General features: G+C 68.6%; 49 protein-coding genes (1 of these 49 only partly in view). 33 read left to right on the forward strand and 16 right to left on the reverse strand.

Going from position 1 to position 56390, the window contains the following annotated elements:
- The 3 genes in view from ilvA to A9976_RS14345 are tightly spaced (at most 30 nt apart) and all read left to right on the forward strand, a layout consistent with a single transcriptional unit that may run on beyond the window.
- On the forward strand, nt 1–1127 hold the 3' portion of the coding sequence (ilvA, locus tag A9976_RS14335) for a threonine ammonia-lyase, biosynthetic (RefSeq protein ID WP_183019561.1). It extends 427 nt beyond the left edge of the window; the window shows 1127 of its 1554 coding nt (coding positions 428–1554); the start codon falls outside the window, past its left edge; the stop codon is at nt 1125–1127.
- A 30-nt stretch (nt 1128–1157) separates the two neighbouring features.
- Nucleotides 1158–1970: an adenosylcobinamide-GDP ribazoletransferase gene (locus tag A9976_RS14340; RefSeq protein WP_183019562.1), complete on the forward strand. Its 813-nt coding sequence runs from the start codon at nt 1158–1160 to the stop codon at nt 1968–1970.
- Nucleotides 1967–2566 (forward strand): histidine phosphatase family protein, encoded by a 600-nt coding sequence (locus tag A9976_RS14345; RefSeq protein ID WP_183019563.1) that lies wholly within the window; start codon nt 1967–1969, stop codon nt 2564–2566. Before A9976_RS14340 ends, A9976_RS14345 begins: the two co-directional genes overlap by 4 nt.
- Nucleotides 2567–2572: 6 nt before the next feature.
- Here A9976_RS14345 and A9976_RS14350 read toward each other — a convergent pair whose 3' ends face one another.
- Nucleotides 2573–3046, reverse strand: a complete 474-nt coding sequence (locus tag A9976_RS14350) for a type II secretion system protein N (RefSeq protein ID WP_034397087.1) — start codon at nt 3044–3046, stop codon at nt 2573–2575.
- Nucleotides 3047–3068: 22 nt separating this feature from the next.
- Here A9976_RS14350 and gspG point away from each other — a divergent pair, with 22 nt between their 5' ends.
- The 17 genes from gspG (at nt 3069) to A9976_RS14435 (ending at nt 18304) form a co-directional block, all read left to right on the forward strand.
- Nucleotides 3069–3545: a type II secretion system major pseudopilin GspG gene (gspG, locus tag A9976_RS14355; protein ID WP_012207486.1), complete on the forward strand. Its 477-nt coding sequence runs from the start codon at nt 3069–3071 to the stop codon at nt 3543–3545.
- A gap of 82 nt (nt 3546–3627) precedes the next feature.
- The gene (locus tag A9976_RS14360) at nt 3628–4083 is read left to right on the forward strand and encodes a GspH/FimT family pseudopilin (protein WP_183019564.1); all 456 of its coding nucleotides are present in this window, start codon (nt 3628–3630) and stop codon (nt 4081–4083) included.
- Nucleotides 4080–4478 (forward strand): type II secretion system minor pseudopilin GspI, encoded by a 399-nt coding sequence (gene gspI, locus A9976_RS14365; RefSeq protein ID WP_183019565.1) that lies wholly within the window; start codon nt 4080–4082, stop codon nt 4476–4478. The genes A9976_RS14360 and gspI overlap by 4 nt, the downstream gene beginning before the upstream one ends.
- Nucleotides 4479–5186 carry a prepilin-type N-terminal cleavage/methylation domain-containing protein gene (locus A9976_RS14370; RefSeq protein WP_183019566.1) on the forward strand — a complete coding sequence of 236 codons (708 nt, stop codon included), beginning with the start codon at nt 4479–4481 and terminating at the stop codon, nt 5184–5186.
- Nucleotides 5183–6160, forward strand: a complete 978-nt coding sequence (gspK, locus tag A9976_RS14375) for a type II secretion system minor pseudopilin GspK (protein WP_183019567.1) — start codon at nt 5183–5185, stop codon at nt 6158–6160. The genes A9976_RS14370 and gspK overlap by 4 nt, the downstream gene beginning before the upstream one ends.
- A gap of 44 nt (nt 6161–6204) precedes the next feature.
- Complete coding sequence (gene gspL / locus A9976_RS14380; protein ID WP_183019568.1) at nt 6205–7449, forward strand: type II secretion system protein GspL; 1245 nt, start codon at nt 6205–6207, stop codon at nt 7447–7449.
- Nucleotides 7446–8000 (forward strand): type II secretion system protein GspM, encoded by a 555-nt coding sequence (gspM, locus tag A9976_RS14385; RefSeq protein WP_183019569.1) that lies wholly within the window; start codon nt 7446–7448, stop codon nt 7998–8000. Before gspL ends, gspM begins: the two co-directional genes overlap by 4 nt.
- A 2-nt stretch (nt 8001–8002) precedes the next feature.
- Entirely contained in the window at nt 8003–8806 is an 804-nt protein-coding gene (gene gspN / locus A9976_RS14390; RefSeq protein ID WP_183019570.1) for a type II secretion system protein N, read from the forward strand.
- 3 nt (nt 8807–8809) lie between these two features.
- Entirely contained in the window at nt 8810–11179 is a 2370-nt protein-coding gene (gene gspD / locus A9976_RS14395) for a type II secretion system secretin GspD (RefSeq protein ID WP_183019571.1), read from the forward strand.
- A 13-nt stretch (nt 11180–11192) separates the two neighbouring features.
- A complete protein-coding gene (locus A9976_RS14400; RefSeq protein WP_183019572.1) occupies nt 11193–12554 on the forward strand; it encodes a GspE/PulE family protein in 1362 nt (453 codons plus the stop codon).
- A gap of 104 nt (nt 12555–12658) precedes the next feature.
- Nucleotides 12659–12943 carry a hypothetical protein gene (locus A9976_RS14405; protein ID WP_223275171.1) on the forward strand — a complete coding sequence of 95 codons (285 nt, stop codon included), beginning with the start codon at nt 12659–12661 and terminating at the stop codon, nt 12941–12943.
- Nucleotides 12944–13028: 85 nt separating this feature from the next.
- On the forward strand, nt 13029–14030 hold the full coding sequence (locus A9976_RS14410) for an LLM class flavin-dependent oxidoreductase (RefSeq protein WP_183019573.1): 1002 nt from the start codon (nt 13029–13031) through the stop codon (nt 14028–14030).
- A 4-nt stretch (nt 14031–14034) separates the two neighbouring features.
- Nucleotides 14035–14724, forward strand: a complete 690-nt coding sequence (locus tag A9976_RS14415; RefSeq protein WP_183019574.1) for a YafY family protein — start codon at nt 14035–14037, stop codon at nt 14722–14724.
- Nucleotides 14725–14824: 100 nt separating this feature from the next.
- The gene (locus tag A9976_RS14420) at nt 14825–15469 is read left to right on the forward strand and encodes a glutathione S-transferase family protein (RefSeq protein ID WP_183019575.1); all 645 of its coding nucleotides are present in this window, start codon (nt 14825–14827) and stop codon (nt 15467–15469) included.
- Nucleotides 15470–15613: 144 nt separating this feature from the next.
- A complete protein-coding gene (gene gspF / locus A9976_RS14425) occupies nt 15614–16840 on the forward strand; it encodes a type II secretion system inner membrane protein GspF (protein WP_183019576.1) in 1227 nt (408 codons plus the stop codon).
- Between the two features lie 16 nt (nt 16841–16856).
- Nucleotides 16857–17777 carry a 5'-nucleotidase gene (locus tag A9976_RS14430; RefSeq protein WP_012207501.1) on the forward strand — a complete coding sequence of 307 codons (921 nt, stop codon included), beginning with the start codon at nt 16857–16859 and terminating at the stop codon, nt 17775–17777.
- Nucleotides 17778–17839: 62 nt separating this feature from the next.
- Nucleotides 17840–18304: an EF-hand domain-containing protein gene (locus A9976_RS14435; protein WP_183019577.1), complete on the forward strand. Its 465-nt coding sequence runs from the start codon at nt 17840–17842 to the stop codon at nt 18302–18304.
- A 24-nt stretch (nt 18305–18328) separates the two neighbouring features.
- Here A9976_RS14435 and A9976_RS14440 read toward each other — a convergent pair whose 3' ends face one another.
- The 3 genes from A9976_RS14440 to A9976_RS14450 form a co-directional block, all read right to left on the reverse strand.
- A complete protein-coding gene (locus A9976_RS14440; protein WP_012207503.1) occupies nt 18329–18763 on the reverse strand; it encodes a hypothetical protein in 435 nt (144 codons plus the stop codon).
- A 155-nt stretch (nt 18764–18918) separates the two neighbouring features.
- Nucleotides 18919–19422 (reverse strand): DUF1854 domain-containing protein, encoded by a 504-nt coding sequence (locus A9976_RS14445; RefSeq protein ID WP_183019578.1) that lies wholly within the window; start codon nt 19420–19422, stop codon nt 18919–18921.
- 3 nt (nt 19423–19425) lie between these two features.
- Nucleotides 19426–21720 carry an ABC transporter transmembrane domain-containing protein gene (locus tag A9976_RS14450; RefSeq protein ID WP_183019579.1) on the reverse strand — a complete coding sequence of 765 codons (2295 nt, stop codon included), beginning with the start codon at nt 21718–21720 and terminating at the stop codon, nt 19426–19428.
- A gap of 218 nt (nt 21721–21938) precedes the next feature.
- Here A9976_RS14450 and cphA (A9976_RS14455) point away from each other — a divergent pair, with 218 nt between their 5' ends.
- The 3 genes from cphA (A9976_RS14455) (at nt 21939) to A9976_RS14465 (ending at nt 27430) form a co-directional block, all read left to right on the forward strand.
- On the forward strand, nt 21939–24143 hold the full coding sequence (cphA, locus tag A9976_RS14455; RefSeq protein ID WP_183019580.1) for a cyanophycin synthetase: 2205 nt from the start codon (nt 21939–21941) through the stop codon (nt 24141–24143).
- Nucleotides 24144–24209: 66 nt separating this feature from the next.
- Nucleotides 24210–26789 carry a cyanophycin synthetase gene (gene cphA, locus A9976_RS14460; protein ID WP_183019581.1) on the forward strand — a complete coding sequence of 860 codons (2580 nt, stop codon included), beginning with the start codon at nt 24210–24212 and terminating at the stop codon, nt 26787–26789.
- A 131-nt stretch (nt 26790–26920) separates the two neighbouring features.
- Nucleotides 26921–27430, forward strand: coding sequence for a CreA family protein (locus A9976_RS14465; RefSeq protein WP_232245716.1), 510 nt, complete (start codon nt 26921–26923; stop codon nt 27428–27430).
- Nucleotides 27431–27480: 50 nt separating this feature from the next.
- Here A9976_RS14465 and A9976_RS14470 read toward each other — a convergent pair whose 3' ends face one another.
- Genes A9976_RS14470 through A9976_RS14480 form a run of 3 tightly spaced genes read right to left on the reverse strand, consistent with a single transcriptional unit; the run spans nt 27481 to nt 30449 of the window.
- Complete coding sequence (locus A9976_RS14470; RefSeq protein WP_183019582.1) at nt 27481–28683, reverse strand: Rieske 2Fe-2S domain-containing protein; 1203 nt, start codon at nt 28681–28683, stop codon at nt 27481–27483.
- 34 nt (nt 28684–28717) lie between these two features.
- A complete protein-coding gene (locus A9976_RS14475; RefSeq protein WP_183019583.1) occupies nt 28718–28939 on the reverse strand; it encodes a ferredoxin in 222 nt (73 codons plus the stop codon).
- On the reverse strand, nt 28920–30449 hold the full coding sequence (locus A9976_RS14480) for a PLP-dependent aminotransferase family protein (RefSeq protein WP_183019584.1): 1530 nt from the start codon (nt 30447–30449) through the stop codon (nt 28920–28922). The genes A9976_RS14475 and A9976_RS14480 overlap by 20 nt, the downstream gene beginning before the upstream one ends.
- Before the next feature lie 408 nt (nt 30450–30857).
- Here A9976_RS14480 and A9976_RS14485 point away from each other — a divergent pair, with 408 nt between their 5' ends.
- Nucleotides 30858–32447 carry a hybrid sensor histidine kinase/response regulator gene (locus A9976_RS14485; protein WP_183019585.1) on the forward strand — a complete coding sequence of 530 codons (1590 nt, stop codon included), beginning with the start codon at nt 30858–30860 and terminating at the stop codon, nt 32445–32447.
- On the opposite strand, the gene A9976_RS14490 is transcribed toward A9976_RS14485, so the two are convergent.
- The 4 genes from A9976_RS14490 to A9976_RS14505 all read right to left on the reverse strand — a co-directional run bounded on the left by A9976_RS14490 (nt 32415) and on the right by A9976_RS14505 (nt 35840).
- The gene (locus tag A9976_RS14490) at nt 32415–33062 is read right to left on the reverse strand and encodes a response regulator transcription factor (RefSeq protein ID WP_183019586.1); all 648 of its coding nucleotides are present in this window, start codon (nt 33060–33062) and stop codon (nt 32415–32417) included. The two genes, A9976_RS14485 and A9976_RS14490, sit on opposite strands and share 33 nt — an antisense overlap.
- Before the next feature lie 110 nt (nt 33063–33172).
- A complete protein-coding gene (locus A9976_RS14495) occupies nt 33173–34381 on the reverse strand; it encodes an NAD(P)/FAD-dependent oxidoreductase (protein WP_183019587.1) in 1209 nt (402 codons plus the stop codon).
- A gap of 2 nt (nt 34382–34383) precedes the next feature.
- Nucleotides 34384–34560, reverse strand: a complete 177-nt coding sequence (locus A9976_RS14500) for a hypothetical protein (RefSeq protein ID WP_183019588.1) — start codon at nt 34558–34560, stop codon at nt 34384–34386.
- 365 nt (nt 34561–34925) lie between these two features.
- Nucleotides 34926–35840, reverse strand: a complete 915-nt coding sequence (locus A9976_RS14505; RefSeq protein WP_183019589.1) for a LysR family transcriptional regulator — start codon at nt 35838–35840, stop codon at nt 34926–34928.
- Nucleotides 35841–35972: 132 nt separating this feature from the next.
- Between A9976_RS14505 and A9976_RS14510 the strand changes: the two genes are divergently transcribed.
- From A9976_RS14510 to A9976_RS14525, 4 genes are all read left to right on the forward strand, one after another.
- Nucleotides 35973–37058, forward strand: coding sequence for a YeiH family protein (locus A9976_RS14510; protein ID WP_063328362.1), 1086 nt, complete (start codon nt 35973–35975; stop codon nt 37056–37058).
- Nucleotides 37059–37215: 157 nt separating this feature from the next.
- On the forward strand, nt 37216–37677 hold the full coding sequence (locus tag A9976_RS14515) for a MarR family winged helix-turn-helix transcriptional regulator (protein WP_183019590.1): 462 nt from the start codon (nt 37216–37218) through the stop codon (nt 37675–37677).
- Entirely contained in the window at nt 37674–39659 is a 1986-nt protein-coding gene (locus A9976_RS14520; RefSeq protein ID WP_183019591.1) for an FUSC family protein, read from the forward strand. The genes A9976_RS14515 and A9976_RS14520 overlap by 4 nt, the downstream gene beginning before the upstream one ends.
- Nucleotides 39660–39742: 83 nt before the next feature.
- Entirely contained in the window at nt 39743–40264 is a 522-nt protein-coding gene (locus A9976_RS14525) for a GNAT family N-acetyltransferase (RefSeq protein ID WP_183019592.1), read from the forward strand.
- 45 nt (nt 40265–40309) lie between these two features.
- Here the strand turns inward: A9976_RS14525 and A9976_RS14530 are convergent, their stop codons facing one another.
- Complete coding sequence (locus A9976_RS14530) at nt 40310–41752, reverse strand: NAD-dependent succinate-semialdehyde dehydrogenase (protein WP_183019593.1); 1443 nt, start codon at nt 41750–41752, stop codon at nt 40310–40312.
- 242 nt (nt 41753–41994) lie between these two features.
- Here A9976_RS14530 and A9976_RS14535 point away from each other — a divergent pair, with 242 nt between their 5' ends.
- Nucleotides 41995–43926 carry a trypsin-like peptidase domain-containing protein gene (locus A9976_RS14535; protein ID WP_183019594.1) on the forward strand — a complete coding sequence of 644 codons (1932 nt, stop codon included), beginning with the start codon at nt 41995–41997 and terminating at the stop codon, nt 43924–43926.
- A 93-nt stretch (nt 43927–44019) separates the two neighbouring features.
- Here A9976_RS14535 and A9976_RS14540 read toward each other — a convergent pair whose 3' ends face one another.
- The 3 genes from A9976_RS14540 to A9976_RS14550 are packed head-to-tail and all read right to left on the reverse strand — an operon-like array spanning nt 44020 to nt 49488.
- Nucleotides 44020–46878 (reverse strand): Hsp70 family protein, encoded by a 2859-nt coding sequence (locus tag A9976_RS14540; protein WP_183019595.1) that lies wholly within the window; start codon nt 46876–46878, stop codon nt 44020–44022.
- A gap of 58 nt (nt 46879–46936) precedes the next feature.
- On the reverse strand, nt 46937–48802 hold the full coding sequence (locus A9976_RS14545) for an Hsp70 family protein (protein WP_183019596.1): 1866 nt from the start codon (nt 48800–48802) through the stop codon (nt 46937–46939).
- Between the two features lie 2 nt (nt 48803–48804).
- Nucleotides 48805–49488: a DUF2760 domain-containing protein gene (locus A9976_RS14550; RefSeq protein WP_183019597.1), complete on the reverse strand. Its 684-nt coding sequence runs from the start codon at nt 49486–49488 to the stop codon at nt 48805–48807.
- Between the two features lie 196 nt (nt 49489–49684).
- On the opposite strand from A9976_RS14550, the gene A9976_RS14555 reads away from it, so the two are divergent.
- From A9976_RS14555 to A9976_RS14565, 3 genes are all read left to right on the forward strand, one after another.
- Complete coding sequence (locus tag A9976_RS14555) at nt 49685–49834, forward strand: hypothetical protein (protein ID WP_013800628.1); 150 nt, start codon at nt 49685–49687, stop codon at nt 49832–49834.
- Between the two features lie 155 nt (nt 49835–49989).
- Nucleotides 49990–50865, forward strand: a complete 876-nt coding sequence (locus A9976_RS14560; protein ID WP_013800627.1) for a hypothetical protein — start codon at nt 49990–49992, stop codon at nt 50863–50865.
- 100 nt (nt 50866–50965) lie between these two features.
- Nucleotides 50966–51670 carry a riboflavin synthase gene (locus A9976_RS14565; RefSeq protein ID WP_012207520.1) on the forward strand — a complete coding sequence of 235 codons (705 nt, stop codon included), beginning with the start codon at nt 50966–50968 and terminating at the stop codon, nt 51668–51670.
- 13 nt (nt 51671–51683) lie between these two features.
- Here the strand turns inward: A9976_RS14565 and A9976_RS14570 are convergent, their stop codons facing one another.
- Nucleotides 51684–54203, reverse strand: coding sequence for a heavy metal translocating P-type ATPase (locus tag A9976_RS14570; protein ID WP_183019598.1), 2520 nt, complete (start codon nt 54201–54203; stop codon nt 51684–51686).
- Nucleotides 54204–54351: 148 nt separating this feature from the next.
- Between A9976_RS14570 and A9976_RS14575 the strand changes: the two genes are divergently transcribed.
- Nucleotides 54352–56262: a bifunctional UDP-sugar hydrolase/5'-nucleotidase gene (locus A9976_RS14575; protein ID WP_183019599.1), complete on the forward strand. Its 1911-nt coding sequence runs from the start codon at nt 54352–54354 to the stop codon at nt 56260–56262.
- The last annotated feature ends 128 nt before the right edge of the window (nt 56263–56390 follow it).

Genomic DNA, 56390 nt, shown 5'->3' on the forward strand with positions numbered 1-56390 from the left:
AGGGCCTGACCTTTGTGCACCCCTTCGACGATCCCTACGTGATCGCCGGCCAGGGCACGATTGCCATGGAAATGCTGAGCCAGCTGCAAAAGCTGGGCAGCCCGCGCCTGGACGCGGTCTTTGTCGCCATCGGCGGCGGCGGCCTGATCTCGGGCGTGGCCAACTACATCAAGGCCGTGCGCCCTGACGTGAAGGTGATCGGCGTACATACCAAGGATTCGGACGCCATGCTGCAGTCCGTGCGTGCCGGCCATCGCGTGGAGCTGGCCGACGTGGGCCTGTTCGCCGACGGCACGGCCGTCAAGCTGGTGGGCGAGGAAACCTTCCGCATCGCCCAGGGCCTGGTGGACGACTATGTGGTGGTCGATACCGACGCCGTCTGTGCCGCGATCAAGGACATCTTCGTGGACACGCGCTCCATCGTCGAGCCGTCCGGCGCCCTGGCCGTGGCGGCCATCAAGCAGTACGTTGCCAAGCACAAGACCAAGGGCGAGACCTATGCCGCCATCCTGTGCGGCGCCAACATGAACTTCGACCGGCTGCGCTTCGTGGCCGAGCGGGCCGAGGTGGGCGAGGAGCGCGAGGCCCTGTTCGCCGTGACCATCCCCGAGGAGCGCGGCAGCTTCAAGCGTTTTTGCGAAGCGGTGGGCAAGCTGCCCGGCGGCCCGCGCAACGTGACTGAATTCAACTACCGCATCAGCCACGAGAACAAGGCCCATGTCTTCGTGGGCCTGACCACGGCGGCACGCGGCGAGTCCGAGAAGATCGCCAGGAACTTCGAGAAGCAGGGCTTCGAGGCGCTGGACCTGACCTTCGACGACATGGCCAAGGAACATCTGCGCCACATGGTCGGCGGCCATTCGCCGCTGGCGCAGGAAGAGCGCCTGCTGCGCTTCGTCTTCCCCGAGCGCCCCGGTGCACTGTTCAAGTTCCTCAGCCTGATGGCGCCGACCTGGAACATCTCGCTGTTCCACTACCGCAACCAGGGCGCCGACTACGGCCGCATCCTGGTCGGCATGCAGGTGCCGGCCAAGGATGGCAAGAAATTCGACGCCTTCCTGAGCAATCTTGGCTACCCGTGGGTCGAGGAAACCGCCAACCCGGCCTACCAGCTTTTCCTCAAGTGACGGTCCTGGCTGGCCGGCACTGACACGCCCATGCAGCCGCTTCGCCACTTTGTCCTGGCCGTCCAGTTCTTCAGCCGCATCCCGGTCACGGGGCGGCTGGCCGCCTGGGCTGGCTGGAGCCCCCAGCTGCAGCACGCCAGCGTTGCCCATCTGCCCGGCGTCGGATGGCTGGTGGGCGCATGGGGTGCAGCGTGCCTGGCGGCAACGGGCTGGCTGCTGGCGCCCAGCCCCTGGATGCCACTGGTTGCCGCCGTTCTTTCCACCGTTGCCACGCTGTGGCTGACCGGCGGGCTGCACGAAGACGGATTGGCCGATGTGGCCGACGGCCTGGGCGGCCTTGTCCCGCCCGAGCGCGCGCTGGAAATCATGAAGGACTCGCGCCTGGGAGCCTACGGCGCCATGGCCCTGGTGATGGCGCTGCTGGCCAAGCTATCCCTGGTCGCGCTGCTGGTCGGCGCCCGCCTGCAATGGGCGGCCTTGCTGCTGTGCAGCATCCATGTGCTTTCGCGCATGGCGCCGCTGGCCCTGATGCAATGCCTTCCCTATGTGGGTCAGGCCGCCCACTCCAAGGCCTTGCACGCCGCAGGTCGGCCATTGGCTGCCAGGGGCCTGGTCGCGGCAACCCTCTGGTGCCTGCCCGCCCTGGCGCTGACAGGCTGGCTGGCGGGCCCGCCGCTCGTCATCGGCGTAGCCCTGCCCGGCGCCCTGGTCACGGCCGCCATGGTGCACTGGCTGCGCCGCCGGCTGGGCGGCATGACGGGTGATTGCCTGGGCGCCGCCCAGCAGGTCTGTGAACTGGCCATGCTGCTGGGCGCCGCCGCTGTGCTGATGCGCATGCAATGAACGCTTTGCCCATCCCGCGCCTTTGGCTGGTACGCCATGCCCGACCCTTGGTGGCGCCCGGCATCTGCTATGGCCGGCTCGACATGGAGGCCGACGCCCAGGCCACGGCCGATGCGGCGCAGGCCCTGCATCTCGCCCTGCCTGCGGATTGCCTGCTGGTGCATTCGCCGCTGCGTAGATGCCGTCAATTGGCACAGGCCCTGCAGGCACTGCGGCCCGGCCTGGCATCGACGGCGGACAGCCGCCTGCTGGAGATGGACTTCGGCGAGTGGGAAGGCCAGCCCTGGGATGCGCTGGACCGCAGTGCCATCGACGCCTGGGCGGCAGACCTTGCCGGGCACGCGCCGGGCCGGGGGGAGTCCCTGGCGGCCATGCTGCGCAGGGTGGATGAGGCCTTGCTGCAGGCGAGCAGGGGTTCGGAGGGCGAGGGCGAGGGCGCCGCACGCGACACCGTCTGGATTACCCATGCCGGCGTGGCGCGCTGCGTGCAATGGCTGATGCGCGAAGGCAATGCCCTGCCCCAGGCAGACCGATGGACGCTGCCCGCGCCTGACTTTGGCGGCTGGCTGGTGCTGGACCTGCCGTTGCCGCGCTGACCGGGATCAGCGCTTGTCGGGCAAGGGAATCTGCAGCGTGATGGAAGCCGGGCCATCGACCCTGGGACCCAGGCGCGCCTCGCGGCCCGACACCGACTGCAGCACCACGCCGTCTTCCACGGCGCGCCCCACGCGGAAGGGCTTGGCCGGCTGGTTGCCCACGGCGATGACCGCCGCGCCGCCGCCGCTGTCGCGCCCGGCCAGCACGCCGACCAGCGCATAGCGCGAGACCACAGGCGCTGCAGCGGGGGCGACGGCGCCCTGCGCGGCTGCCACCCCTCCCAGCGCCTGCGCCAGCGCAGGCGCATCGACCTGCAAGGGCTCGGCGGGCGCGGGTGGCACGGGCGCTCCCGCGCCGCCGTTGCCCAGGCGCATGGCCCAGAAAGCCACGACGCCGGCAGCCAACAGCCAGAGCACGAATGTGGCCGCCTTGACATGCCAGGTCCGGGCCTGGCCGCGGTTCAATGAAAGTGTCACCATCGCGCGATTATGATGGAGCGATATGTCCAATTTGCTGCACCGTTCCATGACCAGCCTTCCCCGCCGTCCGTTGCCTGCCCTGCGCACTGCCGTCCAGCGCGGCTTCACGCTGATCGAGCTGATGGTGGTCCTGGTCATCATCGGCGTGCTGGCGGCCCTGATCGTGCCCAATGTGCTGGACCGCGCCGACGATGCACGCGTCACGGCTGCACGCACCGACATCACCAACATCTCCCAGGCGCTCAAGCTCTATCGCCTGGACAACCAGCGCTATCCCACGGCGGAGCAGGGCCTGCAGGCCCTGATCGTCCGCCCCACGAGCGGACCGCTGCCCAACAACTGGAAGCCCTACCTGGAAAAGCTGCCCAACGATCCCTGGGGCCGTCCCTACCAGTACCTGAATCCGGGCATCAAGGGCCCCATCGACATCATGTCCTTTGGCGCCGACGGCCAGGCCGGCGGAGAGGGCAAGGATGCCGACATCGGCAGCTGGCAATAAGTCGATGGCCCGGGCGACGGCCCGCAGGGGCCGCGCCGCATCGCACCACAGGCCCGCGCTCCCGGCGGGCCTGCCTGCTCTCATGCCCCGCCAGACCGCTCCCTCCTCCCTGCCCTCTCCTTCGCGCGGCTTCACCCTGCTGGAGTTGATGGTCGTCATCAGCATCATGGCGATTGCCGCCGCAGGCGTGAGCCTGTCGCTGCGCGACAGCGGACAGGCACAGCTGGAACGCGAGGCCGAACGCCTGGCCGCGCTGCTGGAGTCTGCCCGCGCCCAGGCCCGTGCCAACGGCGTGCCCGTGCGCTGGCGGCCCATGCCGCAGGGCTTTCGCTTCGAGGGCCTGCCGGCCAGCGCGCAATTGCCCTCACAGTGGCTGCAGCCCGGTGTGCAGGCACAGCCGGCCACGCCGCTGGTACTGGGCCCCGAGCCGCTGATTCCGCCCCAGTCCGTCACGCTCACGCTGCGCGACTCCACCAGCCCCCCGCTGCGCGTGGCCACGGATGGACTGCGGCCCTTTGCCGTGCAGTCCCTGCCATGACAGCCATTCACGGACCGCGTCGAAGACACGGTGCCCCCAGGCGCCCGGCACGCGGCTTCACGCTGATCGAGGTGCTGGTGGCCCTGGGCATCGTGGGCATTGCGCTCATGGCCGGTCTGCAGGCCACATCGGCCCTGACACTCAACGCCGAGCGCCAGTCCGAGGTGCTGCTGGCCCAGCTGTGCGCGCAAAACGAGCTGGTGCGCATGCGCCTGTCGCGCCAGATGCCACCCGTGGGCGACAACAGCGTGCCCTGCGAGCAGGGCGGCCGGCAACTGCAGGTCCGGCTCAGCGTGCGGCCCACGCCCAATCCCAGCTTCCGCCGCGTCGATGCCCTGGTGGTCACGGCAGAGCATCCCGTGCTGCGCGTATCCACCATCGTGGGACGCTTCTGAATGCGCTTGCATCACCCCTCCCGCACGCACGGCTTCACCCTGGTGGAGCTGATGGTGGCCATCGCCGTCATGGCCCTGCTGGCCCTGGTGAGCTGGCGCGGGCTGGACAGCATGGTGCGCTCGCAGGAGACCATTCGTGCCCGCAACGAGCAGCAGATGGTGCTGCAGACCGTCATCGCCCAATGGAATGCCGACCTCGAAGCGCTGATGCCGCTTGAAAACACGCAGGTCATCGACTGGGACGGCCAGGTGCTGCGCATGACCCGCAAAAGCAGCGCCGTCGTGGACGACGGCGCCGTGGTCGTCGCCTGGGCGCGCCGCCAGACGGCCGGGCGCGACCAGTGGCTGCGCTGGCAGTCGCCGCCGCTGCGCACGCGCGCGCAGTGGCGCGATGCCTGGAACCAGGGATCGCAATGGGGGCGCAACCCCTCGGACGACCAGCGCCGGCGCGAAACCGTGCTGATGCCCCTGGACCAATGGCGCCTGTACTACTACCGCGACAACGCCTGGAGCAATCCGCAGTCCAGCGGCTCGGACAACGGCACGGGCACGGTCAACCCGCCGTCCGGCGGCACCAACAGCAGCGCGCAGCTGCCCACGATTCCCGACGGCATCCGCGTCGAACTGACCCTGCCGCCCGACAGCGCCATCCCTGGCCGCGTCACCATGGACTGGGTCAACCCCTTGCGCTCCAACAGCCGATCATGATCCGCGCATCCCGCCCCCTGCCCGGCCGCCGCAGCCACCGTGGCGTGGCCCTGCTGGCCGCCATGCTCACCGTCACGCTGGTCGCCACGTTTGCCGCCACCGCGCTGTGGCAGCAGTGGCGCAGCGTGGAGGTCGAGACCGCCGAGCGCAACCGCATGCAGGCCGCCTGGATCCTGCTGGGCGCGCTGGACTGGTCGCGCGTGGTGCTGGCCGAGGATGCACGCACCAGCCTGCAGGTGGACCATCTGGCCGAACCCTGGGCCGTGCCGCTGCAGGAGGCGCGCCTGTCCACCTTTCTGGCGGCGCAGAACAACGTCAGCCAGGTCGATGACGGCATGGCCGACATGCAGGACGCCTTTCTCTCGGGCCAGATCATCGACCTGCAGTCGCGCCTGAACCTGCGCAACCTGCTGGGCGCGCCCGACAGGCCCGAAACCCTGCGCCCGCTGTCCCGTCTGCTGGAGCACCTGAACCTGCCCCCTGCCTATGCCACGCAGATCGTCCAGGCCCTGCGCGCGGCCGCCACCCCTGGCGAGGGCTCGCAGTTCCTGATGCCACGCACGCTGGGCCAGTTCGGCTGGCTGGGCCTGCCGCCCGAGGTCGTCGCGCGCCTGGAACCCTATATCACCCTGCTGCCAGAGAACACGCCCGTCAACCTCAACACCGCCAGCGCCGAAGTCATCTGGGCCAGCGTGGAGGACCTGACCTGGTCCCAGGCCAGCCAACTGGTGCAGCTGCGCGCATCGCGCCCGCTGCGCAGCCTGGCCGATGCCTCCAACGCGCTGGGCCTGCCGCAGAAATTCGAAGGACAGAACCTGTCGGTGGCCACCAGCTTCTTCGAGGCGCGTGGCCGCATGCGCCTGGGCGAGATCATGGCCAGCGAACGCTCCATGTTGCGTCGCAGCAACATGACAGTCACTACCATCTGGCGTGAGAGGGGGGACTGGGGATTGCCCGAAGCTCCCGCGCCATGACAGATGGCTGTCACACTCGCCCCCTACAATGCCCGCTTCCGCCCATGAGCACCTTGATTCTTCATCTGCCTGCGGGCCCCGCTGGCGAATACGCCTACGCACTCAGCAGTGACGGCCTGCGCGCCGACCGGCATGGCCACGCCGCCGCAGGCCTGCTGCCCGATCCTGGCCGCACTGGCCAGACGGTTGCCGTGGTGCCGCACCAGGCCTTGTCCTGGCATCTGGTCAGCCTCCCCCATGGCGTGCCTACGGGAAGCCGGCGTGGACATGTGCGCCTGCGCGCCGTGCTCGACGGGCTTCTGGAAGAGCGCCTGCTCGACGAGCCCTCCCAACTGCACCTGGCCCTGCAGCCACAGGCACGCGCAGGCGAGCCCTGCTGGGTTGCCGCCTGCAACAAGGCCTGGCTCCATGCCCACCTGCAGGCCCTGGAATCCGCAGGGCGGCCCGTGGGCCGCATCGTGCCGGAATGTCCGCCCCAGGCCACACCCCAGCTCTGGGCCGTGGGCTCGCCCGAATCGGCCTGGCTGCTGGCCACCGGCCTGAGCACCGCCCCGCAGGGCCTGGACTCGCTGGCCTGCCTGCCGCTGCGCAGCGACAGTGCCGACCCCGCCCTCCTGGCCGCACTGCTGCAGGCCGTGCCCCCCGACACCCCGGTCCAGGCCGACCCGGCGCTGGCCCGCGCCGCCGAGGCCCTGCAGCGCCCCGTCAGCCTGCTGACGGACGCCCAGCGCGGCCTGGCAGCCCGCGCCCAGGCCTGGGACCTGGCACAGTTCGACCTCGACCTGGGCGGCGGCAGCCGCACCCGTCGGCGCATGCTCGACGGCTGGCAGAGCTTTCTGCGCGCGCCGCAATGGAAAGCAGCGCGCTGGGGCGCCGTACTCGCCCTGCTGGCCCAGGTGGCCGGCCTCAATGCCTGGGCCTGGACCGAGAACCGCGCCATCGCGGCCAAGCAGGTCCAGGTGCGCTCCACGCTGGCCACCAGCTTCCCCCGCGTGCCCGTCATCGTTGACGCGCCCGTTCAAATGCAGCGCGAAGTCGCCATGCTGCGCCAGACCGCCGGCGCGCTGACGCAGGGCGACCTGGAGCCCATGCTGGCCGCCGCATCCCGGGCCCTGCCCGCTGGCCAGTTGCCCCAGGCCATGGACTACCAGGACCGGCAGCTGCGCCTCAAGGGCGTCTCGCTGGAGGCCGAGGCACTGGAGCAGGCACAACAACATCTGGCTGGCAGCGGCCTGCGACTGCAGCGCGACGGCGCCGACCTGCTGCTTGCCCCGGAGGCCCGGCCATGAACATGCGCACATCCCGCCAAAGCCTGGCAACACTGCGCGCGCGCTGGAATGCCCTGGCGCCGCGTGAACAGAACATGACGCTGCTGGCCGGTGGCGTGGTGGCCCTGGCCCTGCTGTGGTGGGTAGCCCTGGCCCCCGCGCTGCACAGCCTGCGCACCGCGCCCGAACGCCACGCCCAGGCCGACCGCCAGTTGCGCCAGATGCAGCTGCTGCAGGCCGAGGCCGAACAGCTGCGCGGCAACGCACGCCCCGTGGTCGGCGATGCCAAGGCGTTGCTGCAAAGCTCGCTGTCCGCCGAACTGGGCGCCTCCGCCCAGTTGAACTGGATGGGCGACCGCGCACAGATCACGCTCAAGGCCGCACCCGCCGCCGCGCTGGCGCGCTGGCTGGCCCAGGTCCGCAGCAACACCCATGCCGTTCCGGCCGAGATGAAGCTGGCCCGCAGCGCATCCCCCAGCGCTGCCTCCGGCGCCGCAGGCGCTGCCGATGCCGTGCGCTGGGATGGCAGCCTGGTGCTGGACCTGCCCGCCGATCCGTCGCGGGCGCCTTGAGCATGCAACGCAAGTCCCGCTCCCAGCCGTCCCTGCGCGCACCGCGCGGCTGGGCGCTGGCCGGCGCCCTGTGCGGCCTGGTGGCCACCACCGTCGTCTGGGCACCCGCCGCCTGGCTGGCGCGCGGCGTGGATTCGGCCACGCAGGGCCAGGTGCTGCTGCAGCAGCCGCGCGGCACGCTGTGGAACGGCTCGGCGTCCCTGGTCTTCACCGGAGGCGCGGGCAGCCGCGACCGTGCGGCCCTGCCCACACGGCTGGAATGGACGCTGCGCCCCCGCCTGGACGGCGCCCGCATACAACTGCGCAGCGAATGCTGCACACCCGCGCCCGTGGTGCTGGACCTGCTGCCCCGCTGGCAGGGCCTGAGCGCCGTGGTGCATGACAGCGACACGCGCTGGCCCGCCTCGCTGCTGTCCGGTCTGGGCACGCCCTGGAACACGGTGGACCTGCAAGGCCAGCTGCGGCTGGCCACTCAGGCCCTGCAGCTGCAACTGCTGTGGCAATCGGGCCGCTGGCGCAGCGAGGGCAGCACGCGCCTGGAGGCGCTGGCCGTATCCTCCCGACTGTCACCGCTGCGCCCGCTGGGCAGCTACCGGCTGGACGTTCTCGGGGGCGACAGTCCGCAACTGCAGCTCAGTACCCTGACCGGCGACCTGCGCCTGAGCGGCCAGGGCCAATGGGTGGGCCAGCGGCTGCATTTCCAGGGCGAGGCCTCGGCCAGCCCGGAGCGCGAAACCGCGCTGTCCAACCTGCTCAACATTCTGGGACGGCGCCAGGGGCCCCGGTCCATCATTTCCTTTGGTTGATCCATGACTCAGCAGCACACGACCCCGTTCTGGCGCAACACCCTGCACACGCTGGCCGTCAGCGCCATGCTGGCCTGCACCGCTGGCACCGCCCAGGCCCAGCAGACCAATGCACCGGCCGGCGCCACGCCCAGCCTGCGCCCCGGCGAGCCTGTGACACTGAATTTCTCGGGCGCCGACATCGAGGCCGTCTCGCGCGCCATCGGCGCCATCACCAACCGCAACGTGGTGGTCGATCCGCGCGTCAAGGGCCAGATCACGCTGCTGACCGACAGGCCCGTGCCGCCTGCCACCGCCTACCAGCAGTTCCTGGCCGCGCTGCGCCTGCAGGGCTTCACCATTGTCGAATCGGCCGGCCTGTACAAGGTCATCCCCGAAGCCGACGCCAAGCTGCAGGCCAGCGAAGTGGCCGTGGGCGCGAGCCGCAGCAGTGCCGGCAGCCAGATCGTCACCCAGATCTTCAAGCTCAACTACGAGAACGCGGCCAACCTGGTTCCGGTGCTGCGCCCGCTGATCAGCCCCAACAACACCATCAACGTCAACCCGGGCAACAACTCGCTGGTCATCACCGACTACGCCGACAACCTGCAGCGCATCTCGCGCATCGTGGCGACCATGGATGTGTCCAACGCCACCGATGTCGAAATCATCCCGCTGCGCCATGCCGTGGCCACGGACATGGTGGCCCTGGTCTCGCGCCTGATCGAAGGCGGCACGGCCAGCCCCGGCGGCCTCGCCGTGGCTGCCGGCGGCGCCAATATTCCGGGCCAGAGCGACAATGCCTTCAAGACCTCGCTGATGGCCGAGCCGCGCAGCAACTCCATCGTGCTGCGCGCGGCCAACCCCGCACGCCTGGCCCAGGTGCGCTCGCTGATCGCGCGGCTGGACCAGCCTGCCATGAACGGCGGCGGCGACCAGGGCAACATCCACGTGGTCTACCTCAAGAACGCCGACGCCGTGGCGCTGGCCACCACCTTGCGCGCGGCCATCGGCGCCCAGGCCACGGCCGCCGGCACCGCCGGCCAGCCCGGCGCGGGCGGCGCAATGGCGCAGGGCAGCGGCGGCATGTCGTCCACCCCCACCTCGCAGCCCGTGGTCTCGCGTGACTCCAGCGGCACGGCCTCCATGGGAATGGGTTCTTCCTCGGGCCTGGGCAGCAGTGGCGGCGGGGGAGCCCTGGGCGTGGCCCAGCAGCCCTCCACGGGCGGCATGATCCAGGCCGACCCCTCGACCAACTCGCTGATCATCACGGCCCCGCCGCCGGTCTACCGCCAGCTGCGCGCCGTGATCGACAAGCTCGACGGCCGCCGCGCCCAGGTGCTGATCGAAAGCCTGATCGTCGAAATCAAGGACAACCGCCTGGCCCAGTTCGGCATCCAGTGGCAGGCCATGCTCAGCAACAACGGCCGCGTGATCGGCACCCTGGGCACGAACTCCAATGTGGCGGGCGCCAACATCCTGAACCTGCTTGGCCTGGTCAAGGAGGGAGGCATCGACGGCAGCGCCATCACGGGCGACACATTGACCAGTCTGAGAGGCACCAACCTGGGCTTCACGCAGCGCGTCAACGGCAAGGACACGCTGGGCTTCCTGGCCAACTTCCTGCAAAACAGCGGCGACGCCAACATCCTGTCCACGCCCAACCTGATGACGCTGGACAACGAGGAGGCGCGCATCATCGTGGGCCAGAACGTGCCCATGGTCACGGGCTCCTACGCCAGCAATTCCACGGGCGGCACGGTCAACCCCTTCACCACGGTGGAGCGCAAGGACGTGGGCCTGATGCTGCGCGTGCGCCCGCAGATCAACGAGAACGGCACGGTGAAGCTGGCCGTGTTCCAGGAGGTCTCCTCGGTGGACGAGTCCACGCGCAAGGACAGCAACGGCCTGACCACCAACAAGCGCTCCATCGAATCCAACGTGCTGGTCGAGGACGGCAACATCGTCGTGCTCGGCGGCCTGATCGACGACAACTACTCCCAGGCCGAGGACCGCGTGCCTTTGCTGGGCGACATTCCCGTCGTGGGCAACCTGTTCCGCAACACCAACCGAAAGCGCAACAAGACCAATCTGATGGTCTTCCTGCGCCCCGTGGTGATGCGCGATGCGAGTGCGACCAACCAGGTCTCTTCCGAGCGCTACGAAGCCATTCGCGCGCAGCAGCAGAGCCTGCAGCCCGAGCCCAGCGCCCTGCTGCGCTCGGTCAATGCCGCACCCGTGCTGCCCACGCTGACGCCGCAGCACGATCCCGGCTCGTTCACCAACCCGGCCGCCATCGTCAACGTGCCGGGCGCCAGGCCGGAGCTGATCGACTTCACCCAGCCGCAGCCCGCAGCGCCCGCCCCCGTGCCGGCCGCCCCCGGCGCGCTCTGAGGCAGGAGGGCCCATGCGCTATCCCCTGCCCTATGCGTTCGCGCGCACCAGCCAGCTGCTGATCGAGGACGACGGCCACGAGCCCCTGCTCTGGCACGGCCCCTCGCCCGACTGGCAGGCCCTGTCCGAGGTCCAGCGCAAGCATGCGGTGCAGCGCTGGCAGATGCTGGACGCGGGCATGCTGGCCCACCGCATCAGCGCCGCCTACTCGCAGGGCGAGTCCAGCGCCGCCCTGGTGGTCAGCGAGGTCGAGTCCGACGCCGACCTCTCGCGCATGATGCAGGAGCTGCCCGCCGTCGAGGACTTGCTGGAGACTGCAGACGATGCGCCCATCATCCGCATGCTCAACGCCCTGCTCACGCAGGCCGCGCGCGACGGCGCCAGCGACATCCACATCGAGCCCTACGAGCGCCACTCCAGCGTACGCTTTCGCGTGGACGGCGACCTGCGCGAGGTCGTGCAGCCCAACCGGGCCCTGCACGCGGCGCTGATCTCGCGCCTGAAGATCATGGCCGACCTGGACATCGCCGAAAAGCGCCTGCCCCAGGACGGCCGCATCAGCCTGCGCCTGGGCACGCGCGCCATCGACGTGCGCGTCTCCACCCTGCCCAGCGCCCACGGCGAGCGCGCCGTGCTGCGCCTGCTGGACAAGAGCGAGAGCAAGCTCAGCCTGGAGGCCGTGGGCATGCAGGGCGAGACGCTGAGGCGGTTCACCCACATGACGGCCCAGCCCCACGGCATCGTGCTGGTCACCGGCCCCACGGGCTCGGGCAAGACCACCACGCTGTACGCGGCGCTGTCGCGCATGGACGCCAGCCGCAGCAACATCATGACGGTGGAGGATCCCATCGAGTACGAGCTGGCCGGCGTGGGACAGACCCAGGTCAACGCCAAGATCGAGTTGACCTTCGCCAAGGCCCTGCGCGCCATCCTGCGCCAGGACCCGGACGTGATCATGATCGGTGAAATCCGCGACTTCGAGACCGCGCAGATCGCCATCCAGGCTTCGCTGACGGGCCACCTGGTGCTGGCCACGCTGCACACCAACGACGCCTCCAGCGCCGTTACCCGCCTGATCGACATGGGCGTGGAGCCGTTCCTGCTGTCCTCCTCCCTGCTGGGCGTGCTGGCACAGCGCCTGGTGCGCAAGATCGACACCACCGAGCCCAGCGGCTACCGGGGGCGTACCGGCATCTTCGAGATGCTGGTGGTGGACGACACCATCCGCGCGCAGATCCACCGCCAGGCCAGCGAGGCCGAGATCCGCGACACCGCGCTGGCCTCGGGCATGCGCCTGATGCGCGACGATGGCGAGCGACTGGTGCGCGAGGGCATCACTACGCCCGAGGAAGTGCTGCGCGTCACGCGCGACTAGGCCCAGGGACACACATCCGGCCCCCCCCGGACAGACGCCCGGGACAGACGCCAACGCCAGACCCTGCGCAGCACGGGGCATCCCCGTTTGCCACAATGGTCGGCATGTTGGAATCCCTACGCGCCTGGAGCGCTCCCTATGGCGGCGACCTGTTCCTGTGGGTCGCCACGCTGAGCCTGATCAGCTACATCGCCCTGTGGTGGTTCAAGTCCCGGCTGTCCACCAGCCAGCTGCGCCGCGTCATCCGCCTGTCGGCGCTGGTGGCGCTGCCGCTGTCCTGGCTGGCCATCCAGCAGGGCGAGAACCATCTGGCTGCAGCCATCCTCCCCCTGGTCTGGTGCGTGGTGCTGGGCATCACCTGCGCGCGGGAAATGTCCAGAAGAAACTGAGTGCGCGAACGCACACCAGGAATGCCCTGGCGCGGCAAGGCCCGCGCCGCCCCCACCCACCGTGAACTGGAAGTTGGAACCTGCCATGACATCATTCAATGAAGTCCGTCTGTCCATGCTCGACCTCGTGGCCGTGCGCGAAGGCGGCACCGTCGCCGAGGCCCTGGACATTGCGCTGGCCACGGCCCGCAAGGCCGAGGAACTGGGATTCGAGCGCTACTGGCTGGCCGAGCACCACAACATGCCCGGCATCGCCAGCTCGGCCACGGCCGTGCTGATCGGCCACATCGCAGGCGGTACCTCGAAGATCCGCGTGGGCTCGGGCGGCATCATGCTGCCCAACCATGCCCCACTGGTGGTGGCCGAAGCCTTCGGCACGCTGGCCGAGCTGTACCCGGGCCGCATCGACCTGGGCCTGGGCCGCGCGCCCGGCACCGATGGCGCCACCATGCGCGCCCTGCGCCGTGACCGGGTCGAGACCGAGGAAGACTTCCCGCGCGACGTGATGGAGCTGCAGCGCCTGCTGGGTCCGGCCACGCCCGATCAAAAGCTGGTGGCCACGCCGGGCGCAGGCACCAATGTGCCGATCTGGCTGCTGGGCTCCAGCCTGTTCTCGGCCCAGCTGGCCGCCCACCTGGGTCTGCCCTACGCCTTTGCCTCGCACTTCGCGCCGCGCATGCTCTACCAGGCCGTGCAGTTGTACCGCAGCCTGTTCAAGCCGTCGGCCCAACTGGCCAAACCCTATGTGATCGTCGGCGCCCCCGTGATCGCGGCGCCCACCGATGACGAGGCCGAGTACCTGGCCAGCAGCACCTACCAGCGCGTGCTGGGCATCATCACGGGCCGGCGCGGACTGCTGCCGCGCCCCATCGAGAACTATGCGGCCCAGCTCGGCGAGCAGGAGCGCCGCGCCATCGGCGACTTCCTGGCCGTGGCCTCCATCGGCGGCCCGGACAAGGTGCGCTCGCGCCTGCAAAAGCTGCAGGCCGACACCGAGGCGGACGAGCTGATCCTGGTCAGCGACGTGTATGACCGCGATCTGCGCCTGCGCTCGTTGGAGATCACGGCCCAGGCCCTGGGCCGCTGAAGGCATGAGCCGCTCCGCCCGGCTGCTGCAGCTGATCGACCTGCTGCGCCGCGCGCGCCTGCCCCAGGCCGGGCCCGTGCTGGCCCGGCAGCTGGAGGTGAGCCTGCGCACCCTCTACCGCGACATCGCCACCCTGCGCGAGCAGGGTGCCGCGATTGCGGGGGACCCGGGCGTGGGCTACGAGATGCGGCCCGGCTTTCTGCTGCCGCCGCTGATGTTCACGCCCGATGAGCTGGAAGCCCTGCTGCTGGGCGCGCGCTGGGCCAGCCGCCAGGCCGACCCCGAGCTCGCCCAGGCCGCCACCGCCGCCCTGGACCGCATACGCAGCGCGCTGCCGCTGGAGCTGCGCATCGAGGTGGACACCAGCGGCCTGCTGGTGCCGCCCATCTGCCACGAATCCGTGACCGAGCCCTGGCAGACCGCGCTGCGCCTGGCCATAAGGCGCCAGCACCGGGTGCTGCTGCACTACACGGATGAGAAGGGCCAGCCGACCGAGCGCCAGATCTGGCCTTTTGCCATGGCTTTCTTCGATCAGCGGCGCATTCTTGCGGCCTGGTGCGAACTGCGCCAGGACTTTCGCCATTTCCGCGCCGACCGCGTGCGCTCCGTCACCGATTTGCACGAGCGCTATCCCGACCATCGCAGCGGCCTGATCGAACGCTGGTCGCGGCAACTGGGCTACACGGTCCGCTGACACCACTGCTGACACCACTGCTGACAAAAACTGTCAGCATGGCCTCCTACAGTCGCTCCCATGGCCTTCTCGCCATGCATTCAAACCACTGGGAGCCTTCATGAACGACTCGATCAAGCCTCTGCGCTTTTACTTCCACCCCCGCTCGCGCGCCGTCATCACGCGCTGGATGCTGGAGGAATGTGGCGCCCGCTATGAGCCCGTGCGGCTGGAATACGGCAGCACCATGAAGTCCGCCGACTACCTGGCCATCAACCCCATGGGCAAGGTCCCCGCCCTGGTGCATGGTGATACCGTGATCACCGAACTGGCCGCCATCCTTGCCTATCTGGCCGACATCTTCCCCGAACGGCGGCTCGCACCGGCCGTGGACAGCCCGCTGCGCGGCGTCTACCACCGCTGGATGTTCTTCCTGGCCGGCCCCGTCGAGGCCGTGATGACTGCCAAGAGCCAGGGCCACCTGGAGCAGCAGACGGCCGACCAGGCCATGTCAGCCGGCTATGGCCGCTATGACGACGTGGTGCAGACGCTGCGCCAGGCCGTGGCCGGCAGGCGCTACCTGTGCGGCGACCAGTTCACCGCGGCCGACGTGCTCATGGCCAGCTACCTGCGCTGGGGCACGATGATGAAGCTGCTGCCCGCGCTGCCCGAATTCAGCGACTACGGCCAGCCGCTGATGGAACGCCCGGCCTCGCTGCGCTCCATCCAGCTCAACGAAGCGGACCTCGCGGCCCAGCCGGCATAGGGGCCAGGCAGGGGCTGCCGCCAGCCGCGGCGGCGGCCTCGCCATCCAGCCGTCACCGGCAGCGGCTACCATCGGGGGTTGGATCGCCGCCTGGCGTTTCCTGAACGCCATCCCTTCCCCAGCCCTTCCCGACTCCCGCCGCGCATGCCTGCCTTTTCCTTCGAAGCCCTGGATGCCCAAGGTCAGACCCGCAAGGGCACGATCGAAGCCGACAATGCGCGCGCCGCGCGCAGCCAGCTGCGGGCCCAGGCCCTGGTGCCCATGGCCGTGGAGATCGTGGCCTCGGGCTCTGCATCCGGCCCGCAGGGCGGCGCCTCGCGCTGGCTGACCCGTCCCGTACTCGGCTCCACAGGGCTCACCGTGTGGACGCGCCAGATGGCGGGGCTGGTGGCCTCGGGACTCCCCATAGAGCGCGCCCTGGCCGCCCTGTCCGAAGAAGCCGACGACCCGCGCCAGCACCACCTCGTGGCCGCGCTGCGCGCCGAGGTCAACGCAGGCTCCACCTTTGCCCGCGCCCTGGCCCAGCACCCGCGCGAGTTCTCCGACATCTACTGCGCCGTGATCGGCGCCGGCGAGGCCAGCGGCAGCCTGGGCCCGGTGCTGGAGCGGCTGGCCGATGACCTGGAATCGCGCCAGGCCCTGCAGTCCAAGCTCATCGGCGCCGCCCTGTACCCGGCCATCGTGACTCTGGTGGCCATCGTCATCGTGCTGTTCCTGGTCAGTTACGTGGTGCCCCAGGTGGCCAGCGTGTTCGCCGGCACCAAGCGCGCCCTGCCCTGGCTCACCGTGGCCATGCTGGCACTCAGCGACTTTGTGCGCAGCTATGGCTGGGCCGCGCTGATCGCCCTGGTGCTGGGCGCCGTGGGCTTCCGGCTGTCCATGAAGAACCCCGCGCTGCGCGAGCGCTTCGACGCCTGGTGGCTACGCCTGCCGCTGATCGGCCGGCTGGCGCGCAACTACAACGCGGCACGCTTTGCCGGCACGCTGGCCATGCTGGCGGGCGCAGGCGTGCCCATCCTCAAGGCCTTGCAGGCTGCCGCAGAGACCCTGGGCAACCGCGCGCTGCGCGCCGACGCCATGGATGCGCTGGCCCTGGTGCGCGAGGGCGCGCCGCTGGCCTCGGCCCTGGCGCAGAAAAAGCGCTTCCCGGGCCTGATCTCCATGTTTGCCCGCCTGGGCGAGCAGACCGGCCAGTTGCCCGTGATGCTGCAGCGCGCTGCCAACCAGCTGTCCACCGAGGTGCAGCGCCGCGCCATGCACCTGGCCACCATCCTGGAGCCGCTGCTGATCGTGGCCATGGGCATGGTCGTGGCCCTGATCGTGCTGGCCGTGCTCATGCCCATCATCCAGCTCAACCAGTTCGTCAAATAGCGAAAGGCGCCAAGCCATGCCCGTGACACTGCAAGACAAGCTGGTCGTCGCCATCTCTTCGCGGGCGCTGTTCGACTTCGAGGAGGAGAACCGGCTGTTCGACGCCGGTGACGAGCAGGCCTACATGCGCCGCCAGCTGGACCTGGTGCACCAGCCTGCCCGCCCGGGCATCGCCTTCCCGCTGGTGCGCAAGCTGCTGGCCTTCAATACGCCCGAAGTGCAGCGCGTGGAGGTGATGATGCTGTCGCGCAACGACCCGGCCAGCGGCATGCGCGTGTTCGCCTCGGCCAAGGCGGCCGACATGCACATAGAGCGCGGCGTGTTCACGCGCGGGCGCGATCCGTTTTCCTACCTGCGGCCGCTGGGCGCCCACCTGTTTCTCTCGGCCAACGAGGTCGATGTGCGCAGGGCGCTGTCCATCGGCTTTCCTGCCGCGCGCGTGATGGTCGATTCCACGCCCGCAGGCGACCGCTACCCGCAGGAGGTGCGCATCGCCTTCGACGGCGATGCCGTGCTGTTCTCCGACGAGGCCGAACGCGTCTACCAGCAAGGCGGGCTGCCGGCCTTTCTGCGCCACGAGGTGTCCCATGCCGCCACGCCGCTGGCGGAGGGGCCGTTCAAGCCGCTGCTGGTGGCGCTTCACCGGCTGCAGCAGCAGGCGGACTCGTCCCAGACCATGCGCATTCGCACGGCCCTGGTGACGGCGCGCAGCGCACCGGCGCACGAGCGCGCCATCCGCACGCTGCTGGAATGGGGCATCGCGGTGGACGAGGCCATGTTCCTCGGCGGCCTGGAAAAGGGCCCGTTCCTGCGCGAGTTCGAGCCGGACTTCTTCTTCGACGACCAGACCGGCCACGTCAACTCGGCCGCGCGCCATGTGCCGGCAGGCCACGTGAGCAGCGGCATCTCCAATCCGGACGCCGATCCGCCGAAGTAAACAATTGCAAAGGGCGGGCCGGCCATGCTTGCAAATGCCGGTTCCGTGCCCAAATAAAGCCCATGCATTTTCCCCTCATGAACCGCTCTGCCCTGCTGCGCCGGCCACCGCTGCTGCAGGCCGCCGTCGTGGTGCTGCTGACCAGCGCCTTCATGCTGCCCGCCGCGCGCGCGCAGGCGGCAGAAAACGCAGCCACCGAGCAGGCAACGGCCAGCCCGGCGCCGCTGACCAAGGGGGAGATCAAGGCCCAGCGCGAATTCAAGATGCTGGACTTCAACAAGGACGGCAAGCTCAGCCGCGCCGAAGTGGCGCTGTTCCCGCGCCTGTCAGCGGCCTTCGACGAGGCCGATACCGACAGGGACGGCTACGTCTCCTATGCGGAGGTGCAGGCCTTTGCCGTCAAGTACCGCGCCGAGCGCGACAAGGCAAAGGCCAAGGCGCGGGCCGAAGAAGCAAAGGCCGCCGAGCTTGCGGCGGCCGCGCCCGCTGCCAGGGACAAGAAGGAAGGCGAAGGCTCAAAGGACTGAGCCTTCTTGCCGCGCCCCTGACACTCAAAGTCCGCCGGTACGCTTGACCTTGGGTTCCGAATAGGTCAACGGTTCGTCGCGCACCTGCATCTTGTTGCGTGCCACATCGTCGGCCTTGCTGACCTCCTGGGCCTGCTCCACGGCCATGGCGCTGGCACGCCACATCGACTGGATGAACTCGATGAGCTGCTTGGAGATCGGCTCCTTGGGCGGCTCCTCGACCTCTTCCTTCTGCTTGATCTCCTCGGCCAGCGTCCAGTCGCGGTTTTCCTGGTCCACCACGGACGGTTTTTCAGGATCGCGCACCACCCGGCCCTCGCCGATGCGGTCCGTGGATTCGACGGCGTTGGTGGCGTTCACAGGGCGCACGGGCACCGCGCCCGACGCACCGGTGGAGTACAGATCGGCGCTTTGCGGGCGCCACGGTATGGGTGATCGGTCAACAGGTGGAATTGGCATGGCTCGACCCTCTTGCTGGATGTGTGCTGTGGGCGGGAATTTCCCGCCGTCGCCTCATCATCGACAGAAGCTGAAAGAACTGAAGCGCTTTTTTTGCAAGACGCTTCGGCCTGCCTCAAACCAAGGGTAAACCCCTTGCTCACCCCGACCAGGCTCTAGAGGAAACGCTCCAGCAGCTTGCGCGAGGTGCGGTCCAGCGCCGTGCTGTCGGGCACGCTGAACTGCACGCCGTCCTGGCTGGTGATCATCAGATGCGTGCGGCCCGACAGGCGCCGGATGTCCTCCTCGGCCTTGAGCACGAGCTGCACGGGGCCCCGGTCGGTCTCCAGGTCCCAGGTGCTGGGCGTGGAAAAGCCGGACACCTTGTGGATGCGCTGGATGACGGGCACGAACTCGCGCACGGCCAGGTCTTCCTCGATCAGCGTGCGGGCCTGCGCCGGCAGGTGGTCCATGTGGTCCACCCACAGCGCCTCCTTGCCATCGACGGAGACCAGGGACAGGCCTTGCAGCGGCGCGGCAATGGGAAAGGCGCGCACGGGCACCACGGATTCGTGGCGCGTGCCGTCGGCCAGGATCAGCACCAGGCGGCCATGGGCGTTGCGCTCCATGCGCACACCGCTCAGATCGGCGCCGGCAGCGGAATGTTGGGCGTTGGACATGGCTTACTCCTCGATGGTGGTTGCGGCCAGGGTCAGGCCTGCGGCCTGGGCATCCTCTTCGGCGCGCCGCGCCTGGGCCTGGTACAGGCGCCAGTAGGCGCCCTGCTTTTCCATCAGCTCGTCGTGCGGGCCCACTTCCACGATCTCGCCCCGGTCCATGACCACGAGACGGTCGGCCTTGCGCAGCGTGGAAAGGCGGTGGGCAATGGCAATCGTCGTGCGTCCCTGCACCAGGTTGTCCAGCGCCTTCTGGATCTCCTTCTCGGTCTCGGTATCCACGGCCGAGGTGGCCTCGTCCAGGATCAGGATGCGCGGATCGATCAGCAGTGCGCGCGCAATGGAGATGCGCTGGCGCTCGCCGCCCGACAGGCCCTGGCCGCGTTCGCCCACCAGGGAGTCGTAGCCGTGCGGCAGGCGCAGAATGAATTCATGGGCATGGGCCGCACGCGCCGCCGCCACGATTTCCTCGCGCGTGGCGTCGGGCTTGCCGTAGGCGATGTTCTCGGCAATGGTGCCGAAGAACAGGAAGGGCTCCTGCAGCACCAAGCCGATGTTGCTGCGGAAGTCCGAGACCTTGAGCCTGCGGATGTCCACGCCGTCGAGCTGGATGGAGCCCTCGCTCACGTCATAGAAGCGGCTGATCAGGTTGACCAGGGTGCTCTTGCCCGAGCCGCTGTGGCCCACCAGGCCGATCATTTCACCCGGGCGAATCTGCAGATCCAGGTTCTTGATCACGGCGCGGCTGCCGTAGCGGAAGCTCAGGTTGTCCAGCGTGATGGCGCCTTGCACGCGCGGCAGCTTGACCGGGTTGACCGGGTCGGGCACGTTGCTCACGTGGTCCAGGATGTCGAAGATGCGCTTGGCGCCGGCTGCCGCCTTCTGCGTGACCGAGACGATGCGACTCATCGAGTCCAGGCGGCTGTAGAAGCGGCCGATGTAGGCGATGAAGGCCGTCAGGATACCGACCGTGATCTGGCCACCGGCCACCAGCCAGATGCCGAAGCCCCAGACCACGAGCAGGCCGATCTCGGTCAGCAGCGTCACCGTGGGCGTGAACAGCGACCAGGTCTTGTTGACCTTGTCGTTGGCCTGCAGGTTGACCAGGTTGGCCTGGGCAAAGCGATCGGCCTCGCGCTTTTCCTGGGCGAAGGCCTTGACCACGCGGATGCCGGGAATGGTGTCGGCCAGCACATTGGTCACTTCGGACCAGACGCGGTCGATCTTCTCGAAGCCCGTGCGCAGGCGGTCGCGCACCAGATGGATCATCCAGGCGATGAAGGGCAGCGGCACCAGGGTGACCAGGGCCAGCCACGGATTGATGGAGAACAGGATGACCGAGGTCATCACGATCATCAGCACGTCGGTGGCGAAATCCAGTGCATTCAAGGATAGAAACAAATTGATGCGATCTGTTTCCGCCCCGATGCGCGCCATCAGGTCGCCCGTGCGCTTGCTGCCGTAGTAGTCCAGCGACAGCGTCAACAGGTGGTTGTAGGTGGTGGTGCGCAGGTCAGACCCTATGCGCTCGGACACCTTGGCCAGCACGAAGGTGCGCGCCCAGCCCAGGCCCCAGGCCACCAGCGCCGCCGCAAGCAGCCCGCTCAGGTAGAAGACCACGAGGCTGCTGTCGATCTGCTGCCCGTTCTGGAACGGGATCAGGATCTTGTCCACGATGGGAATGGTCAGGTAGGGCGCCACCAGGGTGGCGCCCGTGGAGGCCAGCGTCAGCAGAAAGCCCAGCAGCAGCTGGTGCCGGTAGGGGTGGGCGAAGCGCCACAGGCGCAGCAGCACCCAGGTGGAGGTCTGCGGGCCCTGCTGGCGCGCGCAGGCCGGGCATTCGTCGGCCTCGGGCGGCAGCTCGGCCTGGCAGGCCGGGCAGCGGGGCACGTCGTCCTCGGGCGCGGCAAAGTCCTCGCCGCGCGCCAGGCGCTCGCGCTCATGGTCGAACTGCTGCAGCAGGCGCAGCACGGCCGCCTGGTGGCGCAGCGTGAAGCGCCACAGCGCCAGCCGGGCGGCCGGGCCGTGCAGCTCGAGGTTGCCCACGCCGCCGTGGTCCAGCGTGCGCAGATTCTGATCAACAGATAGTGCCCACTCACTCCACTCTTGATCCGCAGGATCACAGGCGAGGAGCCGCTGGTTGGTCAGCACAACCCAGCCTTCGCCGAAGCGCATGTCGAGGGTCAGGTCAACCGGGACGAGGGCCAGCACGTTTTCATTGGAAGCGAGCCTGGCTCGCAGCCCAGCCCCGCGGGGGCTGGCAAGGAAGGCCGAAACGTCCACAGAATGGTGTTCTTGCATGTTGAGTTGTTTTTCCCGCCCCTGGCGGCTCCTGGTGTCATGCGGGCAACCGCAGCTCCCCGGTGGATATCCCGCGCTTTGCACGGCATACCCTGCTCAACGCGCCAGCCCTGGTTTAGGCTGACAGCACTGCGCATGGGCTTTCTGGGCGCACAATCCTCTCCCATTCTCCGGCGATCCGCACCCGGGTCGTCGCTCACGCTTACCCGTTGATCGACATGGCGAAATTCAAAGACATCCAACTCTTGCGCACCACCTACCTGCGTGGACCCAGCGTCTGGACCTACCGTCCCGTGCTGGAGGTCTGGCTGGATCTTGGTGAGCTGGAGGACTATCCCTCGAACAAGCTTGCCGGTTTCAACGAGCGCCTGACGGCCTGGCTGCCCGACCTGATCGAGCACCACTGCGGCGTGGGCGAGCGCGGCGGCTTCATCCAGCGCCTGGAAGGCGGCACCTGGTGCGGCCATGTGCTGGAGCACATCATCATCGAGCTGCTGAACCTGGCGGGCATGCCGGCCGAGTTCGGCCAGACGCGCGAGATTTCCCAGCGCGGCATCTACCGCATGGTCTTCCGCTGCCCCGAGGAAACCGTGGCGCGCACGGCCCTGGCCTACGGCCACCGGCTGATCATGGCCGCCATCAACGACGAGCCCTTCGACCTGAAGGCCGCCGTCAAGGCCATCAAGACCGAGATCAACGACCGCTACCTGGGCCCGAGCACGGGCTGCATCGTCGATGCGGCCGGCGAGCGCCGCATTCCCCACATCCGCCTCAATGACGGCAACCTCGTGCAGCTCGGCTATGGCGCCGCGCAGCGCCGCATCTGGACCGCCGAGAGCGACCAGACCAGCGCCATCGCCGAGGGCATTGCCCAGGACAAGGACTTCACCAAGCGCCTGCTGGCCGCCTGCGGCGTGCCCGTGCCCGAAGGCCAGATCGTCAACAGCCCCGAAGAAGCCTGGGAAGTGGCACAGGACATCGGCTTTCCCGTCACCGTCAAGCCCTCGGACGGCAACCACGCGCGTGGCGTGACGCTGGACCTGCGCGACGAGGCCGACATCAAGGCCGCATTTGCCCTGGCCCAGCCCGAAGGCTCCGACGTCATCGTCGAGCGCTTCATCGACGGCACCGAGCACCGCATCCTGGTGGTGGGCGGCAAGGTCGTGGCGGCCTGCCGTGGCGAGACCGTGAGCGTGGCCGGCAACGGCAAGTCCACGGTGCGCGAGCTGGTCGCCGTGGTCAACCAGGACCCGCGCCGCGGCCCCGAGCAGGAATACCCGCTGGACTGGATCAACCTCGAAGCCCCGGCCGTGAAGCTGGAACTCAAGCGCCAGAACGTCACGCCCGACACCATTCCCGCCCAGGGCGCCAGCGTGCTGCTGCAGCGCAACGGCAACATGGCCATCGACTGCACCGACGAAGTCCACCCCGAAGTGGCCTACATGGCCACGCTGGCCGCCAAGATCGTGGGCCTGGACATCGCGGGCATGGACATGATCCTGCAGGACGTCTCGCGCCCCATGAAGGAGCAGGGCGGCGCCATCCTCGAAGTCAACGCCGGCCCCGGCCTGCTGATGCACCTGAAGCCCACCAGCGGCGCACCGCGCCCCGTGGGCATGGCCATTGCCGACCATCTGTTCCCGCGCACCGAAGAAGGCACGGCCGCCGGCCGCATTCCCCTGGTCGGCATTGCCGGCACGCGAAACAACGGTTTCACGGCCCGCCTCGTCGGCTGGCTGCTGCAGTTGTCGGGCAAGCTCACGGGCGTGGCCAGCAGCGAGGGCATGTTCCTGTCCAACCGCCAGACCCAGAAGACCAACACCGCCAACTGGGCAGGCGCCCATCGTCTGTTGACCAACCGCCTGGCCCAGGCCGCCGTCATCCAGACCACGGCCCGCTCCATCCTGGAGGAAGGCCTGGCCTACGACCGCTGCCTGGTCGGCGTGGTCACCGACATGGACGGCTTCGAGCAGCTGCCCGACCATGACGTGCACGAGCAGTCGCAGATGACGCGCGTGATGCGCACCCAGATCGACGTGGTGCTGGACGAGGGCGCGGGCGTCCTCAATGCCGACATCGAGCAGGTGGCCGACCTGGCACGCCTGTGCGACGGCGAGGTGCTGTTCTACTCGATGCAGGCAGACAGCCCCGTGGTGGCAGAGCACCGCAAGACCGCCGAGAACGGGGGCGAAGGCCGCGCCGTCTTCGTGCGTGGCAACCAGGTGATCCTGGCCACGGGCGCTGCAGAGCGCGTGCTGGGCACGCTGGACGCACTGAGCCTGCCCGGCGGCCTGCGCCCGGACACGCCGGCCCTGCTGGCCGCCATTGCCGCCGCGTGGTCCATGGACATTGCCCCCGACCTCATCGTCGCCGGCATCAAGACCTTCGACTACACGCCGGCCGCCGCAGCCACCGCCGCCTGAGCCCGACCCCACGATGACATGCAGGCAGGCCCGGCGACGCGGGCCTGCCCTCCGAAAGAAGACACTATGCAGATCACCCGCATCCGAGCCCTGCGCGGCCCCAATCTCTGGACCCGCAGCACCGCCATCGAAGCCATCGTGCAATGCGAGCCCGGCGAGTGCGACTACTCGGCCCTGCCCGGCTTCGAGGACCGGCTGCGCGCGCGCTTTCCCAAGATCGGCACGCTGCAGCCGCACGGCGCCGACCAGCGCCTGTCGCTGGCCCAGGTGCTGGAAGTCGCGGCCCTGTCGCTGCAGGCCCAGGCCGGCTGCCCGGTGACCTTCAGCCGCACGCATGAAACCGTGGAGACCGGCACCTACCAGGTGGTGGTGGAGTACACCGAAGAGGCCGTCGGCCGCCTGGCCATGGAGCAGGCCGGCGAACTGCTGCAGTCGGCCCTGGCCGATACGCCCTTCGACGCCGACAAGGTGGTGGCCCAGCTGCGCGAACTCGACGAGGACGAGCGCATCGGCCCCTCCACCGGCTCCATCGTCGATGCGGCCGTGGCGCGTGGCATTCCCATCCGCCGCCTGACCTCGGGCTCGCTGGTACAGCTGGGCTGGGGCTCCAAGGCGCGCCGCATCCAGGCCGCCGAGCTGGACCAGACCAGCGCCGTGGCCGAGTCCATCGCCCAGGACAAGGACCTGACCAAGCGCCTGCTGCACGCCGCCGGCGTGCCCGTGCCGCTGGGCCGCCCCGTCAAGGACGTGGAAGAAGCCTGGCTCGTGGCCCAGGAGGTGGGCCTGCCCGTGGTGGTCAAGCCCCAGGACGGCAACCAGGGCAAGGGCGTGGTGGTCAACATCACCACGCACGAGCAGCTCAAGGCCGCCTTCGCCACCGCCTCGGAATTCGGCGACGACATCATGGTCGAGCGCTTCCTGCCCGGCCATGACTTCCGCCTGCTGGTGGTCGGCGGCCAGCTGGTGGCCGCTGCGCGCCGCGAGCCGCCCCAGGTGCTGGGCGACGGCCAGCACACCATCCGCGAGCTGGTGGACATCGTCAACCAGGACCCGCGCCGCGGCTCGGGCCACGGCACGGCGCTGACCAAGATCCGCCTGGACGACATCGCCATCGCGCGCATCGCCACCGAAGGGCTCACGCCCGAATCCGTGCCGGCCCAGGGCCAGCGCGTGGTGCTGCGCAACAACGCCAACCTGTCCACCGGCGGCAGCGCCACCGATGTGACGGACGACGTGCACCCCGACATCGCCGCGCGCGCCGTGGAGGCCGCCCAGACCATCGGCCTGCACATCTGCGGCGTGGACGTGGTCTGCGAGACCATGCTGCGCCCGCTGGAGGAGCAAAACGGCGGCATCGTCGAAGTCAACGCCGCACCGGGCCTGCGCATGCACCTGGCGCCCTCCTTCGGCAAGCCGCGCAACGTGGGCGTGCCCATGGTCGATGAGCTGTTCGCACCGGGCCAGGATGGCCGCATCCCGCTGGTGGCCGTCACCGGCACCAACGGCAAGACCACGACCACGCGCCTGATCGCCCATCTGTTCACCTCGCATGGCTGGCGCACGGCCATGACGAACACGGACGGTGTCTACGTCAACGGCCGCCAGATCGACAGCGGCGACTGCTCGGGCCCGCGCAGCGCGCGCAACGCCCTGGCCCACCCCGAGACCGATGCGGCCGTGCTCGAATGCGCACGCGGCGGCATTCTGCGCGAAGGCCTGGGCTTCGACCGCTGCCAGGTGGCCGTGGTCACCAACGTGGGCGCGGGCGACCACCTGGGCCTGAACTTCATCACCACGGTGGAAGACGTGGCCGTGCTCAAGCGCGTCATCGTGCAGAACGTGGCCGCCGACGGCTATGCCGTGCTCAACGCCGCCGACCCGCTGGTCGCGGCCATGGCCTCCACCTCGCCGGGCAAGGTCATCTATTTCGCGGCCGACCGCCACCACCCCGTGATGGCCACGCACCGTGCCCAGGGCAATCGCGTGGTCTACGTGGACGGCGACAGCATCGTCGCGGCCGAAAGCTCGTGGCGCGAGACCATCGCGCTGCGCGAGATCCCCATCACGCGCAACGGCACCATCAGCTTCCAGGTGGAGAACGTCATGGCCTCCATCGCGGCCGCCTGGGGCGTGGGCATGCCCTGGCAGACCATCCGCCGTGGCCTGGCCGGCTTCGTCAACGACAGCGACAACGCACCGGGCCGCTTCAACGTCATGGACTACCGTGGCGCCACGCTGATCGCCGACTACGGTCACAACCCAGACGCCATCCGCGCCCTGGTCCAGGCCGTGGACGCCATGCCGGCACAGCGCCGCAGCGTGGTCATCAGCGGCGCGGGCGACCGCCGCGACCAGGACATCACCGAGCAGACCCAGATCCTGGGCCGCGCCTTCGACGACGTCATCCTCTACCAGGATGCCTGCCAGCGCGGCCGCGCCGACGGCGAAGTGCTGGCCCTGCTGCAGCAAGGCCTGCAAGGCGCACCGCGCACCGACTACGTGACCCAGATCCAGGGCGAGTTCAACGCCATCGACCACGCGCTGGCGCGGCTGACCCCAGGCGACCTGTGCCTGGTGCTGGTGGACCAGGTGGAAGAGGCCTTGGAGCATCTTCGCCGCCATGTAGCGGGTGAAAACACCCCCTGAGGCGCTTTGCGCCTTCCCCCTCTCTCGCCTCGCGGGAGGGGGGCATACGGGCCACCGACGACACCCTCGGGGCGGGGCGGCCCTTCCTCGGTGTCCCTGAGTTGGGCCGCGCCACTCTCGTACGCAACGCCATGATTGAACCCAGTATGAAGTATTTCCCGCGAGGCCGGGCCTTGCTCACGGCCGCTCTGGCCACGCTGCTGCTGGGCGCCTGTGGCGCCCGGGCCGAGCAGGTCGGCGCCGTGGACACGGTGTTCAAGTTCATAGGCCCGGACCACAAGATCGTGGTCGATGCCTATGACGACCCCAAGGTGGCTGGCGTGACCTGCTATGTCTCGCGTGCCAAGACCGGCGGCATCAAGGGCGGGCTGGGCCTGGCCGAGGACCGTGCCGAGGCATCGATCACCTGCCACCAGACCGGCGCCATCCAGATCCCCGCGCCGCTCAGGCAGCAGGAAGAGGTGTTCAGCGAACGCATCTCCCTGCTGTTCAAGCGCCTGCGCGTGGTGCGCATGGTCGATGCGCAGCGCAACACCCTGGTCTACATGACCTATTCGGACCGCGTGATCGAAGGCTCGCCGCAGAACAGCGTCACGGCCGTGCCCGTGCCGCGCAGCACGCCCATCCCGTTGGGCAAGTAGCGTGCACGGCGCGCATCGGCCCCATCCGGCCAGGGCCTCTGGCGCCCGTCTCAATACTCTGCCTTCTCCTGCAGGCAAGCACTGAGCGTTTCCGGACCCTTGTCCGCAGCCCGGGCAAGCTCGCGCATCCACTTGCGCCAGATGATCTCCGGCTTGTCCGCAGGAACGGAAATCTCTTCGTGAGGTCCACCGATGGAACGAGGCACGTGGGATGCCACCAAAGGCAGGTCCTGGGTCAGCACGATGGACTGCAGCGCCAGATGCTCCTGGTCCGGTGACGCATCGTTCGTGTGGCACGTGAACCAATAGCTGCGGCAGTTTTCCGCGTCGATCGGAGTCGGATGCATGAAGATCTGCGTTGACCGGGTCTCGGACCACTTGAAGAACAGCACCACGGTGAACGGCATGATCAAGTGGTAGGCGCCCGGGCCAAGCATCACCGACTCGGGACCCGAGGGCGGCCCGTAGGTCGCGTCGCCAGGATTGAAGGCGAGGAATGTATCGACATTGAACTCCAGGCGTCCCTCGCGCTGCGTGATCGGGTAGGGTTTGAAGCGCGTGTGCGGCGGGCCGCCGAGCGTTCCCTGGTGACCGAAGGCGAAGTGGGTCACATCGATGAAGTTCGCGACCCGGCGGCCCGATGAGCAAGGCCAGAGATAGGGTTCGCCAGGGATGCAGGTCATCTCGGGGTCATCCCACGCGGGAAAATGCGGAATCGAGGTATCCGCTCCGGGCTTCAGGCGGACCCAGATCAAGTCGTACTTGATCTGGCAGTCATAGCCCTGCAGTTTTGCACGTGCGGGAATCGGATCGCCTTCGCCCAGCGACGGGATGTCCACGCACTTGCCTTTCGAGTCGAAGCACCATCCGTGATAGCGGCAACGCAGGTTGTCCCCTTCGATCCAGCCCATCCCCAGCGAGGCGCCGCGATGCGGGCACTTGTCGTCGAAGGCCTGGATCTGCCCGCCCATTTCGGCCACAACGATGCGCTGGCCCAGCAAAACGGTGGACATCGGCCCCTTGCCGCTATGAGTGTGGCCGCGGAACTCCTTGACAGTCGCGACGGGGTGCCAGAAATATTTCCATGACTCTGCCGTGGTGCCGAGGTCGTAACTCGTTGCCGGGCTGTCGCTGGACTGCAGCGTTCGGTACTGCGGCGGCTGAACAGGTGTGCCGGGCTGGATGTTGTCCGAGGAGCCCAACCATTCCGGGCGGTGATAGGGCAGTTTGTCGCTGAGCCAGTTTTGGGCCATGGTGGTCTCCTGCAAGGGGCTTGGGCCTTGCTTTTCAGTAAAGATCAACTTCGATGTCGTCGCGGTAGATCACGATGCATTGCGTGGGACAGCTTCTGGCCGCCTTCTTCAGCACGTCCAGGGGCACCTCGTCGGCACGCCGCATCACTCCCGCGAAACCGTCATTCAACAGTTCAAATGCCTGCGGAGCCAGGTTTACGCACATCTTCGAGCCACAGCAGGTGGCCTGGTCCAGTTCAACTCTCAAGGTGCTCATCTGTCGTGTCCTTCGCCAGGTTGCTGGTTGCAAAGTTATGCCGATTGCGACCATCGGCGGCGCCACGCAGCCGCTCGACGAAGCGCGACAGCGCCGGGTGGTCCAGATAGGCGATGTTCAGGCGTATCCAGGCACGATCGCCGGACCGGCAGGAGAAGGCTGATCCGGCTTTCACGGCGAGGCCGCTGGCGCTTGCGGCCTCGCTGATCCGTGCATCGTCGGCTGCGCCCACCCCATCCGGCGAAGGCAATACGGCCGAAATGAAAATGCCACCCGTCGGCTGCGCCAAAGGCCTCATGCCCAGCCTGTGCAGGCGCTCCGTCCCCGAGGTCAGGCAAGTGCCGATCCGGGCCTGAAGCCGCGCCACCATTCGCCGGTACTCGCTCGAACCCAGAATCTGGCAAACAATCCGCTCCTCCAGTCGCGTGCCTGCGAAGCCCGTCGCGACTTTGCTGTCCACCAGCTTCGAGATCAGCGTCGGCGACGCAAAGATGAAGCCCACCCGCAGCAGCGGAGACAGCGTCGTCGTCGTGCTGTCCACCCGTACAACCCGCTTCAACCCATCCATTGCCGCCAGACAAGGCTGCCCCGGTTCGCCCATTGCACGGTACATGTCGCTTTCCACGACAAGCAGATCGAAGCGTTCGGCCAATGCCAGCAGGCGGTGCAACTGCAAGGGGGAAAGCGTGGTGCCCAGCGGGTTCTGGTAAACCGTCTGGATGAACAGCAGCCTGGGCGTGGCACGCAGGCAATCCGCACAAAGCGCATCAATATCCAGTCCCTCGGCGCCTCGATGCACGGGCACCGGAATGCAGCCATGCCGAAGAATCAAGGCCCGCAAAGTGGGGCTGCCGGGATCTTCCATGCCCACACGATCGCCTGGCCGACACAGCGTGCGCAGCAACAGGTCCCAGGCATGCGTCGCGCCGGCGGTCACCATGACCTGGTGCTCGTCGACGGCGACCAGGCTGGCTCCCAGCCGCTGGGCCATGAGGCGCCTCAACTCGGGCAGGCCCAACGGATTGCCCGCGCTCAGCAGCCGATCCGGATGCACCCGCAGCGCCCGGCGGGCAGCATCCTGTATCCAGCCATCGCCATACCAATCGGATGGCAGGTGGCTGCCCGACACAGGAATCCCGGCCTGTGGCGCGACGCGTCCCGGTGAATACGCCCGGAGCAGGCAGCCGTGTTCCAGGCCTGCGGCACTCCCGTGCGACGCACCGGTCTTGTGCAGACGCGACACGAAATAGCCGGCGCCGCGCCTTGCATAAAGCAGGCCAGAGGCGACCAGCCGCTCATTTGCCTCCAGCACCGTGAACGTGCTGACCTGCAGCCTTCTTGCAAGACAACGCACCGAGGGGATCTTCTCACCGGGCCTCAGGATGCCCGCGTCGATCGAGCGTTCGACGGACTCCACGATCTGCGAAACCAGGCTTGCAGGCGCGGCGCGGTCAACGCGGATGGCACCCGGCCATATCGACCGATCACATTCGATGACATCATGGGACATATTCTTCTCGCTGTGGACCAACAATGGGAATACATTCAATTCAAGACATGCCGCAAAAGCGGCACAAGCAAGATTGAATATCTCCTCACCTTGAAAAAATATCCAGGCAAAGATACATATTGATCAATGCAAACCATTCTAGGCAACAAAACTCAAGACCCGAAACCTTCTAAACCAATTGCAAAGCAAATCAACCAATGAATGAAGCACCATCAACGAAAGTTGATAATAAATTCCGTGCAAACCCTCTTCTCTGAAAATAGGGCGTGCCATGCACATTTACGCGCGGATAGCTGTCGTACGCAATACTCTGTGCATCTCATGTCGGTCCGGCCGCACTGTCTTTCTCCAGGCGGCTCCAGAACTTGAAAATAACCTTTTCTCTTTCACACCTGGGGGGCAGGAAAAATGAGAAGCTCTCAACTCTCGGCAGACCCTGAATTGCTGCACATCGTGGCGATGAGCGCGAATGATGGCATTTGGGACTGGAATATCGTCGATTCAACCGTGTATTACTCAAGCCGTTGGCTGGAACTCGTAGGAGAGCATGCCGAGGCCGGTCCGTCGCATATCAATACATTTCTCAGCCGCCTGCATGACCAGGACCGGCCTCGAGTCATCGACTCGATCGACGCCTACCTCAATGGGCGCGCCGAAGAATACCGGGTCGAGTTCCGTCTCAAGCACCACGACGGCGGCTGGCGCTGGATACTTTCCCGTGGAGCCGTCCTGCGGGATGCGCAAGGCCGGGCGGTCCGTCTGGCGGGGACTCACACCGACATCACGGACCGGGTCCTGAATGCAGAGCGGCTCGAGGCTCTGGTCGCCCAGCGAACGCGTGAATTGGAGGCAGCGAGGGATCGTGCGCAATCCAATGCGGCCGCGACGGCCAAATTCCTGGCCTCGACAAGCCATGACATCAGTCAGCCCCTGCAGGCCGCCGTGCTGCTGATCGGCACACTGCGCCAGGAGGTGCATACCTTTGCCGGCCACGAGATGCTGCAGGCAGTCGAGCATTCGATGCAGGCCTGCATGGAACTGCTGGAGAGCCTGCTGGAGTTCAGCCGCCTCGACGCCGGGGCGCTGCGCCCGCACATTGCCGCAGTCCATGCGGGAGAGGTCATCGCCGCGGTGGCCACGCAATTGCAGGCGCAGGCCCTGCGCCGGGGCATACAACTGCGTGTCGTCCCCAATCGCCAGCTTGTCTCCACCGATCCCCGGTTGCTCGGGCGCATATTGCGCAATCTTGTCTCCAACGCGTTGAAGTACACGTCGAGCGGCAAGGTGCTCATCGGCTGCAGGCGCAAGGGCACGCGCCTGCGAATCGAGGTCTGGGATACAGGCCGCGGCATTCCCGCCAATCAGCTCAAGCAGATCTTTCGCGAGTTCGTGCGCTTGCCCGATGGCCGCGACTCCTTCTCGCCCGGACTGGGACTCGGGCTTGCAATCGTGCGACGCCTCGCAAAACTGCTGGGACACACCGTAACGGTGAGATCGACACCAGGGCGCGGATCGGTGTTTTCCATCGAGGTACAAGTGGTCGACAAGTCCGGGAGAGGCAAAGCCTCGGCCAGGAGCGAAGCGAGGCCGCGCCTGCCCGCCTTGCTGCCGCCACGGCGTGTAGCGCTGCTGGAGGACGACCCGGACATCGCCGACGGGCTTGCGCGGACGCTGCAGGCCTGCGGCTGGCAGGTCTGGCATGGAACCACACTGCCCGAACTGCTGCAGCGGCTCGGCGACGTCATTCCGGAGTTGGTGATTGCGGACTGGCATATCAACGGGCCTATGGATGGCTTCGACGCCTACGACGAGCTCGAGCGCCGGTTCGGCCCCCTGCCCGGCCTGATGCTGACCGGCCACTACGATGCGTCCGAGTTGGCAACGAGGAATGGCGCGCGCCGCAAGGTGCTCTTCAAGCCCGTCATGCCGGCGGCACTGCACGCCGTGCTGCACAGCCTGTCGGCGTCAGGGCAGGGTTCGGAAACGCCGGGCCCTTGACAGCAGGCCAGCATTTTCTGCCGCGCGCAGCAATTGCACGCGATTGACCACGCCAAAGCGGCGCATGATTGCGGCCACATGGGCCTTGACCGTTCCCTCGCTCACGGACAGATCGAAGGCGATGCGCTTGTTTGGGTGCCCCTGCACAAGCAGATCGAAGACTTGCTGCTGACGTGGCGACAGGCTTAGCTGCGGCGCGATTTCGTCCTGGCCAGGAGGCTGCGCAAGCAGGTGCCGCGGCAGGAAAACGCCTCCAGCGCATACCACTCGAACGGCATCCTGAAGCATCTCGGCCGGCGCCCCCTTGTGAACATAGCCTGACGCGCCGTTCGCCAGGCAGCCATAGACGTCGTCCTGCTCGGCAGATGCGGATAGCACCAGGATCGGGGTTTTGCGCAGGCGCTCGCGAAGAATCTGAAGCCCGACGGGCCCGTTCATCCCAGGCATGTTCAGATCGATCACGGCGATGTCTGCGTCGGGATGCGCCTCGATGAGCGAGACAAGGGAGGGAAAGTCACAGGCCGCATGGATCTGCGCGCCCCCCGTCAATGCGTCCAGCGTCAGCTCCAGGCCGACGCGGAAGATGACGTGATCGTCGGCAACCAGAATCTTCATGGGGGTATTTGTACGTAGCGTCCCATGGTGCCGCACTCACCCCGCTCTGCCAAGCGGTAGTGGCCCTAGAGCGTGCCATGCACTTTTACATGCCCGCGAAGGCCGGCCAGCTACAACAAAGGAAGGTCTGCGGACGCGGCCCGGCGCACGACGAAAGGCCGCAATTTCGCGAATTGCCGGGGAGCATTCACTGCAATGGCTCCGACAGTCAGGCCATTTTCCACAAACGCGCCGACAAAGGGCCGTTGCTGCGGCGATCCGAGCAGATGGACCAGATCTGCCGACACCGTCCGTCCGATCGACTGGATTCTGCAACCGTACTGGTCTGACCAGAAATACGGCGCAGTTTCAAAGGCCTGATGGCCCTCTTTTCCTGCCAGCAGGTTCAGTGCGGCAAGACGCCCCTGGTCGCCGGCTGTCGTCCATTGCTCGCCGCGCACGCGCTCGCCAAGCCAAGTGTTGACGCACGATGCGACATCGCCCGCCGCATAAACGCCCTCGCAGCCGGTCCAGAGAAACTCGTCGCACAGCAAGCCGTTGCCGACAGACAATCCGGATCCGGCAAGCCACTCGACGTTGGGCACTGCGCCTATGCCCACGACTACCACGTCCGCCGGCAGCGTTGCGCCGTCCGTCAGCTCCACGCCGATGACTCGTTCATGACCGAGGATGCGGGAGACCTCGACGCCACAGCGCAGCACCGATCCGTGCTCGCCGTGCAGTTGGCCGAGCGCCATGCCCAGGCCTTCTCCGAAAACCCGCCGCAGGGGGCTTGCAGCAGCTTCCAGCACCGTCACCTCGACACCGAGTGCCCTGGCGCTGGCCGCAACCTCGGCGCCGATAAATCCGGCACCCATTACGACCAGTTGCATGCCGGGCTGAAGCGCAGCTTTCAGCGCCAGAGAGTCCTCGATCGAGCGAATGACGAAGACGCCCCGCTTTTGCATCCCGCTCTCCAGTCGGCGGGCCCGCGCGCCGCAGGCGATGATCAGGCCGTCATATTGCAAATGGCCTTTTGCGCCATGCGGTCCTTTTGCGTACATCACTCGCCGGGCGACGGGATCCAGCCCCGTTGCGGCCGAGCCAAGAATCAGTTCTATGCCCTGCCCGTCGTACCAGGCCTGGGGGTGATAGGACAGCGCCGCCGCGCCCACATCGCCCTTGAGCAGTTCCTTGGACAGTGGTGGACGGTCGTACGGCAAATGCGCCTCCGCGCCCAGCATGACCAGCCCGCCATCGAAGCCCTGCTTGCGCAGGGCTTCCGCCGCGCGCAATCCCGCCAGGCTCGCACCCACGATCACGATGCGCTTCTTGCCCATGGTCACGCACCGATGAAAGCGTTCAGGCTCTGCATGGACGAGGCGGCGGCCATTTCCGCCCCCAGGCCCCTTGCCGCGAATTGATGCCATCGCCAAGTGGGCCGGCTGGCCACCGTGGCCACGATGTCCTGGAACGTCAGGCGCGGGGCATGCGCCGGCTTGCGGGCGTGATGGGACAAGATGGTTCTCCTTCTGGGCCTGCTGCGGCATGTCGTTGGGGCCGAATCCCTGGAGGGAGCAACTGCAGGACCGGGGCGACAGGCCCGCGCGAATGCCGGCCCAGAGGCTCGTGCGCCCACTGTGGCACAGCGCAGACCGTGCGAACATGCACAGTTGACGGCCTATCCCGACCACACGTGCCGGAGCATTCCCCCAGACAGTCGGCCCGGATCGTCTGGCGCACAGGCCGGGCTCCTTCCGGTGGATGCGGCAGTCGCCACCCACCCCATCCGGTTCCCCCTCGGACTCATGTTTCGCACCGAGGTCACGAACGGGTTCTGGGAGTGGATCCCTGCCCCTCCAGGAGGCGCAACCACCATGGCTTTTATGCAGCGCCTCGGGCCTGCCGCACATGGCAGGCCTGCACAAAGGCCGCCAGCGCCGGCGAGCGGCGCTTGCCCGCCCGCTGCACCAGCGAGAAATCCCGCCACATGCGCGGCAGCGTGGTCGGCAGCACGGCCAGTTCTCCCGAGGCGACCAGGGCCTGCACCAGCACGCGCGACAGGCAGCTGATGCCCAGGCCCTGGGCCACGCAGCGCGCTATCGCCTCGGAGCTGCCCAGCGTGGCGGCGGCCGGCAACTGGTGCAGATGCGGCAGCAGCGCATGCTCGACCATCTCGCGCGTGCCCGAGCCGGGCTCGCGCAGCAGCCAGCGCGCACCACGCAAGGCGGCCACGCCCAGCGGGCGCTGGCCCGCGTCCTGCACCAGCGGGTCCTGCGCCGCGGCCACGATGACCAGTTCGTCACGCATCCAGGGCTCGACCTCCAGCCCGGGCCAGTGGCTGGTGCCCTCGATCAGGCCCAGGTCCACGTCCAGCGATTCCACGGCCTGGCCCACCTCGCGCGTGTTGGCGATCTGCAGGTCCACGCTCAGGTGCGGATGGCTGCGCGCCAGGTGCGCGAGCACGGCCGGCAGCGCATAGGTGCCTATGGTGGTGCTGGCTGCCACGCGCAGTCGCACGGGCAGGCTGGCGGCCCGCACCGAAAACGCCTGCTCTATGCCCCTGGCCTGCTCCAGCAGCGCCAGCGCCTCGGGCAACAGGGCCCGCCCGGCATCGTTGAGCGCCAGCCGCCGGCCCACGCGCTCGAACAGCTGGGCGCCCATGGCCTGCTCCAGCTGCTGCAGCGCGGCGCTGGTGGCCGACTGCGACAGTGCCACGGCATCGGCCGCAGCCACGGTGGAGCCCGCCTGGGCGACGGCGCAGAAGATTTCGAGTTGGCGCAGGGTGAGGTGCAGCATCGCGTGCAGTCTGAACGAGGCATCAACCTGTTTTCCCGGTTGGTGCTACAAAAACTATTCGTTATACGAATATAGCCAAGAAATCTAAAGTGCCTCCCATGCACCGCGCTCCTGACGCGGCGCGCAGGCACCATGAACACCACATCCCTCCCACGCCCCTCCCATCCGTCCGGCTGGCTTCGCCAGTTGACCGAGCTTGCGCCCGGCCTGCTGCTGGCCGGCGCCATTGCCGCGGCCGCCACCTGGGGCGCGCGCCAGCCCCTGCTGGCCGGCTCGGGCCTGAGCGCGCTGACGCTGGCCATCTGCATCGGCCTGGTCATCGGCAACACCGTCTATCCGCGCCTGGCGCCCGGCTGCCATGCCGGCGTGGGCCTGGCCAAGCAGCGCCTGCTGCGTGCGGGCATCGTGCTCTACGGCCTGCGGCTGACCTTCCAGGACATAGGCCATGTGGGCATGGCCGGCGTGGTGGTCGATGCCCTGGTGCTGGGCAGCACCTTTTTGCTGGCGCAGTGGCTGGGCCGCCGCGTCTTCGGGCTGGATGCGCGCACCACCGTGCTGATCGGCGCGGGCAGCTCCATCTGCGGCGCGGCTGCCGTGCTGGCCACCGAACCCGTGATCAAGGGCCGCGCCGAAGACGTGGCCGTGGCCGTGGCCACCGTGGTGGTCTTCGGCACCGTGGGAACCTTCCTCTACCCCGCACTGTTCCACTGGAACGCCGCCCACGGCTGGCTGGACATGTCGCCCGCGCAGTACGGCCTGTACGTGGGCTCCACCGTGCACGAGGTGGCCCAGGTCGTGGCCGCCGGCGAAGCCATTGCCCCCGAAGCCGCCGACGTGGCCGTGATCTCCAAGATGGTGCGCGTGATGATGCTGGCCCCCTTCCTGCTGCTGCTGTCCATGGCCGTGGCGCGCGGCAACCGCAGCAGCCAGGTGAGCGACGGCCAGCCGCGCCGCATCACCATTCCCTGGTTCGCGCTGGGCTTCGTCGCCATGGCCGGCGTGAACTCGCTGGGCGTGCTGCCTGCCGCCGTGGTGCAGGTGGGCGTGCAGCTGGACAACGCCCTGCTGGCCGTGGCCATGGCGGCCCTGGGCCTGACCACCCATGTCCGCGCCGTGCGTGCCGCAGGCACGAAGCCCCTGTTGCTGGCCGCCTTGCTGTTCGCATGGCTGCTGGTGGCAGGCCTGCTCTTCAACCGCTGGGTGCCCGGCCTGCTCTGAAGGCGTCCGCATCCATCGACCGGCCCTGCGAAGCATCGTCTTGCAGGGCCTTTTTCATGGACTGCCTGCCTTTCGAAACAAGGGAATACCCTTGGTATAAATGCAGGCACAATTAATTTGCAATGCAAATTAATTGAACTACAAAGATAATCGGGGAATGTCCTTTGCCTCTGCCCCTCCCCGCGCCCGCCTCGGCTTTCTCATGGTCACCCTGGTACGCCAGTGGCGCCGCCAGGTCGAGGAGCAACTGCTGGCCGACGGCCTCACCGATGCCACCTGGGCGCCGCTGATCCACCTGCGCGCCTGGGGCGACGGCGTCACGCAAAAGGAACTGGCCGAGCGCGTGGGCCTGGACGGCTCCAGCCTGGTGCGCCTGCTCGACATTCTTGAGGGCCACGGCTGGGTGGAGCGCCGCGCCGACCCTGGCGACCGGCGCAGCAAGCGCATCTTCCTGACCGATGAAGGCAACCGCGCCGTGGACCGCGTGCGCGCCACCATGCTGCAGGCCGAGCTGGCCATGCTGCAGGACCTGGACGATGCCGAGGTCGAGGCCATGCTGTCCGGCATGGCCAAGATCCAGGCGCGCATGGCCGCGCTGCGTACCGAGGGCACGCCATGAGCGCCCTCCACGATGCCTATGGCCGCCTGCTGCAGGCCTCGGTCCGCTGGGGCTTCGACCCCGTGCGCCTGCGCCAGCATCTGCGCACGGCCTTTGCTGCCTGCCTGGCTCTGCTGGCTGCCTGGCAGCTGGGGCTGGAGCATCCGCAGTGGGCCGCCATGGCCACCTGGGCTGCGTCCCAGCCGCTGCGCGGGCAACTGCTAGAGAAAAGCTTTTTCCGGGTCGCAGGCACCGTGGCCGGCACGGCCGTGGGCGTGGGCCTGGTGCTGCTGGCCCAGGGAAACCTGCTGTGGCTGGTGCTGGGCCTGGCCGTGTGGCTGGGCCTGTGCGCGGGCGTGGGCAATCTGCAGCGCAGCTTCGTGGCCTACGGCACCATGCTGGCCGGCTATTCGGCAGCCATGGTGGCGCTGCTGGACTTCGCCCATCCCGAACAGGTCTTCGCGCTGGGCTGGGACCGGCTGTTCACGGCGCTGACCGGCGTGTTCGCGGCCCTGCTGGTGGGCTGGCTGTTCACGCCCAAGGGCAGCGGCATTCCCGGCAATGCCGAGGTGCGCCAGCTGTTCGCGCAACTGCTGCGGGATCTGGCCGGCAGCCTGCAGGCGCGCGGCCGTGCGTCCCTGGGCTCGCAGGAGATCGCCGCCCGCCTGCTGGCCATGGCCGTGATCGAGGAGGGGCTGGACCCGCACGCCGCAGGATCGCAGCGCTCGCGCGAGGCCGTGCACGCGCTGCGCCGGCTCATGAATGCCCAGATCTCGGCCCTGCTGTGGCTGCGCGATGCCCCGTCGCAGGAGCCCCCTTCGGCCTTTGGCGAGGCGCAGGCCCTGGCCGCCGCGCAGGCACTGCGCGAAGCCGCCCTGGCACTGGAGACGCGCGTGCAGTTGCACGAGGCCGCGGCGGCCCTGGTGCGCGCACGCGAGGCGGCCATGGCCTGGCCCGGCGCAGCCGACATGCTGGCCCCGATGGGCTTTGCGCTGCAGGCCCACCTGGCCGCCACCCATGACGTGGCCCTGCCGCCCGGCCACCGCGCGCGCCAATGGCCGGTGGTGCTGCACAGCGACTGGCTGGGCGCACGCCGCGCCATGCTGCGCGCCAGCGCGGCCATCGCCATCGTGGGCCTGCTGTGGGTGGCCACGGGCTGGAGCGGCGGCGCCTACATGCTGCTGGGCATGTCCATCATGCTGACCGTGTTCTCGGGCTTCGAGAACCCTTCGGCCACCATGCGCCATGTGACCCTGGGCCAGGCCCTGGGCGTGCTGGTGGCCCTGGCCTGCCAGTGGCTGGTCTGGCCGTTCGCCAGCAGCCAGGCGGGCATGGTCTGGCTGATGCTGCCCTTCGTCTTCGTGGGTGCGCTGCTGTTTTCCCACCAGCGCACCATGCTGTCGGGCTACGACTGCAACATGGTGCTGCTGCTCCTGCTGCAGCCCCACTTTCCGCAGACGGCCAGCTTCGGCCATGCGCTGGCCCTGGGGCTGGCCGTGGTGTCCGGGCCGCTGGCCGGCTGGGCCGCCTACCGCTTCATCCTGCCGGTCACGCTGCAGGGGCGGCTGCAGGGCCTGCGCTCCATGATGGTCCACGAGCTGCAGGACATGGCCGCCACGCCCGGCCATGCGCGCGATGGCCGCATCTGGCGCGCACGCCTGTACCACCGGCTGCTGCGCCTGGTGCGCATGTCGGAGCAGGCCGCAGGGCAACTGGGCGCGCAGGCGGCCGAGTGCGGCCTGGCCGCCCTGCATGTGGGCCGCGCCATCCAGGCGCTGCACCAGCTGTCCGAGGAAGCTGCGCTTGGCGACGGCACGGCCCGCGCCGTGCGCGCCGCGCTGCTGCGCCTGCAGCGGCTGCAGCAGTCGCCCGGCCAGTGCCCGCCGCTTTTGCACGCTCTGGCGCAGCGCGTGGCCGAACGCCATCCCGGCCAGGCCCGCCAGCTGCGCCAGGCAGCGCATGAGATCGCGCAGCACGAAGCCTTCTTCCGCAACGCCGGCTGAATCGCCGGCCCATGCCAGAATGGCCGAGTCCCAGGCCGGCAGCGCCCCACGCTCCCTGTCCCCCTGTTGCGAGGAAAGCATCCATGTCGTGGAGCGACACCACCATCCACTCACAGCGCCTGGCGCTGCGCCCCTTCACTGCCGCCGATGCCGATGAGGCCTTTGCCTGCATCACGCCCACGCTGACGCGCTACCTGTCCTTCGAGCCGGCGTCGACGCCTGCCGAGTTCGAAGCGGTCTGGCGCGGATGGCTGCGGGAGATCGCAGCCGGCACGGACTTCAACTTCACGCTGCGCGAGCGCACGGCAGGCCGCTTCACCGGCCTGCTGGGCCTGCACCGCGCACGCGATGCCGAACCCGAACTGGGCATCTGGATACGCGAGGACGCGCATGGCCGGGGCTACGGCCGCGAAGCCGTGGCCGCGCTGGCCGCATGGGCCGTGGAGACCTTCGCCCCGCAGTCCTTCAGCTACCCGGTGGCCGAGGCCAATACGGCCAGCCGGCGCATCGCCGAAGGATTGGGCGGGATCGTCGTGGAGCAGCAGCAGCGGCCCAAGTACGCGTCCGTCGTCTACCGGCTACCCGCGCGCAAGCCGCACCCATGAAAAACGGCCCCTTTCAGGGGCCGTTCATCGTTCAACCGGCCATGATCACACGGCGGCAATGGACACGGCCTTGGAGACCAGGTAGGCCTCCAGCGCCTCGGGGCCGCCTTCGGAGCCGTAGCCCGAGTCCTTGATGCCGCCGAACGGCATCTCGGCCGAGGCCACGGCCGGCTGGTTGATCCACAGCATGCCGGCCTCGACCTGCTGGGCCAGCTGGTGGGCCGTCTTGATGGAGCGCGTGAACGCATAGGCAGCCAGGCCGTAGGACAGGCGGTTGGCCTCGGCGATGGCATCGCCCAGATCGTCAAAGCCGCGGATGGCGGCCACGGGGCCGAAAGGCTCCTGGTTGAAGATTTCGGCGCTCAACGGCACGTCGCCCAGCACCGTGGGTGCGAAGAAGTTGCCCGCGCCACCCAGCGAGGCACCGCCCGTGAGCAGCTTGGCGCCCTGCTTTTGCGCATCCTCGATCAGATGGGACAAGGCCGTGACGCGGCGCGGATTGGCCAGCGGGCCCATTTGCGTGCCCTGCACCAGGCCATCGCCGACCTTGAGGCCTTCGGCATGCGCGACCATGGCGCGCGTGAATTCCTCGCGCACGCTGTTGTGCACCAGAAAGCGCGTGGGCGAGATGCAGACCTGGCCCGCGTTGCGGAACTTGGACGCGCCTGCGGCCTTCACGGCCAGGGCCACGTCGGCATCCTCGGCCACGATGACCGGCGCGTGGCCGCCCAGCTCCATGGTCGAGCGCTTCATATGCTGGCCGGCCAGCGCCGCCAGTTGCTTGCCCACTGCGGTGGAGCCGGTGAACGTGACCTTGCGGATCACGGGATGGGCGATCAGATAGGAGGAAATCTGGGCCGGATCACCGAACACCAGGCCCACCACGCCGGCCGGCACGCCGGCATCGACGAAGCACTTGAACAGGGCGGCGGGTGCGGCCGGGGTTTCCTCGGGCGCCTTGCACAGGAAGGAGCAGCCCGTGGCCAGCGCCGCGCCGATCTTGCGCACGATCTGGTTGACGGGGAAGTTCCAGGGCGTGAAGGCGGCCACGGGGCCCACGGGCTCCTTGATCACCAGCTGCTGTACCTCGGGGCGGCGCGAGGGCACGATGCGGCCGTACACGCGCAGCGCCTCGTCGGCAAACCATTCGATGATGCCCACGCCGGCCAGGATCTCGCCCTTGGCCTCGGCCACGGGCTTGCCCTGCTCCTGTGTCAGGAGCGCGGCGATCTCGTCGGCGCGCTCCTTGAGCAGGGCGGCGGCACGGCGCATGGCGGCGCCACGCTCATGGGCGGAGACATTGCGCCAGACCTCGAAGCCGCGCTGCGCGGCGGCCAGCGCACGGTCCAGGTCGGCCACGTCGGCATGGGCCACATGGCCGATGACTTCTCCGCTGGCCGGGTTGCGCACGGGAATCTTCCTGCCGCTGGCGGCGTCCTGCCATTGGCCGTCGATCAGGAGTTGGGTGTCGGAGTAGGAGTGGCTCATGCTGGATCAGGTCCTTGGTGGATGGCGGTGGGCACGCGCGCAGGCAGGCCGGCGCAAAAGAAAACGGAGCGAGAGCGGGGCAAGGCAGGCGCGGTCATGCGGTGTCCGCGCCCGGCTGCCGCTGCCGCGCAGCGACCATTCTAGGAAGGGCCGGACGGCCCTGCGGTCATTGGGCTGTCACGCACACAACACCTAAAATGCCCGGGTCTCGCAATATCCACCAATCCGTTGAGAGGGAGCTCATGACCGATCTTTTCGACACCACTGCGCGCAGGGGTTTGCGCAGTGTCGCGCTGGCGCTCGCCCTGGCGGGCAGCCTGGGGCTGGCCTGGGGGCAGGCTCCGGCCAGCGACGCGCCGCAGTACATACCCCGCATGAGCGTGGACTCGCGCGTCCAGCCGCAGGACACGCCCCGGGAGTTCCTGGCTTCGCGCAGCCAGGCTGCAGCCACCGAGGTCACGCCGCTGCGCGTGGAGCTGGGCGCATGGAAGGAATACCGCGCCGCATCGGCACCGGCAGCAGGTGGCGCAATGCAGGTGGGCGCCCAGCGGCTGAGTGAGCAAACGGCCACGGTGGACGCATTGGCATCGCAACTGCAATGGAGCACCACCGCCTCCGGCGCACGTGTGGCGGCCGTCAGCGTGCGCTCGGAAGGCGCCTATGGCATACGCCTGGGCGTGGAAATGAACCAGTTGCCCGGCAACGCGCTGCTGCGCGTCTATGCGCAGCAAGACCGCGCAGGCGCCTACGAGATCGCCGGCCAGCGCATTCTGCAGGTTCTGCAGGCCAACCTGGACGCGGGCGACACAGGCACGGACGGCCGCACCTGGTGGACTCCCGACACGGGCGGCGACGAGGTGACGCTGGAGATCGAACTGCCCCCGGGCGTCCCGGCCGACACGCTGCGCATCGCCATCCCGCGTGTGATGCATGTGCATGAGAACCTCTCGCTGCCGCTGGAAGGCGAGATGCAGTTCTCGGCACAGCTCAACGAATCCCTGCCCTGCCAACTGGATTCCACCTGCTACGACGCATACAGCTCGCAACGCAACGCCGTGGCCCGCATGCTCTACATCAAGGACGGGATGGGCTATGTCTGCTCGGGCACCCTGCTCAACGACACGGCAAGCTCCGGCACCCCCTACTTCGTCACGGCCAACCATTGCATCAGCAGCCAGACCGTGGCTTCCACGCTGGAAACCTCGTGGTTCTATCGCACGCCCTCGTGCAACAGCCGCACGCTGTCATCCGGGAACAAGGTTCTGCGCAACGGCGCAACCTTGCTCTACGCAACGGCAACCTATGACGGCGCCCTGATGCGCCTCAACGACACGCCTCCCGCTGGCGCGGTCTTCTCCGGCTGGACCACGCAGACGCTGACGAGCGGTGCCAGCGTCGTGGGCATACACCATCCACGTGGCGACCTGCAAAAGATCAGCTTCGGCACGGCCTATGGCTCGGTCGCATGCGAGCCGTCGAGTGAAGGCACGATGCGTTGCTCCAACGACAGCAAGGGCAACGGCGGCTTCAACCTTGTGATCTGGGACCAGGGGCTGACGCAGCCGGGCAGCAGTGGCTCGGGCCTGTTCCTGCAGGGACGGCTGGCGGGCACGCTCTATGGGGGTGACGACCAAACCTGCTCTGCATCTGGCGGCACCTCGATCTACGGGCGCTTCGACCTGCTGTACCCCGCCCTCCAGAAATGGCTGGCAGCCAGTGCGACCACGGCGCGCAGCCCTGTATACCGCTTCTACAACGCGCTCACGGGCGCCCACTTCTACACAGGCAGCGTTGCCGAGCGCGACTACGTGATCGCCAAGCTCCCGGAGTTTCAATACGAGAACGTGGCTTTCTATGCCTCTGCCCAGCCCCAGCAAGGCCTGAGCCCGGTCTTTCGCTTCTACAACCAGGATTCGGGAGCGCACTACTACACCATCAGTGAAAGCGTTCGCGACTACGTCCACCAGACCTTTGCCCGTTTCATCTACGAAGGCCCGACCTGGTATGCACAAAAGAATGCCGTCGCAGGCAGCGTGCCCGTCTACCAGTTCTACAACATGGATTCGGATGCTCACTTCTACACGGCCAGCGCCATCGAACGCGACTATGTGATTGCCACATTTGCCCGCTTCCGTAATGAAGGCATCGCCTACTACGTCTGGCCATCGCAATAAGCCCAACACTGGCTGGCCCGGCGCACTGCACCGCAGTGCATCCCCAAGAAGAAGGCCCCGCACTACGGGGCCTTCTTCTTGGGGCAACAGCCATCACCCCACCAGCACCAGCCCCGGCGGCAGGCTGTCTCCAAAGCTGCGCTTCGCGTCCTGCTCATCCATCCGCTGCACCTGCTCGACCAGGGCCATCCAGCGCTGCGGCGCACCTGCCGCGCGCAGGCGCTCCAGCACAACAGAGCGCTGCGCATCGGACAGGTCCAGCGCACGGTCGCCCGTCATGCGGGCCATCTGCACGGCGGCGAACATGGCGGTTTCGTTGCGGCGCCAGTCCTGGGCCAGGGTGGCGTCCAGGAACTCCTGCGCAGCCTCGGGCGGCATGACGCGGTGGGCATTGGCGGCCAGCGGCATGCGCGTGGCCAGGCGGCCTATGGCCCACCAGGTCTGCACGGATTCGCCAGGGTGCTTCAGCCGCTGCAGCATCCACCGGCCCATTTCCTGGCGGTACTGCCAGGGTACGGCCTCCATGGCGGCGAACAGGCGCAGCATGTCGTCGTAGCTGCCATGGGCGGACTTGCCCTGGCTGCGCTGCGTGGCCTGCTGCACCGCCTTTTGCATGTGGCCAGCGACCTCTTCCAGCAGCTCCATCTGCCGGGCCTCGTCCAGGCCCGCGGCCACGCGGCGCCAGAAGACCCACCATTCGGTGCGGTTGGCCGCCTCGCCGCCATGGCCCAGGCCCTGGCCATGCAGTTGCCAGACCTGCTGCATGCGCCAGCCGTCCAGCTCGGCGCCCACGCCGGGGCGCAGGCACCAGCCTGCCAGGTTCAGCCAGACGCGCTCGTGCTCGGCCGTGCGGCGGCGGCGCCTGGCGCGGGCCAGCAAGGCGTCGAACAGTGCGCGCAGCAGCGGCAGATCCCAGTCCTCGCGCGGGCCCAGCCGTCGCTCCAGCGACTGGCGCAGCTGGCGGACCTCCTTGGCCGTCACCTCCTGGGCCTGGCTGCCGAAGATGCGCTCGATCAGGGCCACGGCGTCGGCCAGCCGGTCCTTCCGGGCAGAAAGTTCGCCGGTGTCCTGCGCATCTGCGGCCAGCGCACCGCGCACGCTGAACGGCAGCAGCCACTGGCGCTGCGCATCGTCGGCGGCCACGCAGCGCACCTCCAGCGTGCCGACCTCGGACATGCAGGCCTGCAGTTGCACTTCCACCTGGGCCTTGTCCCGGCCCTCGGGCGCAGGCAGCACGGTGGACAGGGAGGGCAGCTCGACCCAGCCCTCGCCGTCGAGCGCCGCGATGCGGCCGGCCTGCGCAGGCGCCGCCGCCAGGCTGTTGGCCACCAGCGAAAAGCGCACGGCCTGGCCCAGGCGCAGCGCAAAGCGCCGGCCGGAGAGCACGATGCGCACGCCCTCCTCCGTGCCGCGCGGCAGCAGGCAGATGCCCTGTGGTGCGGCACCCGCCTTCTCGGGCAGGACCAGCCAGTAGCTGCGCGGCGAGCCACCGCCGATGCGCGGTACCGGGGCGGGCACCGTCCGGGCATCCTCCGATTCCGGCAGATCCTCAGACGGACGGCTCTGGACATGCATGGCCAGGCCATGCGCCGCCGCACCGCGCGCCACGGCCCAGTCGGGATGCGGGTTGTGCAGCAGGCGCAGCGGCTGGCCGCGCCAGGCCTGCAGTTGCGCCAGCAGCCGCTCGGCCAGCGCATGGGCGTGGAAGACGCCGCCATTGAGCAGGACCGCATCGGGCAGTTCCCCTGCCGCGTGCTGCGCCAGGAACTGCGCCAGGTGCCGCGTGATCGCCGCATCGGCAGGATATGGGAGCCCCAGGCCGCGCAAAGCGCCCTGGCGCCGGGTGGGCAGATCCTGCAGGCCGACCAGCGGCATGAAGCCTTCGACCACGGCCTCGCGCACCTCGTCGCGGCGCAGCGTGGCCGTGCGCGTCTGCGCCAGCAGCTTCGATCCGCTGCCCAGCAGGGTCACGGCCACGGACTCGGGCGCATCGCTGGCCAGCAACTGTTCCTTGGCCGTGCGGCAGCGCTGCACCAGTTGGGCGAACCGTGCGGCGGGCAGGCGCTCGCCGGGCGGGGCGAACTGCGGCTCCAGCCGATGGGCCAGCGCCAGGTCCATGTTGTCGCCGCCCAGCATCAGGTGCTCGCCCACGGCCGTGCGTGTCAGCACGGGCAGGCCTCCAGCTTCACCGGGCTGCACGCGGATCAGGGTCAGGTCGGTGGTGCCGCCGCCCACGTCCACCACCAGCACCAGGCGGCTGTGCGCCAGCTCGGTCGCCAGATGCTCGCCCTGCAGCACCAGCCAGTCGTGGAAGGCGGCCTTGGGTTCCTCCAGCAATTGCACCGCAGGCAGGCAGGCCAGCTGCGCGGCCTCCAGCGTCAGTGCGCGCGCGCCTTCGTCGAACGAGGCCGGCACGGTCAGCACGACCAGCTGGTCCCGCAGCGGAGCGCCGGGGTGCGTGCGGTCCCAGGCCTGGCGCACATGGTCCAGGTAGCTGGCCGAGGCCTGCAGCGGAGACAGCCGGGCCACCTCTTCGGGCGCGCCCCAGGGCAGGATGGCCGCCGTGCGGTCCACGCCCGCATGCGACAGCCAGCTCTTGGCGCTGGCCACCAGGCGCGACGGTACGGCCGCGCCCAGGTCACGCGCCCAGCGGCCATTGACGGCGGGCGCTTGCGCATCGGCGCCCAGTGCCGTCCAAGGCTGCTGCCAGGCATCGCCCAGCTCGCCGGGCGCCGCCTGGTAGCGCGCCGAGGGCAGCAGCACCTGGGCGGCGACCTCGCTGGCCGAGACACGCTGCGCCACGGGCAGCAAGGCGATGTCGGCCGCCGTGCCGCCCACGGGCACATGCGCCACCACGGTGTGGCTGGTGCCCAGGTCTATGCCCACGACGTGGGCTGCGCCGGACGCGAGAGCGGCAGAGGCGGAAGGTTCGGAGGCGGCGGTATCAGGCATATCGGCAGTCATACAGGGCACGGTGCGCGGCCCGGACCGGGCCTGCCGCCGGGGCGGGCTACGCTACATCGGCCCGCACGTCGAACTCCACCTTCCAGCGTTCTTCGCCACCCACGGGCACGGCGTTGAGTTCCAGCGTGCCGATGTCGGTCACGCGCGCATGCAGGGTGACGGGCACGATCTCGCCGGGCGCACGGCCTTCGGCGGGCAGGTGGGCCTCGATCTCCTGCAGCTCGACCAGTTCCTCGGGACCCCAGAAGTCCAGCACGGTGCCGACCTGGTCGGCCCGGCGCACGGAGGAGCCGAAGAAGCGCAGGCGCACGGGCTCGCCCACGACCAGGCCGAATTCCTGGGTGTCCAGCGCCACCTCGGTGCCCTCCTCCATGCCGAAGGGCGCCAGGCACAGGGCCGAGATGGGCGGCTCCATGCCGGGAATGGCGGGCATGTTGCTTTCCACACCCACGTAATAGCTCTGCGCCGTGCCGCCACGGATGCGCACGCCACGGCCGGCAGCCGCCACATGGCCGAAGTAGGCGGCGCCGCGCGCCACGGCCAAGTCGAGGTTGGCGCCGTCCAGCAGGCGAGCCGGTTGCGCGCCCTCGCCGGCCAGCCAGCCGTTGACGACTTCCAGGATGCGCTGCTCGATCTGCGGCGCCTTGAGCACGCCGCCGTTGAACAGGATGGCCGAGGGATGCAGGAAGGATGCGCCCTCGGGCTGCATGCCCTTGAGGCCTTCGATCTGCTCGGTGGCGCCGGCCTGGCGCGAGAGGAAGGCCGCCAGGTGGCGCGTGACGGCCGCATCCTGCGCATAGGGCAGGCCCAGCTGCGTCAGCGCGGCGCGCGCGCGGGTCTGGGGCTTGTCGGAGACGGCTGCGCGCGGGAAGAAACCTTCCACCAGCATCTGCAGCACCTCGTCACGCGTGACCTCGGTGCGGATGCTGCCGCCGATGAGCTTGCTGCCCCGGCTGGGCACGACCACGGGCACGGACTGCAGAGTGGCATCGGCCAGCAGTTGCTCCTTGGCCTGGCGGCAGCCATGGGCCAGGGCGCGGGTCTGCCAGGCGTCGAGCTGCCTGCCCTCCTGGGCCAGCTTGCGCGCCACGCCGTAGGCCAGGGCCAGGTCCATGTTGTCGCCGCCCAGCAGGATGTGCTCGCCCACGGCCACGCGCTGCAGTTCCAGGCCGCCGTCCTTTTCCAGCACGGCGATCAGCGACAGGTCGGTAGTGCCGCCGCCCACGTCCACGACGAGGATGATCTCGCCGCTTTGCACCTGCTTGCGCCACTGGCCGCCGCTGGCCTGGATCCAGCTGTACAGCGCAGCCTGGGGTTCCTCCAGCAGCGTGAGCTTCTGGAAGCCCGCGGCGCGGCAGGCCTCGGCCGTCAGCTCGCGCGCGGCCGGGTCGAACGAGGCGGGAATGGTCACCGTCACGTCCTGGGCGTCGAACGGCGCCTCGGGATGGGCCTGCTCCCAGGCCCAGCGCAGGTGCGACAGGTAGCGGATGGAGGCGGTCAGGGGCGAGACGCGGTGCACCTCCTCGGGCGCATCGGCCGGCAGCAGGGGCGAGCGGCGGTCCACGCCCGGATGGCACAGCCAGCTCTTGGCGCTGGACACCAGCCGGATCGGCGTGGCCGCGCCGCGCGATCGCGCGAACTCGCCCACCACGAAGTCCTGGCTGGCGCCCCAGGGCAGGGCCATGTCGGCCGCAGTCAGCTCGCTTTCATGCGGCAGGTAAAGGAAGGACGGCAGCAGCGGGCGTGCCTCCACGCTGGAGGGGCCGGTGAGCTGGGGAATGTCCAGCACGCCCTGCTCCACCTTCTCGCCATCGCTGGCCTGGCGGTCCACATAGGAGAGCGCGCAATGCGTGGTGCCCAGGTCGATGCCTATGCTGTAGCGCGCCTGGGAGGATTGACGGGTCTGGTCCATGTTCACAGCTCCACCTCGGCCTGGGCCACGATGGCGGCAGCCTTGTGATCGGTGAGCTGGGGCAGGCGCACATCGTCCACGCGCCAGCCGCGGTGGCCCAGCGTGCCCGTGAAGGGTGCCTGGCCGACCACGTTGCCCGTCAGGCGCACGGCGGCGGCATCAAAGCCTGCGGCCAGCGTGACGCGGCTGCCTTCGGCCTCGGCACGCACGGGGGCGATGCTGAAATGCTCGCGCAGCACCTTGCGGCAGCCTTCGTGCACCACGCGCGCGGCGGCGCCGATCTCGGCGTCGGCGTAGCCGGCCACGTCTTCCTGCACGAAGTCCACGAAGCGCGCCTCGCGCTGCAGCAGGCCCAGCAGCTGCAGGGCGGCGGTGCCAGCGGGTGCGGCCGGCTCCACGATGGTCTTTTCGACGATCTTCTCTACCGGCACCTCGACGCGCTTTTCAACCACTTTCTCGACCACCTTCTCGACAGGCACCTCGACACGGACCTCGACGATCCGGTCCACAGGCACCTCCACGCGCACCTCCTTGGGTGCGGGCGGCGGCACATCGGCGGCCAGCGGCTCGCCGTCGCGCAGGCGGTTGACATCGGCGGCCAGGCGGCCGTTGCCGAGGATGGCGAAGAAACTGCCGATCGCGATGGCGATGCGGCTCAGGAACGAGGGGGGAGTCTTGGAATTCATGGGCTTCTCTTGGCGAGAGGACCCTGCCGGGCCGATCGCCGCGCAGCAGGGCAACCGGGCGCCGATGGTCCTCCACCGGGCGCCCGCAGGGTCCGTGATGTTACCCAAAGCAACGAAGTCCCGTCCTGTACACGGCCCCATGCCCCCGTGCGCAAATGGCCTCGCGGCATAATCGCGGCTGCTCCTGCCCCTGTCCATGGCCCATACACGCCTTTTCCGCCACGCCCCGACCCGCTGCACCGCCTTGCGCGCGCAGCGGCCCCAGCGCGTGCACGGCGTGCCCACGGCCTTCATCAGCCTGTGCGGCTTCACGGCCCTGCTTTCCGCCGCCGTGCGGAAAGCCTGAGGTCCACCCCCAGCTTCCCGCACGGCCCCCGCAGCGAATCCCGCATGCGAAGCGCATGCCAGGAGCTGCCGGCCCACGCCCCGCATCTCCCTGGCCTGCACGCCTTTTCGGCCGCGCCGCCGCATGGCGCAGCCGCCTTGACCCCGGAGCCGATGATGGACATGGAACTCTCCCAAAACTTTCTGCGCGCCAAAAGCCCCTGCGCGGCGGGCTTTCGCTGGTTCGTGCGCAACCGCCATGACGGCAACGACTACCAGCGCGTGCTCGATGCCCTGGTGGGCGATGGCCGCGTCGAGGACGCGCGCTGGCTCATGAACCAGTTCGGCCCCACCGACGCCGTGCTGGAGGTCGATCACCTGGAGGCCGATGCCCTGGTCTTCGCGGGCAGCGTCGTCGTGCATGGCGAGCTGCGCGTGCCCGGCCTGCTGGCCGTGGGCCGCACGCTGCAGGCCGGCGCCGGCATCCACGCGGGCCGCATCGAGGCCGGCCAGGACCTGCACAGCGGAGGCGCCATCTTCTGCAGCGGGCCGCTGCAGGCCGGTGGCCTGGTCAAGGCCGCCTGGAGCGTGGACGTGCACGAGGAACTGCGCGCCGAAGACGTGCGCGCGGGCTGGGAGCTGCGCTGCGGCGCCGACCTGCGCCTGGCCGGCGGCGCCCAGGCCGGCCAGGACATCGAGGTGCAGGGCGCCATCCGCTGCGGCAAGGGCCTGCGCGCGGGCGGCAGCATCCGCGCCAGCGGCCTGATCGAGCTGGGCCACGGCCTGTACGCCGGCGCCGACGTGGAAGGCGGCAGCCACATCGAGGTGGACTGGGGCATGCGCGCGCTGGGCGACATCCGTGCGGCCTGCAGCATCCGCGCGGGCGAGACCCTGCATGCCGAAGGCGAGATCGCGGCCGGCCCCGGCTACGGCATCTATGCGGGCATGAACGTGCAGCAGGATGCCTGGCCGTCCTGTGCCTGGGTGCATGCGGCGCAGCGGCCCCCAGCCCTGCTCAGCGGCTGGTGGGAAGAAGCAGCGGCACCGGCCTGATGCCCGCAGGGACACGCCGGCCTGCGCCCCCGCAGCGCAGCGCCGCGATGCAAAATACCCGCTTCGCCGCCGCCCGGGCGGCTCCAAGGAATCCCACATCGTGTTCACCGGCATCATCCAGGCCGTGGCAAGCATTGCCGCGCTGCGCGACCAGAACGGCCTGCGCACCTTCACCCTCGACTTTCCCGAAGGCTTCTGCCAGGACCTGGCCATCGGCGCCAGCGTCTCCACCGACGGCGTGTGCCTGACGGTGACCGAGATCCTCTCGCCCACGCGCGCCACCTTCGACGTGATGCTGCAAAGCTTGAACATCACCACGCTGGGCGGCTATGCCGTGGGCGGGCGCGTCAATGTGGAGCGCGCGGCAAAGGATGGCGCCGAGATCGGCGGCCATCCGCTGTCGGGCCATGTGGACTTCACCTCGCCCGTGCTGGAAGTGGCCTCCAGCGACACCAACCACCGCATCCGCTTCGGCATTCCCGAGGGCTTTCGCCACTACGTGTTCGCCAAGGGCTACATCGCCATCAACGGCGCCAGCCTCACGGTGTCCGAGGTGGACCGCCAGGCGGGCTGGTTCGAGGTCTGGCTGATCCCCGAGACGCGCCGCATGACCGTGTTCGAGTCCAAGGGCGTGGGCGACCTGCTCAATGTGGAGATCGACCGCAGCACCCAGGTCGTGGTGGACACGGTGCGCGAGACCGTGCAGCAAAGCCTGGGCCGCCTGCAGCCCGTGCTCGAGGCCCTGCTGAAAGAAAAAGGCCTGAGCCTGGACGACTTCATCGACGTCCCCAAGCTGCCCGGCTAACTGCCTTCGTCGTTCAACGCCCTGCCGCCAGCGGCGGACTGAAACGCCGCAGGCGCAGCGCGTTGCTGAGCACGAAGACGCTGGACAACGCCATGGCCCCGGCCGCGAACACGGGCGACAGCAGCGTGCCGTTGACGGGGTACAGCAGGCCGGCGGCCACGGGGATCAAGGCCACGTTGTAGGCAAAGGCCCAGAACAGGTTCTGGCGGATATTGGCCATGGTGGCCTTGGACAGCGCGATCGCATTGGGCACGCCGCCCAGGTCGCCCGACATCAGCACCACGTCGGCCGCCTCGATGGCGATGTCCGTGCCCGTGCCTATGGCCAGGCCCACATCGGCCTCGGCCAGGGCCGGCGCGTCGTTGATGCCGTCGCCCACATAGGCCAGCGTGCCGTGCCCGGCCTTCAGGCGCTTGACGGCATCGACCTTGCCGCCGGGCAGCACCTCGGCCACCACCTCGTCGATACCCAGCTGGCGCGCGATGGCCTCGGCCGTGAGGCGGTTGTCGCCCGTGATCATGGCCACCTTCAGGCCCAGGGCATGCAGGGCGGCAATGGCGGCCGGCGTGCTGTCCTTGATCGGGTCTGCCACGGCGATCATGGCGGCCAGGCGGCCGTCCACGGCGGCATACAGCGGGGTCTTGCCTTCGTCGCCGAAACGCATGGCATCGGCGGCCAGGCCGTCGACGGACAGGCCCAGCTCGCGCATGAAGCGGTCGGCACCGATCTCCACGCGCACGCCCTCCACCTGGGCGCGCACGCCAAAGCCTGTCACCGATTCAAAGCGATCCACGGCACCCAGCGGCAGATCCTCGGCCTTGGCAGCATCCACGATGGCGCGCGCAATCGGGTGCTCGGAGCGGTCTTCCACGGCCGCCACCAGCGCCAGCACGCGACTGCGCTTGCCCTCGAAGCCCGGGGCCAGCACCAGGTCGGTCAGCTCGGGGCGGCCGCGCGTCAGCGTGCCGGTCTTGTCCACGGCCACCACGCGGGCGTCCTTGAGGGTCTGCAACGCCTCGCCCTTGCGCAGCAGCACGCCCATCTGCGCGGCCCGGCCCGTGCCCACCATGATGGAGGTGGGCGTGGCCAGGCCCATGGCACAGGGGCAGGCGATGATGAGCACGGCCACGGCATTGACCAGCGCAAAGCTCAGTGCGGGCGACGGCCCCCAGGCCAGCCAGGCGCCGAAGGTGAGCAGGGCCACGGCCATCACGGCCGGCACGAACCACATGGTGACCTGGTCCACCAGCGCCTGTATGGGCAGCTTGGAGCCCTGGGCCTGCTCGACCATGCGGATGATCTGCGCCAGCAGCGTGTCCGCGCCCACCTTGGTGGCGCGAAAGGCCAGCGCGCCGTTCTGGTTCACCGTGCCGCCGACCAGTTCGGCACCTGCGGTTTTCTCGACCGGCACGGGCTCGCCGCTGATCATGGATTCATCGACGAAGCTGCTGCCCTCGATGACCTCGCCATCGACGGGAATGCGCTCGCCGGGCCGCACCTCGATGGTGTCGCCCGCACGCACGGCGGCGATCGCCACTTCCTGCACGCCGCCGTCCTTGCGCACGCGCGCCGTCTTGGCCTGCAGGCGCACCAGGCGGCGGATGGCCTCCGAGGTATTGCCCTTGGCGCGCGCCTCCATGAAGCGGCCCAGCAGGATCAGCGCCACGATCACGGCCGCCGCCTCGTAGTACACATTCACCGTGCCGGCAGGCAGCCACTGCGGCACGAAGGTGGCCACCAGCGAATAGGCAAACGCCGCCGAGGTGCCCACGGCCACCAGCGAATTCATGTCGGGCGCGCCGCGCAGCAGCGCGGGAATGCCCTTCTGGAAGAAGCGCAGGCCCGGCCCGAACAGCACGATGGCAGACAGCAGGCACTGCAGGTACCAGCTGTTCTGGGTGCCGATGGCCTGCCCCACCCAGTGGTGGAAGGCCGGCACCATGTGGCCGCCCATCTCCAGCACGAACACCGGCAGCGCGAACACCGTGGCCACGATCAGCGAGCGCTTGAGCGAGGCCCGCTCGCGCGCCTGGCGCTGCTCCGTGCCGTCCTCGGCCGGCGACTGCGCGGCGCCGCCTTCACTGGCCGGGTTCGCGCTGGCGCCCAGCGGACGCGCTTCGTACCCGGCCTTGTGCACAGCTGCCACAAGGGCCGCCACATCTGCACTGCCAGCCAGCGTCACCACTGCACGTTCGGTGGCCAGGTTCACGCTGGCCGACTGCACGCCGTCCACCTTTTTCAGCGCGCGCTCCACGCGGCCCACGCAGGAGGCGCAGGTCATGCCCTCCACCTCCAGTTCCACGCTGGACTGGGGCACTTCGTAGCCGGCCTTCTCGATGGCTGCAATGGCGGCCGGCAGGTCGGCCGCGCCCTCGAAGCGGATGCTGGCCTTTTCGGTGGCCAGGTTGACCACGGCCTCCTGCACGCCCGGCAGCTTCTTGAGCGCGCGTTCCACACGCCCCACGCAGGAGGCGCAGGTCATGCCCTGAACGGGCAGGTCTATGGCCATGCCGGCCTTGGTCGATGCATTCATTGCCTGACTCCTTTGTTCTCGCATGCAGGCACTTTAGAGATTGCCACCATGTCAAGGTCAAGCCCCCTGCAAGGCGATTTCATCGCCGTGTCATCAGCCTTGCCCAGCATCGGCGGCCGTGACAAACCGATACAGAGAGAACCCGTTCATGTCCTTGACCTCCCATCGCCCCGCCCTGCGCCCGCTGGCCGTGGCCCTGGCTGCCTCCGCCCTGATCGCCGGTTGCGGCGGCTCCGGCAACGACACGCCCGCAGGCCAGCCGCTGGAGCTGCGCATTCTGCACATCAACGATCACCACTCCACGCTGGAGTCCAAGAGCAAGACCCTGCAGCTGGACGCCGGCACGGGCAAGGCCGAAGCCGTGGCCGTGGACGCCGCAGGCTTTGCGCGCGTGACCCAGGCCATCGAGGAGCTGGCCGCGCAGTCGCCCAACGTGCTCAAGCTGCACGCCGGCGACGCGCTCACCGGCACGCTGTACTTCAACCGTGCAGGCGCCGACGGCGAGGCCGATGCCGCACTCATGAACACCGTCTGCTTTGACGCCTTCACGCTGGGCAACCACGAGTTCGACAAGGGCGACAGCGGCCTCAAGTCCTTCCTGGACCGCCTGCGCACAGGCAGCTGCAAGACGCCCGTGCTCAGCGCCAACGTGCGCTTTGGCGCCAACTCGGCCCTGAACGCGGCCAAGGCGCCCGGCTACGTCAACCCCTCCACCGTGGTGGAGCGCGGCGGACAGAAGATCGGCATCGTCGGCCTGACCATTGCGGGCAAGACCAAGGCATCGTCCAGCCCCGATGCCGACACCACCTTCGAGGACGAGGCCACGGCGGCCCAGCGCGAAATCGACGCGCTGCGCGCCAAGGGCATCAACAAGATCATCGTCATGAGCCATGTGGGCTATGAGTACGACCGCCAGATCGTGCCCAGGCTCAGCGGCGTGGACGTGGTCGTGGGCGGCGACTCGCACACCCTGCTCGGCCCCGACGTGCTCAACACCACCGGCGTGGGCACGCCCGGCGGCGCCTACCCCACGCGCCTGACCGACAAGGACGGCAGCCCCGTCTGCGTGGTCCAGGCCTGGGAGTACGCCCAGGTCGTCGGCGACCTCAAGGTCCAGTTCGACGCCGACGGCCGCGTCACCCAGTGCACGGGCACGCCCCATGTGCTGATCGGCGACAGCTTCACCATCGCCGGCAAGGCCGTCACCGATGCGCAAAAGACCGCCCTCAAGGCCAGCGCCGCCGCCACCGGCGTGCTGCGCGTGACCACGCCCTCGGCCAAGGCCACGGCCGCGCTGCAGCCGTTCAAGGACAAGGTCGCCCAGTTCAACCTCAAGCAGGTCGCCACCGTGCCCCAGGAACTGTGCTCGCGCCGCGTGCCCGGCGGCGTCGGCACCATGAACTACAGCCAGTCCAGCGCCGCCTGCAATGCCGAAGGCAGCGTCAGCGTGCGCGGCGGCGACATCCAGCAGCTCGTGGCCCAGGCCTACCTGGAAGAAGCCAACCGCCACTACGGCGGCGCCGACATCACCCTGCAAAGCGGCGGCGGCGTGCGCATCCCGCTGCTGGGCCAGACCACGGCCGCCCAGGTCATCCAGGTCCTGCCCTTCGGCAACAAGCTGTTCCGCCTGGACATCACCGGCACGGAAGTCAAGGGCATGCTCGAGGACGGCCTGCAGGCCGTCTACGGCCCCGGCGGCACGACCGGCCCCTACCCCTACACGGGCGGCCTGCGCTTTGACGTGAATGCGGCAGCGGCGGCCGGCCAGCGCGTGTCGGGCATCGAGGTGTATGACAACGCGAGCAAGACGTGGAGGCCGCTGGATACGGCGCGCACCTACAAGCTGTTCGTGCTGAGCTTCAATGCCACGGGTGGCGATGGCTACAAGACGCTGGCGGCCGTGCCTGATGCGCGCCGTCTGGACATTGGCGTGCTCGATTCCGATGTGTTCTTCAACTACATCGAGAGGCAGCCGGTGGATGCGGTGTCCGGCCTGCCGCTGCTGTCGCGGCTGCCGGTGGATCTGTACAGCACGCGTAGTTTTCAGGGTGGGCGCTGAGTCTTCCTGATGGGTTCAGGGATCTGTTTTGATCCCTGCCGGGGGGTTGTTTTTCGAGGCCGGGTCTCGGCCCGGCGGCCGACCTACCTTCTTTTGCTTCGCCAAAAGAACGTAGGCCAAGAAAAGGC

It is taken from the genome of Delftia sp. UME58, from assembly GCF_014170385.1.
GTDB lineage: Bacteria > Pseudomonadota > Gammaproteobacteria > Burkholderiales > Burkholderiaceae_C > Comamonas > Comamonas acidovorans.

What these genes read in the sequence shown, in the direction of transcription:
- A9976_RS14340 (WP_183019562.1), top strand. Translation starts at nt 1,158, where the DNA reads ATGCAGCCGCTTCGCCACTTTGTCCTGGCCGTCCAGTTCTTCAGCCGC.
- A9976_RS14345 (WP_183019563.1), top strand. Translation starts at nt 1,967, where the DNA reads ATGAACGCTTTGCCCATCCCGCGCCTTTGGCTGGTACGCCATGCCCGA.
- A9976_RS14350 (WP_034397087.1), bottom strand. Translation starts at nt 3,046, where the DNA reads ATGGTGACACTTTCATTGAACCGCGGCCAGGCCCGGACCTGGCATGTC.
- gspG (WP_012207486.1), top strand. Translation starts at nt 3,069, where the DNA reads ATGTCCAATTTGCTGCACCGTTCCATGACCAGCCTTCCCCGCCGTCCG.
- A9976_RS14360 (WP_183019564.1), top strand. Translation starts at nt 3,628, where the DNA reads ATGCCCCGCCAGACCGCTCCCTCCTCCCTGCCCTCTCCTTCGCGCGGC.
- gspI (WP_183019565.1), top strand. Translation starts at nt 4,080, where the DNA reads ATGACAGCCATTCACGGACCGCGTCGAAGACACGGTGCCCCCAGGCGC.
- A9976_RS14370 (WP_183019566.1), top strand. Translation starts at nt 4,479, where the DNA reads ATGCGCTTGCATCACCCCTCCCGCACGCACGGCTTCACCCTGGTGGAG.
- gspK (WP_183019567.1), top strand. Translation starts at nt 5,183, where the DNA reads ATGATCCGCGCATCCCGCCCCCTGCCCGGCCGCCGCAGCCACCGTGGC.
- gspL (WP_183019568.1), top strand. Translation starts at nt 6,205, where the DNA reads ATGAGCACCTTGATTCTTCATCTGCCTGCGGGCCCCGCTGGCGAATAC.
- gspM (WP_183019569.1), top strand. Translation starts at nt 7,446, where the DNA reads ATGAACATGCGCACATCCCGCCAAAGCCTGGCAACACTGCGCGCGCGC.
- gspN (WP_183019570.1), top strand. Translation starts at nt 8,003, where the DNA reads ATGCAACGCAAGTCCCGCTCCCAGCCGTCCCTGCGCGCACCGCGCGGC.
- gspD (WP_183019571.1), top strand. Translation starts at nt 8,810, where the DNA reads ATGACTCAGCAGCACACGACCCCGTTCTGGCGCAACACCCTGCACACG.
- A9976_RS14400 (WP_183019572.1), top strand. Translation starts at nt 11,193, where the DNA reads ATGCGCTATCCCCTGCCCTATGCGTTCGCGCGCACCAGCCAGCTGCTG.
- A9976_RS14405 (WP_223275171.1), top strand. Translation starts at nt 12,659, where the DNA reads ATGTTGGAATCCCTACGCGCCTGGAGCGCTCCCTATGGCGGCGACCTG.
- A9976_RS14410 (WP_183019573.1), top strand. Translation starts at nt 13,029, where the DNA reads ATGACATCATTCAATGAAGTCCGTCTGTCCATGCTCGACCTCGTGGCC.
- A9976_RS14415 (WP_183019574.1), top strand. Translation starts at nt 14,035, where the DNA reads ATGAGCCGCTCCGCCCGGCTGCTGCAGCTGATCGACCTGCTGCGCCGC.
- A9976_RS14420 (WP_183019575.1), top strand. Translation starts at nt 14,825, where the DNA reads ATGAACGACTCGATCAAGCCTCTGCGCTTTTACTTCCACCCCCGCTCG.
- gspF (WP_183019576.1), top strand. Translation starts at nt 15,614, where the DNA reads ATGCCTGCCTTTTCCTTCGAAGCCCTGGATGCCCAAGGTCAGACCCGC.
- A9976_RS14430 (WP_012207501.1), top strand. Translation starts at nt 16,857, where the DNA reads ATGCCCGTGACACTGCAAGACAAGCTGGTCGTCGCCATCTCTTCGCGG.
- A9976_RS14435 (WP_183019577.1), top strand. Translation starts at nt 17,840, where the DNA reads ATGCATTTTCCCCTCATGAACCGCTCTGCCCTGCTGCGCCGGCCACCG.
- A9976_RS14440 (WP_012207503.1), bottom strand. Translation starts at nt 18,763, where the DNA reads ATGCCAATTCCACCTGTTGACCGATCACCCATACCGTGGCGCCCGCAA.
- A9976_RS14445 (WP_183019578.1), bottom strand. Translation starts at nt 19,422, where the DNA reads ATGTCCAACGCCCAACATTCCGCTGCCGGCGCCGATCTGAGCGGTGTG.
- A9976_RS14450 (WP_183019579.1), bottom strand. Translation starts at nt 21,720, where the DNA reads ATGCAAGAACACCATTCTGTGGACGTTTCGGCCTTCCTTGCCAGCCCC.
- cphA (WP_183019580.1), top strand. Translation starts at nt 21,939, where the DNA reads ATGGCGAAATTCAAAGACATCCAACTCTTGCGCACCACCTACCTGCGT.
- cphA (WP_183019581.1), top strand. Translation starts at nt 24,210, where the DNA reads ATGCAGATCACCCGCATCCGAGCCCTGCGCGGCCCCAATCTCTGGACC.
- A9976_RS14465 (WP_232245716.1), top strand. Translation starts at nt 26,921, where the DNA reads ATGATTGAACCCAGTATGAAGTATTTCCCGCGAGGCCGGGCCTTGCTC.
- A9976_RS14470 (WP_183019582.1), bottom strand. Translation starts at nt 28,683, where the DNA reads ATGGCCCAAAACTGGCTCAGCGACAAACTGCCCTATCACCGCCCGGAA.
- A9976_RS14475 (WP_183019583.1), bottom strand. Translation starts at nt 28,939, where the DNA reads ATGAGCACCTTGAGAGTTGAACTGGACCAGGCCACCTGCTGTGGCTCG.
- A9976_RS14480 (WP_183019584.1), bottom strand. Translation starts at nt 30,449, where the DNA reads ATGTCCCATGATGTCATCGAATGTGATCGGTCGATATGGCCGGGTGCC.
- A9976_RS14485 (WP_183019585.1), top strand. Translation starts at nt 30,858, where the DNA reads ATGAGAAGCTCTCAACTCTCGGCAGACCCTGAATTGCTGCACATCGTG.
- A9976_RS14490 (WP_183019586.1), bottom strand. Translation starts at nt 33,062, where the DNA reads ATGAAGATTCTGGTTGCCGACGATCACGTCATCTTCCGCGTCGGCCTG.
- A9976_RS14495 (WP_183019587.1), bottom strand. Translation starts at nt 34,381, where the DNA reads ATGGGCAAGAAGCGCATCGTGATCGTGGGTGCGAGCCTGGCGGGATTG.
- A9976_RS14505 (WP_183019589.1), bottom strand. Translation starts at nt 35,840, where the DNA reads ATGCTGCACCTCACCCTGCGCCAACTCGAAATCTTCTGCGCCGTCGCC.
- A9976_RS14510 (WP_063328362.1), top strand. Translation starts at nt 35,973, where the DNA reads ATGAACACCACATCCCTCCCACGCCCCTCCCATCCGTCCGGCTGGCTT.
- A9976_RS14515 (WP_183019590.1), top strand. Translation starts at nt 37,216, where the DNA reads ATGTCCTTTGCCTCTGCCCCTCCCCGCGCCCGCCTCGGCTTTCTCATG.
- A9976_RS14520 (WP_183019591.1), top strand. Translation starts at nt 37,674, where the DNA reads ATGAGCGCCCTCCACGATGCCTATGGCCGCCTGCTGCAGGCCTCGGTC.
- A9976_RS14525 (WP_183019592.1), top strand. Translation starts at nt 39,743, where the DNA reads ATGTCGTGGAGCGACACCACCATCCACTCACAGCGCCTGGCGCTGCGC.
- A9976_RS14530 (WP_183019593.1), bottom strand. Translation starts at nt 41,752, where the DNA reads ATGAGCCACTCCTACTCCGACACCCAACTCCTGATCGACGGCCAATGG.
- A9976_RS14535 (WP_183019594.1), top strand. Translation starts at nt 41,995, where the DNA reads ATGACCGATCTTTTCGACACCACTGCGCGCAGGGGTTTGCGCAGTGTC.
- A9976_RS14540 (WP_183019595.1), bottom strand. Translation starts at nt 46,878, where the DNA reads ATGCCTGATACCGCCGCCTCCGAACCTTCCGCCTCTGCCGCTCTCGCG.
- A9976_RS14545 (WP_183019596.1), bottom strand. Translation starts at nt 48,802, where the DNA reads ATGGACCAGACCCGTCAATCCTCCCAGGCGCGCTACAGCATAGGCATC.
- A9976_RS14550 (WP_183019597.1), bottom strand. Translation starts at nt 49,488, where the DNA reads ATGAATTCCAAGACTCCCCCCTCGTTCCTGAGCCGCATCGCCATCGCG.
- A9976_RS14555 (WP_013800628.1), top strand. Translation starts at nt 49,685, where the DNA reads ATGGCCCATACACGCCTTTTCCGCCACGCCCCGACCCGCTGCACCGCC.
- A9976_RS14560 (WP_013800627.1), top strand. Translation starts at nt 49,990, where the DNA reads ATGGACATGGAACTCTCCCAAAACTTTCTGCGCGCCAAAAGCCCCTGC.
- A9976_RS14570 (WP_183019598.1), bottom strand. Translation starts at nt 54,203, where the DNA reads ATGAATGCATCGACCAAGGCCGGCATGGCCATAGACCTGCCCGTTCAG.
- A9976_RS14575 (WP_183019599.1), top strand. Translation starts at nt 54,352, where the DNA reads ATGTCCTTGACCTCCCATCGCCCCGCCCTGCGCCCGCTGGCCGTGGCC.